Origin of the sequence: Sporosarcina beigongshangi (assembly GCF_033485195.1) — a bacterium.
GTDB classification, from domain to species: Bacteria; Bacillota; Bacilli; order Bacillales_A; family Planococcaceae; genus Sporosarcina; species Sporosarcina beigongshangi.
In genome coordinates this window covers 115,344-173,014 of the sequence record NZ_JAWLIR010000016.1, presented here as the reverse complement: position 1 = coordinate 173,014, position 57,671 = coordinate 115,344, and the positions used below count along the sequence as shown (strand labels likewise).

44 protein-coding genes (2 of these 44 cut by a window edge) are annotated in these 57,671 nt (G+C 37.5%); 39 read left to right on the top strand and 5 right to left on the bottom strand.

Features of this window, described 5'->3' with window-relative positions; translation table 11 throughout:
• From kduI to R2B77_RS09885, 4 genes are all read left to right on the top strand, one after another.
• Positions 1 to 423 carry the 3' portion of a 5-dehydro-4-deoxy-D-glucuronate isomerase gene (kduI, locus tag R2B77_RS09900; protein ID WP_203247583.1) on the top strand. 408 nt of this gene lie to the left of the window's left edge, so only the last 423 of its 831 coding nucleotides appear in the window; the start codon falls outside the window, past its left edge; the stop codon is at positions 421 to 423.
• A 29-nt stretch (positions 424 to 452) separates the two neighbouring features.
• The gene (gene kduD, locus R2B77_RS09895; RefSeq protein ID WP_203247584.1) at positions 453 to 1,235 is read left to right on the top strand and encodes a 2-dehydro-3-deoxy-D-gluconate 5-dehydrogenase KduD; all 783 of its coding nucleotides are present in this window, start codon (positions 453 to 455) and stop codon (positions 1,233 to 1,235) included.
• A gap of 76 nt (positions 1,236 to 1,311) precedes the next feature.
• A complete protein-coding gene (locus tag R2B77_RS09890) occupies positions 1,312 to 2,157 on the top strand; it encodes a sugar phosphate isomerase/epimerase family protein (RefSeq protein WP_203247585.1) in 846 nt (281 codons plus the stop codon).
• A 19-nt stretch (positions 2,158 to 2,176) separates the two neighbouring features.
• On the top strand, positions 2,177 to 2,986 hold the full coding sequence (locus R2B77_RS09885; protein WP_203247586.1) for an inositol monophosphatase family protein: 810 nt from the start codon (positions 2,177 to 2,179) through the stop codon (positions 2,984 to 2,986).
• 229 nt (positions 2,987 to 3,215) lie between these two features.
• Here the strand turns inward: R2B77_RS09885 and R2B77_RS09880 are convergent, their stop codons facing one another.
• Entirely contained in the window at positions 3,216 to 4,217 is a 1,002-nt protein-coding gene (locus R2B77_RS09880) for a LacI family DNA-binding transcriptional regulator (protein WP_203247587.1), read from the bottom strand.
• A gap of 236 nt (positions 4,218 to 4,453) precedes the next feature.
• On the opposite strand from R2B77_RS09880, the gene R2B77_RS09875 reads away from it, so the two are divergent.
• The 4 genes from R2B77_RS09875 to R2B77_RS09860 all read left to right on the top strand — a co-directional run bounded on the left by R2B77_RS09875 (position 4,454) and on the right by R2B77_RS09860 (position 9,051).
• Entirely contained in the window at positions 4,454 to 5,983 is a 1,530-nt protein-coding gene (locus R2B77_RS09875; protein ID WP_203247588.1) for an extracellular solute-binding protein, read from the top strand.
• Between the two features lie 248 nt (positions 5,984 to 6,231).
• Positions 6,232 to 7,101, top strand: coding sequence for an ABC transporter permease (locus R2B77_RS09870; protein ID WP_232843468.1), 870 nt, complete (start codon positions 6,232 to 6,234; stop codon positions 7,099 to 7,101).
• Between the two features lie 20 nt (positions 7,102 to 7,121).
• Complete coding sequence (locus R2B77_RS09865; RefSeq protein ID WP_203247590.1) at positions 7,122 to 7,997, top strand: carbohydrate ABC transporter permease; 876 nt, start codon at positions 7,122 to 7,124, stop codon at positions 7,995 to 7,997.
• A gap of 34 nt (positions 7,998 to 8,031) precedes the next feature.
• Positions 8,032 to 9,051, top strand: coding sequence for a dienelactone hydrolase family protein (locus R2B77_RS09860; protein WP_203247591.1), 1,020 nt, complete (start codon positions 8,032 to 8,034; stop codon positions 9,049 to 9,051).
• 57 nt (positions 9,052 to 9,108) lie between these two features.
• On the opposite strand, the gene R2B77_RS09855 is transcribed toward R2B77_RS09860, so the two are convergent.
• Positions 9,109 to 11,403, bottom strand: coding sequence for a helix-turn-helix domain-containing protein (locus R2B77_RS09855; protein ID WP_203247592.1), 2,295 nt, complete (start codon positions 11,401 to 11,403; stop codon positions 9,109 to 9,111).
• A gap of 272 nt (positions 11,404 to 11,675) precedes the next feature.
• On the opposite strand from R2B77_RS09855, the gene R2B77_RS09850 reads away from it, so the two are divergent.
• The 5 genes from R2B77_RS09850 (at position 11,676) to R2B77_RS09830 (ending at position 20,389) form a co-directional block, all read left to right on the top strand.
• Positions 11,676 to 12,221, top strand: coding sequence for a hypothetical protein (locus R2B77_RS09850; RefSeq protein WP_203247594.1), 546 nt, complete (start codon positions 11,676 to 11,678; stop codon positions 12,219 to 12,221).
• A 23-nt stretch (positions 12,222 to 12,244) separates the two neighbouring features.
• Entirely contained in the window at positions 12,245 to 12,901 is a 657-nt protein-coding gene (locus tag R2B77_RS09845) for a YesL family protein (RefSeq protein WP_203247595.1), read from the top strand.
• 30 nt (positions 12,902 to 12,931) lie between these two features.
• Positions 12,932 to 14,215 carry a Gfo/Idh/MocA family protein gene (locus R2B77_RS09840; protein ID WP_203247596.1) on the top strand — a complete coding sequence of 428 codons (1,284 nt, stop codon included), beginning with the start codon at positions 12,932 to 12,934 and terminating at the stop codon, positions 14,213 to 14,215.
• A gap of 704 nt (positions 14,216 to 14,919) precedes the next feature.
• Complete coding sequence (locus R2B77_RS09835; RefSeq protein ID WP_203247597.1) at positions 14,920 to 19,650, top strand: bacterial Ig-like domain-containing protein; 4,731 nt, start codon at positions 14,920 to 14,922, stop codon at positions 19,648 to 19,650.
• 85 nt (positions 19,651 to 19,735) lie between these two features.
• Positions 19,736 to 20,389, top strand: coding sequence for a rhamnogalacturonan acetylesterase (locus R2B77_RS09830; RefSeq protein WP_203247598.1), 654 nt, complete (start codon positions 19,736 to 19,738; stop codon positions 20,387 to 20,389).
• A gap of 48 nt (positions 20,390 to 20,437) precedes the next feature.
• Here the strand turns inward: R2B77_RS09830 and R2B77_RS09825 are convergent, their stop codons facing one another.
• Entirely contained in the window at positions 20,438 to 21,751 is a 1,314-nt protein-coding gene (locus R2B77_RS09825) for a hypothetical protein (RefSeq protein WP_203247600.1), read from the bottom strand.
• A gap of 334 nt (positions 21,752 to 22,085) precedes the next feature.
• On the opposite strand from R2B77_RS09825, the gene R2B77_RS09820 reads away from it, so the two are divergent.
• The 9 genes from R2B77_RS09820 (at position 22,086) to R2B77_RS09780 (ending at position 34,850) form a co-directional block, all read left to right on the top strand.
• Entirely contained in the window at positions 22,086 to 23,579 is a 1,494-nt protein-coding gene (locus R2B77_RS09820) for a tagaturonate epimerase family protein (protein ID WP_203247601.1), read from the top strand.
• Positions 23,580 to 23,757: 178 nt separating this feature from the next.
• On the top strand, positions 23,758 to 24,594 hold the full coding sequence (gene larE / locus R2B77_RS09815; protein WP_203247605.1) for an ATP-dependent sacrificial sulfur transferase LarE: 837 nt from the start codon (positions 23,758 to 23,760) through the stop codon (positions 24,592 to 24,594).
• Between the two features lie 464 nt (positions 24,595 to 25,058).
• Positions 25,059 to 26,132 carry a Gfo/Idh/MocA family protein gene (locus R2B77_RS09810; RefSeq protein ID WP_212391515.1) on the top strand — a complete coding sequence of 358 codons (1,074 nt, stop codon included), beginning with the start codon at positions 25,059 to 25,061 and terminating at the stop codon, positions 26,130 to 26,132.
• 234 nt (positions 26,133 to 26,366) lie between these two features.
• Positions 26,367 to 27,314, top strand: coding sequence for a carbohydrate ABC transporter permease (locus R2B77_RS09805; protein ID WP_203247606.1), 948 nt, complete (start codon positions 26,367 to 26,369; stop codon positions 27,312 to 27,314).
• Between the two features lie 19 nt (positions 27,315 to 27,333).
• On the top strand, positions 27,334 to 28,173 hold the full coding sequence (locus R2B77_RS09800; RefSeq protein ID WP_203247607.1) for a carbohydrate ABC transporter permease: 840 nt from the start codon (positions 27,334 to 27,336) through the stop codon (positions 28,171 to 28,173).
• 73 nt (positions 28,174 to 28,246) lie between these two features.
• Complete coding sequence (locus tag R2B77_RS09795) at positions 28,247 to 29,581, top strand: ABC transporter substrate-binding protein (protein ID WP_203247608.1); 1,335 nt, start codon at positions 28,247 to 28,249, stop codon at positions 29,579 to 29,581.
• A gap of 424 nt (positions 29,582 to 30,005) precedes the next feature.
• On the top strand, positions 30,006 to 31,349 hold the full coding sequence (locus R2B77_RS09790) for an ABC transporter substrate-binding protein (RefSeq protein WP_203247609.1): 1,344 nt from the start codon (positions 30,006 to 30,008) through the stop codon (positions 31,347 to 31,349).
• Positions 31,350 to 31,427: 78 nt separating this feature from the next.
• Positions 31,428 to 33,227 (top strand): cache domain-containing sensor histidine kinase, encoded by a 1,800-nt coding sequence (locus tag R2B77_RS09785; protein ID WP_203247610.1) that lies wholly within the window; start codon positions 31,428 to 31,430, stop codon positions 33,225 to 33,227.
• 6 nt (positions 33,228 to 33,233) lie between these two features.
• Positions 33,234 to 34,850 carry a helix-turn-helix domain-containing protein gene (locus R2B77_RS09780; RefSeq protein ID WP_203247611.1) on the top strand — a complete coding sequence of 539 codons (1,617 nt, stop codon included), beginning with the start codon at positions 33,234 to 33,236 and terminating at the stop codon, positions 34,848 to 34,850.
• 129 nt (positions 34,851 to 34,979) lie between these two features.
• Here R2B77_RS09780 and R2B77_RS09775 read toward each other — a convergent pair whose 3' ends face one another.
• Complete coding sequence (locus tag R2B77_RS09775) at positions 34,980 to 35,624, bottom strand: YesL family protein (protein WP_203247612.1); 645 nt, start codon at positions 35,622 to 35,624, stop codon at positions 34,980 to 34,982.
• A gap of 449 nt (positions 35,625 to 36,073) precedes the next feature.
• On the opposite strand from R2B77_RS09775, the gene R2B77_RS09770 reads away from it, so the two are divergent.
• The 4 genes from R2B77_RS09770 (at position 36,074) to R2B77_RS09755 (ending at position 40,847) form a co-directional block, all read left to right on the top strand.
• Positions 36,074 to 37,234, top strand: a complete 1,161-nt coding sequence (locus R2B77_RS09770; protein ID WP_212391517.1) for a Gfo/Idh/MocA family protein — start codon at positions 36,074 to 36,076, stop codon at positions 37,232 to 37,234.
• Positions 37,235 to 37,297: 63 nt separating this feature from the next.
• On the top strand, positions 37,298 to 38,296 hold the full coding sequence (locus R2B77_RS09765; protein ID WP_203247613.1) for a Gfo/Idh/MocA family protein: 999 nt from the start codon (positions 37,298 to 37,300) through the stop codon (positions 38,294 to 38,296).
• On the top strand, positions 38,293 to 39,153 hold the full coding sequence (locus tag R2B77_RS09760; protein WP_212391519.1) for a sugar phosphate isomerase/epimerase family protein: 861 nt from the start codon (positions 38,293 to 38,295) through the stop codon (positions 39,151 to 39,153). Before R2B77_RS09765 ends, R2B77_RS09760 begins: the two co-directional genes overlap by 4 nt.
• Positions 39,154 to 39,401: 248 nt before the next feature.
• Entirely contained in the window at positions 39,402 to 40,847 is a 1,446-nt protein-coding gene (locus R2B77_RS09755) for an MFS transporter (protein ID WP_203247614.1), read from the top strand.
• A 52-nt stretch (positions 40,848 to 40,899) separates the two neighbouring features.
• On the opposite strand, the gene R2B77_RS09750 is transcribed toward R2B77_RS09755, so the two are convergent.
• Positions 40,900 to 42,099: a helix-turn-helix domain-containing protein gene (locus tag R2B77_RS09750; RefSeq protein WP_203247615.1), complete on the bottom strand. Its 1,200-nt coding sequence runs from the start codon at positions 42,097 to 42,099 to the stop codon at positions 40,900 to 40,902.
• A 286-nt stretch (positions 42,100 to 42,385) separates the two neighbouring features.
• Between R2B77_RS09750 and R2B77_RS09745 the strand changes: the two genes are divergently transcribed.
• From R2B77_RS09745 to R2B77_RS09685, 13 genes are all read left to right on the top strand, one after another.
• The gene (locus R2B77_RS09745) at positions 42,386 to 43,654 is read left to right on the top strand and encodes a lactate racemase domain-containing protein (protein ID WP_203247616.1); all 1,269 of its coding nucleotides are present in this window, start codon (positions 42,386 to 42,388) and stop codon (positions 43,652 to 43,654) included.
• 20 nt (positions 43,655 to 43,674) lie between these two features.
• Positions 43,675 to 44,445: an SDR family oxidoreductase gene (locus R2B77_RS09740; protein ID WP_203247617.1), complete on the top strand. Its 771-nt coding sequence runs from the start codon at positions 43,675 to 43,677 to the stop codon at positions 44,443 to 44,445.
• A 93-nt stretch (positions 44,446 to 44,538) separates the two neighbouring features.
• A complete protein-coding gene (locus R2B77_RS09735) occupies positions 44,539 to 46,011 on the top strand; it encodes a gluconokinase (protein ID WP_203247618.1) in 1,473 nt (490 codons plus the stop codon).
• 290 nt (positions 46,012 to 46,301) lie between these two features.
• Positions 46,302 to 47,051, top strand: coding sequence for a nickel pincer cofactor biosynthesis protein LarB (larB, locus tag R2B77_RS09730; RefSeq protein ID WP_203247619.1), 750 nt, complete (start codon positions 46,302 to 46,304; stop codon positions 47,049 to 47,051).
• Positions 47,052 to 47,056: 5 nt separating this feature from the next.
• Positions 47,057 to 47,527 (top strand): nickel insertion protein, encoded by a 471-nt coding sequence (larC, locus tag R2B77_RS09725; protein WP_203247620.1) that lies wholly within the window; start codon positions 47,057 to 47,059, stop codon positions 47,525 to 47,527.
• 20 nt (positions 47,528 to 47,547) lie between these two features.
• Positions 47,548 to 48,471: an AEC family transporter gene (locus R2B77_RS09720; protein WP_203247621.1), complete on the top strand. Its 924-nt coding sequence runs from the start codon at positions 47,548 to 47,550 to the stop codon at positions 48,469 to 48,471.
• Positions 48,472 to 49,320: 849 nt separating this feature from the next.
• Complete coding sequence (locus tag R2B77_RS09715; protein WP_203247622.1) at positions 49,321 to 50,310, top strand: sugar-binding protein; 990 nt, start codon at positions 49,321 to 49,323, stop codon at positions 50,308 to 50,310.
• Positions 50,307 to 51,755, top strand: a complete 1,449-nt coding sequence (locus R2B77_RS09710) for a sensor histidine kinase (protein WP_203247623.1) — start codon at positions 50,307 to 50,309, stop codon at positions 51,753 to 51,755. The genes R2B77_RS09715 and R2B77_RS09710 overlap by 4 nt, the downstream gene beginning before the upstream one ends.
• A complete protein-coding gene (locus R2B77_RS09705; RefSeq protein ID WP_203247624.1) occupies positions 51,736 to 53,157 on the top strand; it encodes a response regulator in 1,422 nt (473 codons plus the stop codon). Before R2B77_RS09710 ends, R2B77_RS09705 begins: the two co-directional genes overlap by 20 nt.
• 102 nt (positions 53,158 to 53,259) lie before the next feature.
• Positions 53,260 to 54,573: an ABC transporter substrate-binding protein gene (locus tag R2B77_RS09700; RefSeq protein ID WP_203247625.1), complete on the top strand. Its 1,314-nt coding sequence runs from the start codon at positions 53,260 to 53,262 to the stop codon at positions 54,571 to 54,573.
• Positions 54,574 to 54,655: 82 nt separating this feature from the next.
• Entirely contained in the window at positions 54,656 to 55,594 is a 939-nt protein-coding gene (locus R2B77_RS09695) for a carbohydrate ABC transporter permease (protein WP_203247626.1), read from the top strand.
• Positions 55,594 to 56,415 carry a carbohydrate ABC transporter permease gene (locus R2B77_RS09690; protein ID WP_203247627.1) on the top strand — a complete coding sequence of 274 codons (822 nt, stop codon included), beginning with the start codon at positions 55,594 to 55,596 and terminating at the stop codon, positions 56,413 to 56,415. Before R2B77_RS09695 ends, R2B77_RS09690 begins: the two co-directional genes overlap by 1 nt.
• A 317-nt stretch (positions 56,416 to 56,732) precedes the next feature.
• A protein-coding gene (locus R2B77_RS09685; RefSeq protein WP_203247628.1) for an ROK family transcriptional regulator crosses the window boundary here: on the top strand, positions 56,733 to 57,671 show its 5' portion. The gene runs 237 nt beyond the window's last position; the window shows 939 of its 1,176 coding nt (coding positions 1-939); it begins with the start codon at positions 56,733 to 56,735; its stop codon lies off the right edge, out of view.

Here is a 57,671-nt window from a genome sequence, read left to right as displayed (position 1 = left end):
ACGGTGAAAATTGATATTAATAATATTAAACCGCTTGAAATGGGTGAGCCAGGTACGTTAAATGTCCGCAAAATTTATCAATATGTTCACCCGAATAATTGTGAAAGCTGCCAACTACAAATGGGCTTAACAATGTTGCAGGCTGGAAGTGTTTGGAATACAATGCCTTGCCATACGCATGAGCGTCGGATGGAAGTTTACTTATACTTCGATATGGAACCAGAAACAAGAGTATTCCACTTCATGGGTGAACCAGATGAAACGAGACATTTAGTCATGAAAAATGAACAAGCGGCTATTTCACCAAGCTGGTCGATTCATACTGGAACTGCAACGAGTAACTATACATTTATTTGGGGCATGTGCGGAGAGAACATCACATATGACGATATGGACCATGTCGCGATGGCAGATTTGAGATAAAACAAAGTTAATTAGGGAGGACTATACGCATGACGAATCAGTTAAATGAATTCTCACTAGATTTTTTCTCTTTGGCAGGCAAGGTTGCCATTGTAACTGGTGGAAACAAAGGATTAGGTCAAGGGTATGCAGTTGCACTTGCTAAAGCGGGTGCAGATCTCTTCATTGTGACCCATGGCGATGAGTGGGATGAAACGCGAGCGTTAATCGAACAACAAGGACGTAGAGTTGAGTTTTTCCAGGCGGACTTGACTGATAGAGAAAAAGTGAAAGAATTAGTTGCTAAATGTCAAGAAGTCTATGGACAAGTGGATATTTTAGTCAACAACGCCGGAACAATTCGACGCGCTCCACTACTTGAATACAAGGGTGAAGATTGGGATGCAGTAATGGAACTCAATCTCAATTCCATGTTTTTCTTAAGTCAGGAAGTTGCTCACTTAATGGTTAAACAAAAGAGTGGTAAAATCATTAATATTGCTTCTATGCTATCATTCCAAGGTGGGAAGTTTGTTCCTCCTTATACAGCGAGTAAGCACGGTGTTGTAGGCTTAACGAAAGCATTCACCAATGAATTGGCGGAACACGGAATTCAAGTAAATGCGATTGCACCTGGCTATGTAAAAACAGCAAATACTGCACCGATTCGTGCAGATGAAAAACGTAATAGTGAAATATTAGCACGCATACCAGCAGGGCGTTGGGCAGACCCAGCAGACTTAATGGGAACTGTCGTCTTCTTAGCAAGTAAGGCGTCTGATTATATGAATGGCTCCATCATTGCTGTCGATGGCGGATGGTTGTCGAGATAATATTTTTCAAATACGCCGTATCACTGGCAGTGATACGGCGTATTGCGTATATAAAACTAGTAAAGAGGGGATAATCATGGAATTGAATTTAGGAATACGTGCACATGATATTGAAAATCAGACGACAATAGAGGGGTTAGTAGAAGAAATTGCAGGCAAGGGACTAACATCTGTGCAGCTAGCGCTAGGTAAATCCTTTACAGAGATGAATACGAGTGTTGGCAGTTTAAGTCCTGGCTTTGCTCGCCATATCGGGGATGAATTTCGGAAGAAAGATGTTCAAATAGCTGTGTTAGGCTGCTATATTCACATGATCCATCCTGACAAAGACAAAAGAAAACAAGAATTGGATCGATTTAAAGAGCATATTCGCTTTGCAAGAGATTTTGGTTGTAGTATTGTTGGTACTGAAACCGGAAATGTCTATGAAAAGACAGGCTATACGGTAGACAATTACGAAGAACAACCTTTTCTAGAAGTAGTAGAGAGCGTTAGCGAATTGGTGGCAGAAGCGGAGAAATTTGGTGTCATTGTTGCTATAGAAGGAGGCATTAATCATCCTGTTCATTCTCCGCAAGTATTAAAAAGACTATTGGATAGCATTGATTCGCCAAATCTTCAAGTCATCTTTGATCCGGCAAATTTCTTGAATCCGACAAACTATCATAGGCAAGAAGAAGTTTTTCAAGAAGCAATGGACCTTTTTGGCGATCGAATGGTCATTATGCATGCCAAAGATTTTATCATTGAAGACGATTGGATCAAAATGGTTCCAGTAGGTACAGGACTACTAAATTATGATGCAATCTTCAAATTAATAAAGCCGAAAAAACCGTATATCAATGTATTGTTGGAGAACACAAGAGAGCCTTATATTAATGATAGCATTGCGTTTTTAAAGGAGAAATACAAACAGGCTTAACATAGGGGAGGGAAGTTATATGGATAAAAAACTGCGTGATGACATTTTTCAGCATGCAAAGGAATGGGTCTTACAAGCTGGTGAAACCATTCGTACAAAAATTAATGATCCACTCATTATTGATACGAAATCTAACCCAAAAGATCTTGTTACGACGATGGATAAAGAAACGGAATATTTTTTAGCTACAAATATCAAAAAAACGTATCCGCATCATCTGTTGTTTAGTGAAGAAGGCTATGGAGATGATGTCACATCATTGGATGGAGTTGTATGGATTGTTGATCCAATAGATGGCACAATGAACTTTGTACAGCAAAAAAGGAATTTTGCTATTTCCATCGGTATCTTTCACCAAGGCATTGGTGAGATTGGCTTTGTTTACGATGTCATGGCTGATATTCTGTATAGTGCTAAAAGAAATGAAGGAGCTTATAAAAACGATGTGAAGCTGCCAACTTTAAAGCCACAACTTTTGCTTGAAGAAGCGATGCTTGGTTTCAATCATCATTGGCTATGCGAGAATAGTGTCATGGATGAGCGGATTATGCAGCAGTTGGTCAAGAAAATACGGGGCTCAAGAACTTATGGTTCAGCAGCTTTAAAGCTTGCCTATGTTGCGGAAGGAATTATAGATGGTTATTTAACAATGAATCTTGCTCCATGGGATATAGCAGGCGGCATTATTCTTGTGAATGAAGTAGGTGGTGTCACAACAGATTTAGATGGAGCCCACATCACACTGTTGACAAACGAATCTACATTAACCTGTCATCCAGCCGTTCAGCAGGAAATCATTCAAGAGTATTTGCGACAAGGCAAAAAATAATCATGGACATTAATACCGAGAGGGCAGGTGTGGTTAGAAATGACTTCGTCATTCCTAGTCACACCTTTTTTCGGTCTGCTTATTGTGAATAATTGCCTTTCGCGGCCCCGGCCCTACACATCAAGATACATCGTTAATGGTATAGTAGTAGTTCAATCCAAAGTGAATCAAAACCAAACTGTAAGCAGAGTGCCAAGTATATGAATAAATTTCACCTGTTTATTAATAGTCAATCAACAAGTATATTTTTATTAACTGCACAACTGGCTCTTTCATTTAGAATAGGAGTTAGTTTCTTAACAAGGGGCTGTACTTCCTTCTCTTCAATGAACTGGATAATGGTTGTAACAATTTCAGCCGCCAGCGTATCAACCGGTACACCAATACAGGTTAATGGGATTTCAATATCGGCCATTTGGGGAATATTATCATAACTAATAATGGAGATATCTTCAGGAATTTGTAGGTTTCTCTCCTTAATGCCCCGAATAATGCCACCACTAATATCAAAGCTCCCCCCCACAATCGCTGTAGGGTGAGTAGAATTGGCAAGAGTTTTTAAGGTTGCGAGATAACCATCGTATGCATTCAGTCCAGCTGTATCGATTAACTGATCATTGTCTCCTGGCAAACCAAATAGTGTCATTGCTTTCTTAAATCCATTGTATTTCTCGATTTGCATTGGGTCAGTAGATGATAAGTCTCCGATATAAACGATATTTGTATGACCTAATTGAGTTAAGTAATGCACCGCTTCATACATGGCTTGCTCATGATTCGCATCAATTATCGGATAAGGGGAGTTTTCTTTACCTGCAACTCCATAGGAAAGCAATGGAATTGAACTTGTATCAATAGATATATCCGTATTCTCTTCAAATAAAATGATGCCATCTGTTTGAAATCTTTTAAATGTATCTAAAGCTATTTGTACAGGATCGACAGAAAGAATCATGGAATAGGGTGTTGCGTTAATCTTATCACTAATTTTTGTCACCAATGTTGATAGGACAACTCGTTCAATTGTTGGCCAAATGAGTCCGATAATTCTCGTTTGTTTAGAAGCAAGTCTTTGTGCGGCAAAATTAGGCTCGTAACCTAATTCTTTTGCAATCTCGACGATTCTTCTTTTCGTATCTTCCCTAACTAAGGGACTATTATTTAATGCCTTTGACACAGTGGAATAACTCACTTTGGCAACTTTCGCAATATCTTTGATTGTTATGTTCAAAATTCATCACCTATTTCGATATGTAGTATGTATTCTAATGTACCATATAATAACAACGTTTTCATTGTTGAAGCAAATTACAGATATAAAGAATAATCAGTATGTTATTATGGAAGCGTTTTCACCTTGATGTGAATGGGTTTGCGGGGAGTATAAGAAATTGATTATATACGATATACGCACTCGTAACTTATGCTAAATGTGCAGTAAAAATAGAAGAAGGGGTGTTTGTGAATATGAACTGGAAAAAAGGGTTTACGGTTTTATTTTCAATGTTACTAGTTTTGATGGTGTTGGGCGCATGTAGTGATGATAAGGATAAAGATGAAAGCGCTTCACCAAGTTCGTCAAGTGATAATGGGGACGCTGTCGTAAAGGATAAAGAGAAAACAAAAATTTCTATTATGACAAAACTTCACACTGCAGAAGTGCCAGATGAAAAACTACTTAGATTAGTAGAAGAAGCTGCCAATGTAGAAATCAAAATGGAATGGGTTCCAGACAATAACTATAGCGATAAATTGAATACTGCATTCGCTACTGGAACATTTGCACAAGCGGTAACAATGGGAGCGGACCAAGTAGACCAGTTTAAAGGTGCAATTCGTGATGGACAGTTCTGGGAAATTGGACCTTACCTCAGTGAATTTAGCAACTTAGGGAAATTAAAAGATGAAGTCGTTAAAAATACAATGGTAGATGGAAAAGTGTACTCACTTTATCAAGGTCGTCCACTTTCCCGCCAAGGTATGATCTATCGAAAAGACTGGGCTGATAAACTAGGTTTAGAAGCACCAAAAACAGTTGAAGAGTTTTATGAAATGGCAAGAGCATTTACTGAAGATGATCCTGATGGCAATGGTAAAAATGACACAATCGGCTTAACAGATAGAAGTGATCTAATCTATGGTGCATTTAAAACAATTGCATCTTGGTACGGAACACCAAATAACTGGGGAGAGCAAAACAGCGAATTATTGCCTGAATTCATGTTCCCAGAGTATATGAGTGCAATGAACTTTATGAAAGATTTACGTGATGATAAGTTTATGAACCAAGACTTCCCTGTAACAAGTAAAGAAGATCAGCAAGCATTGTTGAAAAACGGTACAGCTGGTATTTATATCGGTGCAATGGTTGACATTCTAGGGTTGTATAACGATGCAGTTGAACTTAACCCGGATTTAGTATTTGATGTACACAACTACGTTGCAGGTCCGACTGGAGACTTTACTGTATGGTCGAATCCAGGATATAACAATGAAATCCTGTTTCCTAAATCTGCAATCAAAACAGAAGAAGAGTTGAAAGATATTTTAGCATTCTACGATTTGATGATGACACCAGAACTTTCTAACCTTGTTCAGTGGGGAGTAGAGGGCGAACATTATACAGTTGTGGATGGCTATGCAGTTATTGATAGTGATCAAGATAAAATCAATAAAGAAGTGTTTGCGTACAATATGTTAGGAATTGGTGAAGCAGAAACGAACGGAAGATACGAATCACGCTTTGATTATGAACCACGTCAAAAAGCTGAAGCGTTAATTTTGGAAAATGATAGTCACTTAATACAAGATCCAACGCTTACATTAGACTCAGAAACATATATTCAAGATGGAGATCGTTTACAAGCTATCATCAATGATGCTACGTATAACTATATCCTTGGCGGAATTGATGAAGCTGGATTTAATAAAGAAGTAGAAAAGTGGAAATCTGAAGGCGGTAACAAAATTATTGAAGAGTTTAATGCATCAAGATAATTAATGGAGTCGCACAGGAGGGATTTCGATCCCTCCTTGTTGCGATAAGATACCCTTTAATATGAAAGAAATCCTTTTCAAAACATATGTACAATATGTTTTGAAAAGGTAGATATATAAATGAAAAGGTAAGAATTCTACCTACCTCAGAAAGGGTGATAACAATGAGTAATCAGATTACTGTTTCGGAATCGGCAAGTGAGCCGATAGAGAAAAAGAGCTTACGAAAAAGATTGGCAAAGCATAAAATGCTTTACTTAATGATTGCTCCCGGTTTGTTATATTTATTTATCTATAAATATATTCCTATGTTTGGAATGATCATATCTTTCCAGGATTATAAACCTTACTTGGGGATAGCCGGAAGTGAATGGGTAGGGCTTAAGCATTTCGAACGATTGTTTACTTCTTCGGATTTTTGGATGATCTTAAAAAATACGCTTGTGCTATTCGGATTACAGATTCTTATTTATTTTCCGATACCGATTATTATTGCTTTAATGTTGAATGAGTTAATGAACGAACGATATAAAAAGCTTGTTCAAACACTTATTTACTTGCCCCATTTCATGTCATGGGTTGTTGTTGTATCGATAAGTTATGTCTTGTTTACGATGGATGGTGGAATTATAAACGGCTTATTGAAATCAATGGGATCAGAGCAAATTAACTTCTTATTGGATTCTAAGTGGTTCCGTCCTATGTACATCGGACAAGTGATTTGGCGTGAAGCTGGTTGGGGAACAATCATTTTCCTAGCTGCAGTTGCTTCAGTAGACCCTCAATTATATGAGGCAGCGAAGATGGATGGCGCTAACCGGTTTAGGCAGATGTGGCATATTACATTACCAGCCATTAGAAGTGTCATTGTCATCCTACTCATTCTTAAAATAGGTGATGTATTAGAACTAGGATTTGAACATGTTTTCTTATTATTGAATTCAACAAATCGTCATGTAGCTGAAATTTTTGATACATACGTCTATGTAGCAGGGTTACGACAAGGTCAATTCAGTTATGCAACGGCAGTTGGATTGTTTAAAGGATTTGTAGGACTTGTGCTTGTTATTTTTGCCAACTGGTTGGCGAAAAAGAATGGAGAAGAAGGCATTTACTAATGGTTTAAGGAGGTGTACCCATGATTCAAGACAAATCAGTTGGTAGTCGCTTATTTAATTTTACGAATACAGCAATACTAACAATCATCGCTTTAGTAACGGTACTACCTTTCGTTCACGTTTTAGGTAGTTCATTTGCAACAGGTGCTGAAATAGCAAGTAGAAGCTTCTTGATATTTCCAACAAAGTTCACATTAAGTGCCTACAAATATATATTTTCTACGGATACAATTCTAAAATCTATAGGGGTTTCTATTTTTGTAACCGTTGTTGGGACGGCTTGGAGTATGCTAATGTCAACTATGACAGCATACGGGCTATCGCGTAGGGATTTGCCAGGTAGAAGATATATTATGTTTTTCATAATCTTTACGATGCTCTTTAACGGAGGAATTATTCCAACGTTCATCATCGTGCAAAAAACAGGATTGTTAGATTCATTGGCTGCTCTAATTATTCCGGTCTCTATAAACGTATTTAATATGATTATATTAAAAACGTTTTTCCAGAACCTTCCGTCCGGATTGGAGGAGTCGGCAAAAATTGATGGTGCTGGTGATTTCGCCGTACTGTTTCGAATTGTGATACCTTGTTCACTACCAGCGATTGCAACCATTTCACTTTTTTATGGTGTAACTTACTGGAATACCTATATGCACGCTATTTTATATTTAAGCGATGCAGCAAAATGGCCAGTTCAAGTTTTGCTACGCCAGATTGTCGTACTAGCGACGGGTATTTCATTTGACAGTGCGGAATACTCAGATGTACCACCGCCGTCTCAATCGGTTAAAATGGCAGTTATTGTTATCGCAACGATTCCAATTCTCATTGTGTATCCATTTTTACAAAAACATTTCGCAAAGGGAGCCTTGTTGGGTTCTGTAAAAGAATAAATGGACTCAGCTGGTTGCGAGAGGGGGATACTAAATGTGGTCTGCCGATCAATATTTGAATAGTTTGTATCAAAAGAGTGTGGCGTCTCATAGTAATGTGTATGGAAAAGCAGAGAGGTTAGATTTGAAAAATGAATTTCAGCAATTGTTAGGAGATTTCGAAGAAAAGAATGAAGATTTAGAGCCTCTGTTATTGGAACAATCAGACATGGGCTCTTATCTTCGATTACGGGTTGAACTAACAACTATTCATCCTTTAAAAATGCCTGTCTATCTATTAATCCCTAAAAATAGGGGAGTGACTAAATTGCCGGCGGTACTCGCTCTTCATGGACATGGTTGTGGAAGCAAAGAGGCTGTTGGTTTAAACCCAGATGGTTCCGAGAGAAAAGATCAAGGCTATCATAAGCAGTTTGCAATTGAACTTGTTGAAAAAGGTATTATTGTCATTGTACCTGAGTTAATTGGCTTTGGTGATCGCAAATTACAGTCCGATCAAGGCGGTAGTTCTCCTACGGACAATTCATGCTATATGATTGCAAGTCAATTACTCTTACTCGGAAAGACACTTGCAGGGCTAAGGGTAGAAGAATGTAGACGAGCGATTGATTATTTACAAACACTTGAGGAAGTAGATGAAAGACAGATTGGTTGTATGGGGATATCCGGAGGGGGACTTGTTGCTTCCTTCACTTCCATTCTCGATGAACGAATAAAAGCAACAGTTATAAGTGGATACACAAGCACATTTAAAGGCAGTATTATGGACAGAAGACACTGTTTAGATAATTACATACCTGGTCTTTTAAAATACACTGAAATGCCAGATTTAATTGGATTAATTGCGCCAAGACCTTTATTTATTGAATCGGGTACAACCGATCATCTTTTTCCACTGAAAGATTCGTTAGCGGCAATCGGCAGGCTAACAGAAATTTATCGGGAATTAGACGCAGAAACTTCGTTTTCCTCCCATGTCTTTGAGGGCGGACACGAAATATGTGGAGAAAAATCATTTGAATGGTTAATCCATCAACTATCAATAGCAACATAATTTAAAACATCCACCATTTGGCTTTCTACAAATGGTGGATGTTTTCGGTTTGATAATTTATCCTTGTTTATCTTGTCGATACTTTCCAGGGGTTATGCCCTCAACCTTTTTGAATGATCGAATAAAGTTTTGCGAGTTTTTATAATTAAGTCTTTCGGCAATATCCTTCACCGTACTATCCGTCTCTGCTAGCCATTTCTTTGCAACATTAATTCGATATAATGCTAAATAATCACTAAATGAAGTATTGGTTTCTTTTCTGAAGATACTGCTCAAATAATTTGCGTTGTAATGGAGCTTGTCAGCAATATAGTTCAGTGTTAAATCCGAATCGAACTCTTGTTGGACAATATGAATGATCTCATCTGAAATATTTTTGTATTGCGATTGTGTACGTTCTTCAGATTCATCCATTATCGGGTAAATGATTAGTTTCTTAAACCAATTAACGACTTCAGGAAGCGTTCTAAATTCATAAAGCTGGTTGAATAAAGATTTATGTCCATCATATTTCAATACGTTTACACCAAGCGTTTCGGTTAATTTTATTAAATTTGTAAGTAAACGTACAATAGCAATCTCGTGTTGTGTATTACTTAGTTCCTCATTGAATAATGATTCTAAAAGTTTTTCTAGGTTTTGATCCACTTCAAGCTTATCGCCCACTTTAATGGCGTTAAATAGGTCATTTTCAATATGCTTCGGATAAAATGTGAAGAAACTAGAATCACTTTGTAAGTTTTCATAAAAGATTATGGAGCCAGGCCCAAATTTCAGTACATGCCTGAGTGCCTCACGACTTTCCTTAAATGCCTCATGTGCGTCCGCGAGCTCTTTGTATGTCTTACTAATGCCTACACTAATCGATAGTCCTAAATCATTTAGTACTTCTAATTTAATGTTTTTAATCATCGTTGTGAGCGATTCTGCATAGTGTTTATCTTCCGCCTCATCATCAAAAAATAGCGTTACCTGCGTTTTGTTTATGACAATAGGGGTCATTCTTTTGTTTGAAGGAATCAATTCCTCAATCATCGTATTCACCGTAAATAATAATATTTCTTCATTGTCAATATTGTATTCTGTATCCTCTACCGAATCAATTTGAAGTGCAAGTACTGAAAACCTTTTCCAGTCTTGCGCATAGCCAAAGGAATGCAGCTTATTTGGCAATTCTTCACTATTAATATTACCTTGTAGAAGGCGAGCCATAAAGAACTGCTTTAGCTGTACAATTTGCCCCTGAAGTCTAGATTCTAACTCATCATTTTGTTCAAGAACATGCTCAATTTGACTTTCGATCATGCTAAACTCATCGACTTTTTTACCACTTTGATTGATGCTTGAAAGTGAATTCGATAGCGTCGTCGTTATCCGATTAATCGGCGCATAAAGTCTATAGGATGCGATTAAGGAAAATATAACGGCACCTAATAGAATGACTATACTTATGAGTAGCGTAAACCAGCCAATTGAATGAGACTGTTTATTTAATTCACTTATTTTAATCACTGAGATATATGTCCAGTTATTATAGGCCGACTTTCTGTATGTAACTTTGTAATTGCTTCCATTTAGGGCGATATCGTATTGCCCATTATTCTTTTGTTGCTCACTGAGCTTCGAGATAAATGATTGACTTGAAAAGTTAGCGCCAATTTGTTCAGAATCGCTATGCGCAATGACAGTATAATTTTCATCTAAAACCATTAAGGATTCTGATTCCAGATGACTTGCTAGCATAGCTGTAAAATCACAGATAGGTACATAAGCAATGGCGATTCCAGTTTTTTGATTTGAATTAAGGGGCAACTTTTTTACGAGATTAATATAATGATTACATGAATTACCGTCGCTCGAGTCAAATAGAACCTGATCCTCTTTTTCAATGATCCAAGAGGACTTATAAGGTAGGCTAGCATATCTTTGAATAATTTCATCAGCCTGTCCTTCTTTTAATCTTCTAAGCCCATTGTTATTAATACGCCATCCTTGCTCAAGACTGACTAACAAAAAGTTAGAAACGCCGCTGTCGGATCGTTGAAGCTGGTTAATTTCTTTTTTTATTTGATGATAGAGCTGAAATTGGTAAGTTGTTAATGGCTCCTTCAACGTTTTTATCAATTGATGTGATGTTACAAATGTTGTGACAGACAGATCAACCGTTTGTAAGACTTGTTCAAAGTTAGTTTGAATTTGATATATACTTTGCTGTTTTTCTTCTGCGACATTCAATTCAATAATTTCCGCTGATTTCAAGTAAGAGAATAGGCCGACTATAATGACGGGAAGTGTTGCTAAAATTGTGACAATCGCCAATAGTTTTGTATAAATTTTCTTTCGATTTTTCATCAAACAATCTCCTTTGTTCAGAAACAGTTAAATATGAATCCTATTAAATTAATTTTTCGAAGAATTAGTTTGTCAAGTAAACTTAATTATAACATATGGATTACTGAAATACAGTGTAGATTTAGAGTCTACACTATAACCAAGTACTGATATTGTGTTAAAAGGAAAAGTGAGCATCTATTTTAAGTTAACCAGTTTAGATGATTATAGATGTGATGGTCCAGTTACGCTAAAATGAGAGCCAACAATGAAAATGAGGAGCCATGTTGAGTATGAGTAAAAAAAATAACTTGAAGGCTGTAGTCGGTTTTGTAATGCTTGCTTGTTCATTTCTTTTGGTAAGCTGTCAACAGCAGACGAGTGATAAGGATTTTGAAATTCTCGTTTTCTCGACTATTTCAAAAGAGACTTTGGCAGATATGCAGGCGGATGTGAAGCTTGAGTTAGAAAATGTAGATATTGCATTATATCCATCAGTAGCTGAAAGGCTCATGATCGAAATCGTTCGTCATGCTGGAGATATTTTAATTATGGATCGAGAGTTACTTGCGACTGCATATGATTCTAAAGAGCTCTATTCCTTAGATGAATTTAGAGATAGCCACAACACAGTTGCATTAACTGATTTTGAAATAGTAGCGCTACAAGCAGCTGATGAAGAAGTCGAGACGGGCCAAATTTACCCAAACGCAATTCGCGTTACTTATATGGAGAAATATGAAGTTAGTTCTGAACCAATTGAACTCGTTGCCATTATTCCGAAATACACAAAGAATAAAGAAACGGCCTTTTCAATTTTGAAAGGACTTGTTCAATAATAAAATTAGAAGGGGTGATTTAAATGGAGTTAGAAGGACTAGCCGGTCGTTTTTTAAGAATTAGTGAAGTGATAACTAGAATGGCTTATGTCAATTTGTTGTGGATTTTATTCACGATACTTGGATTGGGAATCTTTGGATTTATGCCTGCTACCGTTGCTTTGTTTACGGTGACTCGTAAGTGGGTGATGGGGGATCGGGATATTCCTGTATTTAAAACATTCTGGACAACCTATCGCAAGGAGTTTTTCAAGTCTACGTTATTTGGTGTAGTACTTTTTGTAATCGGTTACATCATTTATATTGATCTAGCATTTTCACCTACAGGTGGTTTATTCACATTATTGAGAATTGCTTTATTCCTTTGTGGAGTTTTGTATGTAGTCTTGTTGCTCTATATTTTCCCGATTTACGTACATTACGATTGGAGTAAACGTTTGTACATTAAGTACGCGTTATTAATAGGGATATCGTACCCGCATTATACTTTTATCTTAATGGCCGGGATTGTAGCTTTGTATTATCTTTGTATCTCGGTACCAGGGATTATTCCGTTTTTCAGTGTTAGTCTTTTATCATATATGATGATGTGGTTTGTGTATAAGGTGATTCGGAAAATTGAACTAACACAATCTATAGGAAAGGACAAAGGAATAGAGGCGAAATCTGTAGAAGCATAAGGATTAAAAAATGATAGGGGAGCTGGGGAAATGAGTAAGAAATATGTATTAGTAGGTACAGGTGGAAGAGCAGAATTTTTTTATGGTGCAATGGTAAGGGATTTTAAAGATACTTGTCAGTTAGTTGCTTTCTGTGATGTCAATCAAACGAGAATGGATTATTCAAATCGCTTATTAGAGGAAAAATATGATCATCCTCAAATCTCCACTTACTTAGCTAGTGAATTTGAAACGATGATTGCACAGGAAAAACCAGATATCGTTATTGTAACAACGGTGGATCGCACGCATCATACATATATTATTCGGGCATTGGAGCTAGGCTGTGATGTCATTACTGAAAAGCCAATGACGATTGATGCGGAGAAGACACAAGAAATTATCAATGCTATTAAGCGGACTGGGCAGGAAGTACGTGTCACATTTAACTACCGCTATGCGCCACATAACACAAAAATAAGAGAACTAATTCGTGATGGCGTCATCGGGGATGTCTATTCCGTTAATTTTGAGTGGGCATTAGATACGCAGCATGGCGCGGATTACTTCCGTAGATGGCATCGCAATAAAGCGAATAGTGGTGGCTTGCTCGTTCATAAATCGACGCACCATTTTGACTTGGTAAACTTTTGGTTAAATACAACACCTGAAACGGTTTACGCTACAGGTGGATTACGTTTTTATGGAAAAGAAAATGCAGAACAAAGAGGAGAAACTAAGTTTTATCAGCGTGCACATGGAAGTGAAAATGCAAAAAATGATCCTTTTGCAATTCAATTGGAGGACAATCCTCATTTAAAATCGCTGTATTTAGATGCAGAAAAAGATGATGGCTATCAACGTGATCAAAGTGTTTTTGGTGATGGAATTGATATTGAAGATACATTGGGTGTAATGGTGACGTATAAAAACAAAGCGATTTTAACGTATTCACTCAATGCATATTTACCTTGGGAAGGATTCATTGTGTCCTTTAATGGTAGCAAAGGAAGAATCGAAGTAGAGGTTCGTGAGCAATCCTATATAAATTCCGGTGGGTCGAAGGAAGACGAAGGCAAGTTGAAGGAAAAATCAGTAAGAGTTTTACCGATGTTTGGAGAGTCCTATGAGGTAGAAATTATCGAGGGAGAAGGCGGTCATGGAGGGGGAGATCCGATATTATTGCAAGATCTCTTCGGTACACCAGCAGACGATGAATTCAATCGTGCCGCTTCCCATATAGATGGTGCAACATCGATCCTAACTGGAATTGCAGGCAATATTTCATTGAAAACAGGTCAGGCTGTTAGAGTAGATGGCCTAGTCAAGTTTTAACTGATTCATTTGCTAACCCTTATATAGTTGAGTCAATTTCATAATAGGGTAATCAATCCTAAAATACGAACAAGGTTGATTTCCGCTTAAGTCGGACGCTTTCCGTGGGCATGGCTTCAGCCAATCGAACAGCAAAGGGTTCGATTTGCCGTATTTCTGCGTACTTTGCGGAAATTAAGGCATCTGCCCCGCTGCTCCCAACGCTACGCTTTTGGTCGCAAAAGCCGTTCCTTGTAACGGCTCTTCCTGCGGGGTCTTCAGCTCATGCTATTCCCACTGGAGTCGCCGACTTGCACTCCAATCAACGAGAGCAGAGTATCATATTGACGAATGTTTAAATAAGTTATTATATAATTATTTGTCTTTTTTATAAAAATAAGTAATTGTGAATTTGATTCAATTCAATTTTATGATTATATATGTTGAACGAGTGATATTATATATTCTCCAGCAAAGGCGCTTAACTGGGATTGTCTCAGCAATAAGACTCGGAAGGGATGCAATTCACTCTCTCTCTGACAGTAGTTTTCTGTCAGGATTATTGCGAGAGGCATCCCAAGCGCTGAGCGTTGTTAGTAGGATTCTTTATATCAACATGGATAGTAATAAAGCACTGGCATTAATGAGAATCATTTTGTGGATTCTCATTTTCTTTACTTAGGTAGTTCGCAATATTTAGAAAATAATATTTTGGGAGGCTTTACATGCAGAAACATAGACGTTTACTTGCTTTATTCATGGTTTTTATTTTACTGTTACCCAATGTGAACATCACAGCAATCGCTGAAGAAATTGAAGATCCTTTAGAAGGTATGATTGATATTTCGAGTGATTGGAATGGAACTGTTTTTGGTGATGTTGGTGGTCAAGATAAAATAACGAATGAAAACTTTGAAATTACGGAAGATAAAGAAGTAGCCAATAAGGTTTTAGTAAGAAGTTCAGGGAACCGTGGTAAAATCTCCTCAAGTTCTGATGGTATTGCTTATTACTTTAAGCAAATACCAGCTACTGCGAATTTTGAATTGAAAGCAACAGCAAAAGTGGAACATTTTGATGCAAATAATCAGGTCTCATTTGGCATTATGCTACGTGACGATGTACATGCGTATTTACATGGAACTGAATACGGCGTAGGTGATTATGTTGCGGTCGGTGCACTTGATCAGAAAATGAAAGCGTTTACCAGGTTTGGAGGAGTACTATCAAAAGTAGATTTTGAAAATGCTATTACGCCTCCAACGACTGGCGAAGTATATGAGTTAAGCGTGAAGAAGAGCGGGAACTTAGTGACTGTTAAAATTGGTGACGAAGTAAAAGTAATTGAAAACTTTATGGGTGCTATCAATTATGCAGGTTTATTCACAGCACGAAATGCAAAAGTCGAATTTACCAACGTGAATTTAGCAATTGAAGGGCAAGTTGAATTAGGAGATTGGGCCTTTAATGTATTCGGTGATAATACGAATGATGAAAGAAACCTAGATCCGACTGTGAATGAAAACAGTTCGATTACTTTATCTGCAGCAGGTGGTAAAATATCAAGCACTGTTGACGGAATCTCTTTTTATCATAAAGAATTACCAACTAATGCGAACTTCGAAATTCAGACAAAAGCTACTGTTCATAAATTCGGTGCGAATAATCAAGTATCCTTTGGTTTAATGGTCCGTGATGAAATTGGCGAGCATAGAAATTCGAGTGGGCATCAATCGAATTACGTTGCTGTTGGTGGCCTAGATCAGTCAGTAAAAGGATTTTATAAACAGGAAACACAAACAAAACTTAGTCCATTCGATGCGAATATCCCAACACCGGGAAGTGAGTATGATTTAACGATAAAAAAGTCCGGTGATACGTATGTTGTATCTGTTAATGGAGAAGAAAGCGAACCATTGCTTCTCGCAGATTTATTAACTGACAGCGTTTTTGTCGGTATCTATGTAGCAAGAGATGCTGAAGTTACTTTTAGCGGCACGGAAATCCAAGTAGATACAAGAACTGTAGAAAATTTATTTATTGATTCAACGAATATGAAAGTTGAATACTTAGTTGGGGAAGCTTTAGATGTAACAGGACTTGTCGTTACTGCGGAGTTTTCAGATGGTAGCTCGGAAGTACTTTCAGCTAATGATTACATCGTTACAGGATTCGATAATCGTGAAGTCGGTCTAAACACGATTACGATTAATTACAATGGGGTATCTACAGCAATTGATGTGGAAATCCAAGCATTAGCTGTTACAGATCTTACGATTAAATATTACCCAGCGAAACTGGAGTATTACACAGGTGATTTATTTGATCCACAAGGCTTAGTAGTTGTAGCCACATATAATGGTGGATACAAAACGGCTGTGTTGTTGGCAGATCAATATAGTTTCTCTATAGAAGGAACTGATTTACCTGAAGAGGGGTATGCATTTGAAGAAGTCGGTGCTTTTCTAATAACGATTACTTCAACGGAAACACCGGAGCAATCGACTGTATTAAATGTCACTGTGAAAGATGCAAATCTAAACGCCTTGGAAATTAAAGACTTACCAGAAAAAATGCTTTACTTCATTGGAGATGAATTGAATTTAGCTGGTCTATCTGTCTATGCAAACTATAGTGATGGTACAGAAGTTCGATTAGTCCGTGATGATTTTACTATAAGTGGATTTGATTCGACTTCTAGCGGAAGTAAAACAGTGTCAATTATGCACAAAGGGAAAGAAGTATCCTTCGAGATTACTGTAAAGGTTAAAGAAGTAGAAGGGATCGAGGTTACGAACTACCCAAAAACGACCTATTATATCGGTGACGCTTTTGAAAGTAGCGGATTAGTCGTTTCAAAAGTCTATGATAATGAGGACCGTGTTGTCTTAGAGGAAGTAGATTTCACGATCGATACCTCTCATTTCGACAATCAAACAGCTGGAATATATAACATTCAATTAATCCCTGCCGATTCAAGTATGGCAACGATTGATTACAAAGTTACTGTAAGAGAAAAAGTAGAAGTTGAATGGCAGCAAATTCGATTTGGCCAATCATCTTCCACAGCTAATAACTATATCGAAGTTCTAGAAGATGGAGGTATTAAACTCGTCGCTCTTGAAGGTGGAGGAAAAGTCACAGGTGACCATGACGGCATTACATTCTACTATACGGAAATTGATGCAGAGAACGATAACTTTGTATTGTCAGCAGATATTCAAGTCGAAGCATTTGCAAAAACACCGCATGATGGCCAGGAGTCCTTTGGAATTATGGCGAGAGACGTGAATGGACCAGCTGGGGATTCAAGTGTTTTCGCTTCAAACATTGCTGCAATCGGTGGATTTAGTGGTGGAACACGTGAACCAATTGGTACACAATTATTTGCAAGAACTGGCGTAGTCGCCCCTGATGGGGAAGGCAGCCTGGGCATTCAGAAAATCATGCTAGATGCAGTTAGACCTGATGCTTTGAATACGGCAGATAATTACCGATTGACACTTGCGAAAACGAATAGTGGTTTCACAGGTAAAATAAATGATGGACAAGAAGAAACCATTTATGAACCTGACATTCTAAAAACACAAGATGGAAAAATGTATGTTGGTTTTTACACAGCACGCTTAGCTACAATTGAAGTTCGCAATATCGATTTAACAGTAACGACTGCTGCGACGGACGCACCAAAAGTATCGCCTCCAGCTGAAGCGGTAACACCTGAATTGGAAGTACTGTCTTTGGACAAAGTTTCTAAAAAGGATTATTCATTACTCGTTAAATCGAATGTTAATGGAACGGTAACAGTAAAAAAAGGACAAGAAATTATTGCAGCAAATACAGCTGTTGAGGCAGGGAAAGTCATCGAAATACCTGCAGTCCTTGATGCAGCTACGAACTTTAGCATTGCATTTTTACCTGACGATACACAGTATTTAACGGATTACGATAAAATTGTCCGGAACTTTACCGTGACGATGAAAACATTTGTCGATGGGGGCGATATGTATGTATCTCCAACTGGAACAAGTGCAGGGGATGGAACGAAAGCGTCTCCATTAGATCTGGGTACTGCGATTGAGTTTGTCAGGGAAGGACAAAAAATTATTGTACTTGAAGGTCATTATGTTCGTTCATCACCACTTGAAATTAAGAAGTTTAACGACGGTACAAAAAATGCATTGAAATACCTAATTGCCGATCCAAGTGCAACTAAACGTCCGCTCATTGATTTTGATAAAAAATCGGAGGGTGTCGTGCATAGCGGTAACTACTGGCATATCGAAGGAATTGACTTTGCGCGTTCTGCCGGAAATACAAAAGGTTATACAGTCGGTGGAAGCTATAATAAGATTGAAAATATAAGAACATTTGAAAACGGGGATACAGGTCTTCAAATTAGCCGCACGGATATTTATGAAGAAGATAAGACGAAATGGCCGTCCTATAATCTTATCCTCAATAGTATTTCATTCGATAACAGTGATCCAGCTGAAAATAATGCTGATGGTTTTGCGGCGAAATTAACATCTGGAGAAGGGAATATTTTCAGAGGCACGGTAGCTTACAACAATATCGACGATGGATGGGATTTGTATACGAAAGTTGGAACAGGTGCGATTGGTGCAGTGCTAATCGAAGACAGTATTGCGTTTAATAACGGAACATTGTCGAATGGGCATGAAGGCAGCGGCGACAAAAACGGCTTCAAACTTGGTGGGGAAGGGGTCCACGTACCTCACGTCATTAAAAATAGTCTAGCATTCGACAATGGCACGTATGGTTATACGAGTAATAGTAACCCAGGTGTAATCGCGCAAAATAATATTAGTGTGAATAATGGCACGAACCTGGGCTTTACAACTTACGGTGGAATTACAACGGATTTCACAATCGATGGATTTATCTCGATTAAAACAGAAGGTACTTCGAAAGATAGTTATCCTTTAGCATTGGAATCCAATCGAAACTATTTATTCAATGGTACAAACACAGTCAATAAATCTAGTGAAGAACTTTCCACTGAACATTCGGATGCGATTGTTAGAAGCCTCGAAGATCTCTTTAACTTTGATGATAAAGGACGAATTCAATCAGTGAAAGAAGATCAGTGGGCTGCGATTTGGGGCATGTTTGATGAAGCTGTTGGCCCAGAAGAAACTTCAGCCATCGATGTAACGGAATTAGAAGCATTAATTGTACAAGCAAAAGCCATTTCTAATGATAAAGGTAAGTATATCAAAAAATCATTTTCTGCATTACAGGAATCTATATTGAGAGCGGAGAAAGCACTGCCAACTATTACGACGCAAGTTGAACTGCAAGCTGTACTTGCAGATTTAACAGCTGCAATTGAAGCGTTGAAGAAGGCAAACGGAAATGGTAACGGAAACGGCAATGGAAATGGAAACGGTAATGGCAACGGCAATGGAAATGGCAATAATGGAAATCGCTAATAGTACTACGAAGAATACCCAATAACACTAATAAACCAGGAACCTGAAAATGGTTTCTGGTCTATTTTCTGGAGGTTTATTTAAAATGAAAAATAATACGACAATCTATTTGGCAGCAGATTCAACTGTACGGAATTATGAAGCTAGCGAATACCCGCAAGCCGGCTGGGGGCAATTTATAGCGGATTATTTAACAGCTGAAGTGATGATTGAAAACCATGCAGTGGGAGGGAAAAGCTCAAAAACATTCATTACAGAAGGGTTGCTCGATCCTATAATGGATGCAATCGAAGAACACGATTATTTGTTTATTCAGTTCGGGCATAATGATTCAACGAAAAATCGTCCAGAACGTTATACGGAAGCGTATGATGATTATAAAATATACTTACAGCAATACATTGATAAGGCGAGAGCTAAAAAGGCGATTCCGCTGTTAGTTACTCCAGTTGGTAGGCTTCATTATGTGAATGGAGAATTTTTGATGGATTTTGGGGATTACTGCAACGCGATGAAAGAAGTTGCAGAAGCTAATGATGTATTCATCATTGATCTGATGACAAAAAGTATTGATTACCTTTCATCCATTGGCTACGATCGTGCAAAAGAACTGTATATGATAACGGTGAATGGAACGGATTGTACCCATTTTACTGAACAAGGGGCAAAAGAAATGGCAAGGTTAGTTTATCAGGAAATTAAAGAATTGAATTGCAGTCTATCTAGCTATGTAAAATGATAGAAGAGGTATCCTGATAGTGGGATACCCCTTGCAATAGATTAGAAATTATTCACTCAGAAGTTTCTTACTTTTAAAATGGTCACTCATTCGGTAAATGATGATTCCAACAATCACTAGCCCAGCTAATTCACCCAAGGACGCTGCAATCGCACCGTTCACTCCGTTTAACTGAGGAAATAGCTGAATGAGTATTACCATCGTCGAAACCACAACAACCAAATTTGCCATTTGAGCAAAAAGCATTTTCTTTGTTTGTCGTCTAAGCATCAAAAATCCATTGAGAAAATCAACCCAAGGAAAAACAAGTGTTTTAATGATGAAGAATTTCAATACAGTAATTGTTGCTAAGGATAAGGCTTCATCAGCACCCATAACTCCTTGCATAAATGCCATTCCAAGGGGAGTGTAGCATAATAGGCATAATAATAACGTCGGAATGATACTAGCAAAAATCACGAATTTCACGACTTTTTGTTTGTTCACAGCATAAAATTGTAGCACTAATTGATGCGTGTACATGAAAAATCCTAAAATCAAATTGGTAATACTAAACGCTAAGGCAAATGACGCAATGCTCATCTCGATATTACCCGATTTCGCTAATAAAATATAGATAAGGGGAGTGAGAATCGTTTGCATAAGAAAATAATACATCAACGGAAAATAAAATTTCGAAATATCTGCTTTGACTAATGGGGGAGAATCGACTGGATCTAATCCATTTCTTAGCAGTGAATCCCCTTTGTAAATACTAACGAGACATTCAATGAACATTCCTACAAGAAAGATAATCGCTCCACTGGCACTCGTAATGAAATCGTAACTTACCATTAGATAAGCAGTTATAAACATCGCAATTAGTCTAGCGATAACACCAATCGTCAACCAATTCGTCGCTAGTTGTGTAATGATAATGCCCTGATATAAGCCGCGGATTCCAGAGAAAATAATGACTAAAATAATAACTTTAAACGCTAGTGAAACTGCCCCGACCATATTCGCCGTTGCTCCGAAAATGGTTGTATAAATCCAGTGACCTAATGGGCTAAATGCAATAACTAGACTGATTAACATTGTGGCTACTAAGACATAAATAAAAAATAGTCTTACTAATTTAAATGACCTTTTATCAGTGACCAATGCCGAGGATGTTTGTCGGAACACAATCATCGGTCTTTCTAGGATACTGAATAAGGACATTGCAATTGCATAACAAGCGATAATAAAAGCAGCATGCTCACCCCTACTTAATGTACCGTTAATAATCACATGTGTAATTGAAGTTAAACTTGCTGAGACACCTAGCGGAATAAAAAAAGCACTTAGCTGTCCATAAGATAACCGACCCGATGAATGCAAGAAACAAACCCCATCTCATTAATTAATCGCTCTGAGTAACAACGTTGTTATTTTGAGTGTAATGAACTTTGATTGTTATTTCAACTAGAAAGATTAATATAGATTGATATTTTAGAATCTACGGATTAAAAGTATAACAATCACTTGCTCTTTCTTTGAAAATCAATTATCATGAAAATAACAACGATGTTATTTTGTTGTTATAAGTATCATATATGTGAAAATAGTAGGTAAAACGCTCTCTTACTGAGAGGGTGAAGTATGGCAATTGATTTTCGAATAATTTAGTAGTCAAGTAAAAGTAATTCAAATAAAATACAAAGGATTGATTTGAATGAAGCAATTATTGTCAACGATTGAGTTATTAGAACAGGGAAGAGTAGCACCTCAAACGGAGCAAGTGACAGTCTATCAAAAATCGTATACAAATCATGAAAATGTCCATTTATTGATGGTTAAAGTGAACGGTGAAAAATTTATTTTGGCAACTGGAAGCGGTTCCATTTACGATGAATTAGTAGGGGCGGATGTTGAAGGAAAAGGAAAAGCATGTTCATTGACTTATGAAAACCGACTTGTTTTGAATCGCTATTTCCCTTATACAGCTCCACAGGCATTTGGGACGAAAATTGCAACAATCGGTTTAGGAGATCGATTAGGTTTAGCATCACCTGGACATATTGAAACGGTCAATGGCAGAAATATAAAACCAGTGCTTGCCCAACAAAGTATTCGGGAGTTGACACTAACAAATCGTTCCATGACTGATATGCTAGATGCCGCTGCATATGCGGTTTTTCAAGAAGGTTATACAGGCGGATACGGTGCAGACGGCGATCATATCAAGCTTGAATCAGACATTAAATATGCCTTATCACTTGGTGTATCCATGATTACGTTGGATTGCTCAGATCAAATCGACAAAACAATCGAAGAAGCAACCGATGAAGTAATTGCTAAAGAGTTTGCGAAAGTTCCAGAAGACGTTAAACAAGTATATTTTGAGAAATATTTAAATAAAACTTTTGAAGTGAACGGTTTATCTTTATCTTTCGATGAAACCTCATTAATGAGAAACATCCTTCTGTATGATGAGGCTGTTACGTACACAACATATGTTTACAATGAGTACATCAGTAAAGAAGACCGTGCGATTGACTTTGAAATTTCAATTGATGAAACAGAAACAGTTACAGCGCCGATTTCTCATTTCTTCGTTGCAAATGAACTGATCGAAAGAGGCGTGACAGTCGTCAGTCTTGCTCCAAGATTCTGTGGAGAATTTCAAAAAGGAATTGACTATATCGGGGATGTAGTACAATTTGAAGTCGAATTACGTGAACATGCTTTAATTGCAGAGCATTTCGGGTATAAGTTAAGTATCCACTCCGGCAGTGATAAGTTTATGGTATTCCCAATTATTGCGAAGTACACAAAAGGAATTTTTCATGTGAAAACAGCAGGTACAAACTGGTTGGAGGCAGTCAGAGTGATTGCCAATACCAATCCGAACCTTTATCGAAAAATGCATGTATTTGCATTAGAAAACTTCGAAGAAGCGCTGAAGTATTATCATGTTACGCCAGATTTAGATGGAATCAGTGCTTTGGACACCGTAACTGATGGACAACTTTCTGATTATATGAATGATGATGCAGCACGCCAGCTGTTCCACGTCACATATGGTTTGATTTTAACTGCGAAAGATGAAAAAGATGAATTTATCTTTAGAGATGATTTCTTTAAAACACTGGATGTACATGAGTTGGACTACCGAGCTGCACTTGTTAGCCATATTGGTAAACATATCGACCTACTTGGCCTTTAAAACAGTGCCAAAAATTATGCTTGCTTGATTAGCTAGACAGTTGTATAAAATGAATATTGGTGATGAAATTGATTTAAAAACCGATTAATCAAAATCATTTTCAATTGACAATTTGTACAATGAAAAGTAAGGTTACGGTAGAATCTTATAAAAATCAAGAAAAGTGAGGCGAAAGAGCATGAGCGAAGTAATGAATGATAAGAACCGTCATCTTGGTGAAGTACTTACAGAGATGGGGCGCGTTATCGTCGCTTTTTCCGGTGGTGTTGACAGTGCATTAGTATTAAAACGTGCACAGGAAGAGCTTGGCGACCAAGTTCTAGCTGTTGTTGTTGCATCAGAATTGTTCCGCAAACAGGAATTTGAGGATGCAGTCCAATTGGCTAAAGATATGGGTGTTCAAGTATACAAAACAGAAATTAAAGAATTAGAAAATCCAGACATTGCAGCGAACACGCCTGATAGCTGGTATTACAGTAAGAAAATGCTTTATGCACATCTCAATGATTTAGCTGGGGAGTTAGGTTATCCGTATGTGCTAGATGGCATGATTATGGACGACTTAGACGATTTCCGCCCAGGAATGAGAGCAAGAACAGAGGCAGGGGCACGTAGCGTTCTTCAAGAAGTCGGACTATTTAAGCATGAAGTGCGAGAACTTGCAAGTCAACTAGGACTCCCAGTTTGGGATAAACCTGCATCTTGCAGCCTTGCATCAAGAATTCCTTACGGTATTGAGCTTGATAAGCATAAGATTGAACAAGTTGATCAGGCCGAAATCTTTTTAGCGAAACTTGGATTTGCTCAAGTACGTGTCCGTCATCATGGCAATGTTGCTCGTATTGAAGTAACGCCGGAAGAAATCACGGAATTAGTGAAGCATCGCGATCAAATCCAACTGAAGCTGACATCACTTGGCTTTGCCTATGTTTCATTGGATTTACGTGGTTACCGCACAGGAAGCATGAACGAAGAGTTATCTGAAGAAGTGTTAGAATCAAAATTAGCACAATAATTTTTTGGAAATATCAAATATGCCCTGCTACTTAATTGTAGTGGGGTATATTTGTGTATTAAGTCACAACTGATAATTATCCATTTGCTGGGAAAAGTAGGTAAACACAGGCTTAAAAACTACCTTTTTCACTTGACACATCTTATTCGATTATCTTGTTCCGGATAGTTGCCTGTCGCGTACCTAGACATCAAAACAGCACGGTTATTGTATAGAAGTCGTTCAATCTAAAGCGAAACCAAATGTGATTGAACATAGAGTTCCTACTATTGGATCATGTTATTTTTTAGTTAATCAACAGACCTGTATCAAGTCAGTAATTGGACACCGGGTAATAAAAAACTTGAAAAGTAGAGCGTTTACATATAATCTAACTATAGATAAATAATTAATTTGTCGGATAAACAAAATAATTGGTTGACGAAAAATTCGGTTTTAATCAAAAGTAAGGGAGTAGATGAATTATGAGTAAGGATGGAATGACATATGCGCCAAAAGGTAAGCCAAATCCAGTTGTAAAAGAGGGAGAATTTGCGATTGCAGTTGCTGCACTTGATCATGGCCATATTTATGGGATGTGTAATGGTCTAGTGGAGGCGGGTGCCACATTGAAATATGTGTTTGATCCAGATAAGAAAAAAGTGGCGGACTTCGTTGAAAAATATCCCGACGTCCACGTAGCAGATTCACTCGAACAAATTTTAACTGATGAATCGATTAAATTAGTAGCAGCTGCCGCAATCCCATCTAAGCGTAGTGCGCTTGGTAATCAGGTAATGGAAGCAGGAAAAGATTATTTCACTGATAAAACGCCATTTACAACGATGTCGCAGTTAGAAGAAACGAAGAAGGTTGTCGAACGAACTGGACAAAAGTATATGGTCTATTTCAGTGAACGTCTCCATGTTGAAGGAGCCGTATTCGCTGGCGATTTGATTAAAGAAGGGGCAATTGGACGCGTGCTTCAAGTAACAGGTTTTGGTCCACATCGCCTAAATGCACCTAGTAGACCGGATTGGTTCTTTAATAAGGAACAATACGGTGGAATTCTATGCGATATTGGGAGCCATCAAATTGAACAGTTCTTATATTACGCAGATTGTAAGGATGCTAAAATTTTGCATAGTAAAGTAGCAAACTATAATAACCCTGAATATCCGGAGTTAGAAGATTATGGTGATACTACATTAGTTGGCGATAATGGCGCAACACAATATTTCAAAGTGGACTGGTTTACACCCGATGGTTTAAGTACATGGGGAGATGGACGTACGTTCATTACGGGAACAGAAGGAACAATTGAAATCCGTAAATACGTCGATGTGGCAAGAGAAGAAACAGGAGATCATCTATTCTTGGTGAATAAAGAGGGCGAGAAACATTACAAGCTATCAGGTGAAGTAGGATTTCCTTTCTTTGGTGAACTGATTTTAGATTGTATTCATCGTACAGAAAAAGCGATGACACAGGCGCATGCATTTAAAGCAGCTGAACTATGCTTACTCGCACAAGAACAAGCGATAGTCGTATCTAAGTGAACTATAAAACTGGCCACATCTCAATATTATTGAGGTGTGGCCAGTTTTTTTCTGGAATAGAATGTGCTGATTTTCGGTTGAAATGGAGGATTTTAAACTACAAAACATCAAATTTAACCTTCAGAAGTATCTCAATAAGGTAAAGATTTTGTCATTTAGGTAAAGATAGTACATTGTTGAAAGCGATTACACTCCATATAATTAACCTAACATAAAGAAGCTGAGGTGAACGATATGCAAAGTGTATCAAATGCGCAGTCGAATAAAATACGCAAAAAATCCAAAAGGCGTAATAAAACTCCCTTTGGTGGCTGGAAAGAGAATGTTGCAGGTTATTTATTTATTGCACCAATGTTTATCGGAACATCTGTATTAGTTCTATTTCCGATCATCTCCTCACTAGTATTAAGTTTTACAAACTGGAATTTTGTATCTGGTTTTGAGGGGGCTAGTTTTGTCGGGATAGAAAACTTTAAGAAATTATTTACAACCAACTTGTTTCATAAGGCGTTAATCAACAACTTTATTTTGTTACTTGCGGTACCAGTAACCCTCATCATTTCATTAGCTTTAGCGGTCATTATTAATAAGCATGTTTATTTAAAAGATATGTTTAAAGTAATTTACTTCATGCCTTTTATTTCTAGTGTCGTTGCAGTGGCAGTCGTATTCCAAGTACTATTTCATCCATCCAAAGGGCCGATTAACCAATTACTCATGTCATTAGGTGTTGAAAATCCTCCAGGGTGGATTGCAGATATTTCATTTTCGTTACCTTCTGTTATGCTCATCATGATCTGGACAGGAATTGGCTTTAACTTAATCATTTATTTAGCTGGGCTACAAAATATTCCGAAAGAATTGTATGAAGCAGCACAGATGGACGGAGCATCATCTTGGTATCAATTTACTAAAATAACAGTTCCGTTAGTATCACCAACAACCTTCTTATTATTAATTACAGGTGTTATTTCAAGCTTTAAAGTATTTGACTTAATTATTGTATTAACAAATGGTGGACCTGCGAATTCAACGCTAACGCCAGTCGTCTATCTTTACCAACAAGCGTTCCTTGAGTTGAAAACAGGCTATGCATCAGCAATCTCGCTTGTATTGTTTATCCTAATACTAATTATCACATATATTCAATTTATCGTTCAGAAGAAATGGGTAAACTATTAATTTAAAGGGGGGCAGTATGATGACAACGACTAAAGGAATAGACATAAAAAAATTAATCATGACAATTATCATGGCAATCATCGGTATTATCTTTTTAATGCCATTCATCTGGATGATTTCTGCATCTTTTAAAGTGGAAACTGATGTTCTGACTTATCCTATTCAGTGGATTCCAGAAACGTGGAATGCCGTTGAGAACTATAAGGGAGTTTGGACAGGAACGATGCCGTTCTTGTTACTCTATTGGAACTCGATCAAGGTAACGGTGTTAACAACAATCACTTCAGTTACCGTGTCATCTTTAGCGGCATATGGCTTTGCAAAAATTAATTTTAGAGGTTCAAACTTCTTGTTCCTAATTATATTGGCTACATTTATGATTCCGCCACAAACATTACTGGTAACACAGTTTTTGTTATTTAGATGGTTAGGACTCTACGATACACATATGGGTCTGATTCTCCTAAATAGTTTCAGTGTATTCGGTACATTTATGTTGCGACAGTTTTATCTAGGCATTAGTAATGAACTCATTGAATCCGCAAGAATGGATGGGGCAGGGCATTTCCGTATTTTCGCATCGATTGCGTTACCGCTTGTCCGACCGGCAATTGCAACTTATGCCATTTTACGTTTTATTTGGACATGGAATGATTTCCAAAATCCATTAATTTTTTTGAGAACAAAAGAACTCTATACGATACAACTCGGGGTGCAGAGCTTTGCGGATCAGCATGGCAGCATTTACTCCTTGATGATGGCAGCATCTGTATCTGCGATTATCCCGTTATTAATCATTTTTATCATCGGGCAGAAACATGTTATTGAAGGCATTCAGCTCGGTGGCGTAAAAGGATAAGACACAGTTATCAAACCTTGCGGTAATAATGGAGGTTTCATATAATAAACGAACTATAGAGGGGGAAATTGTTTTGAAGAAAAAATGGAGTCTTGGATGGATCGTTACACTTATTGCAATGCTTGTTTTGTCGGCATGCTCAGGGGGAGATGACGCTAGTAAGTCAGGAGAAAAAGCTGGCGATGACACTAGTAAGTCAGGTGAAGAAATCACATTGAAATTTGTTCACTGGGTTAATGAAGATGTAGGAAAATGGCAGCCTGTGATTGATAAATATGAGGCTGCAAATCCAGGAGTCAAAATTGAATCGATTCCACTAGTCGATAACATGGCTGCTTTAGATTACTTTAAACAATTAGATTTGATGGCATCAGCAGGCGAAAAGCTTGATATTATCATGTTTAATAATCCAAATGAACTCGTAAAAAGAATCGATGCTGGCTTAGTTGCACCGATTGATGAATTTTTGGATGGAGAAGGTATTGATATTAATGAGGTTTATAACAACAGTTATGGCCCAGTAGATGGCAATTATTATGGCTTACCAATGAAAAATATTACTGGTCTGATTATGATGAACAAAAGTCATTTAGATGAAGCGGGTTTAGAAATCCCGACAGAATGGACATGGGATGACTACCGTGACTATGCTAAGAAAATGACGACTGATCAACATTATGGCTCTTATTTACACACATGGCATGAGATATATTCAGGTTTGAAATTAGCAAGTAAGCCAGAAGAAACATTACTTCTAAAAGAAGATGGCACATCGAATGCAGAAGATCCAATGCTACGGGAATCACTGGAACTTCGTTATCAAATGGAGCAAGAGGATAAATCATCTGTTCCCTATTTTGAAACATTTTCACAGAAATTAGATTACCGTCAGCAAATATTCTCACAAGAAGCAAGTATGATCCCGACTTTTAGTTTCATGATTACCGAGTGGGGACAATACACTCCAGACTTTGAAATTGCCTGGGCACCATGGCCTCAAAATGAAAAAGGAACAAATTTTTCAGGTATGTCAGGAGATTTACTCACTGTTTCCAAGACTTCAGATCATAAACAAGAAGCCTATGACTTTATGCGTTGGATGTCAACAGAAGGAATCGTGGAACAAGGTGTATGGACACCTTCATGGAAAGAGGCTGACTTAGACACAGTGCTCGATACTTTAGTAAGTGGAACTTCAAATCCAGATGCGATTCATATGGAATCCCTGAAACATGCACTGACTTCTGTTCAACCAAATAAAACATTTGCCCCAGCACCGTATATTACGGAAGTAAACACAGAATTTGGCGCGGAAGCTGAGATGTATCTGTTAGGTGAACAAGATCTAGATAAGACGATGGAGAATGTTAAGAAGAGGATTCAAGCGGTCGTTGATGCTAACCAATAATAGAATATGATGAATAGAGGGGGGACAATACAGTTCTCTCTCTATTTTTGTGCGCACAGTATGAGCGTAATCCACAGGGAGAAGTCCTGGACTTCGAGGATAGAACTATATAAGAGAAGTGATTTCCTAACGACTTAGATTTAGTTTATAAAGAGGCTGATTTTTCATTTGTGAAATGCACCAAAAAAATAATTAGGGAAATTAAAGTATTAGGAATATTCAAACTAGGTAAAGATTTTTTCAATTAAGTAAAAATAGTACATTGTTGAAAGCGGTTACACTCCATATAATTAACCTAACATAAGAAACTAAGGCGAACGATCTATCGGAGAATTACGGAGTCATAGGATAAAATGCTGATATTAAACCTTTTTTGAATATAAAAGGTTTCATATACAAATCAAACAACAGAGGGGGAATTGTATTGAAGAAAAAACGGGGTCTAATATGGATAGTTACACTTATTGCGATGCTTGTATTATCGGCATGCGCAGGTGACAAGGGAAGTGAAGGCACTAGTGAGCCGGGAGAAAAAGCTGGTGATGATGCTAGTAAGTCAGGTGAAGAAATCACTTTAAAATTTGTGCACTGGATTAATGAAGGTGTAGGAAAATGGCAGCCTGTGATTGATAAATATGAGGCTGAACATCCAGGTATCAAGATTGAATCGATACCATTAGTCGATAATATGACTGCTCTAGATTATTTTAAACAATTAGATTTGATGGCATCTGCAGGAGAAAAGCTTGATATTATTATGTTTAATAATCCAAATGATCTCGCAAAAAGAATTGACGCTGGCTTAGTTGCACCGATTGATGAATTTTTGGATGCAGAAGGTATTGACATTAATGAGGTTTATAACAACAGTTATGGACCAGTAGATGGCAATTATTATGGTTTACCAATGAAAAACGTTTCTGGCCTTGTTATGATGAATAAAGGTCATTTAGATGAAGCAGGTTTAGAAATCCCAACAGAATGGACATGGGATGACTATCGTGACTATGCAAAAGCATTGACGACTGATCAACATTATGGCTCTTATTTACACACATGGCACGAGACATATTCAGCATTGAAATTAGTCAGTAAATCAGAAGAAACGTTACTTCTAAAAGAAGATGGTTCATCGAATGCGGAGGATCCACTGCTACGGGAATCACTGGAACTTCGTTATCAACTAGAACAAGTAGACAAATCATCCGTTCCATACTTTGAAACATTCTCACAAAAATTAAATTACCGTCAGCAATTTTTCTCACAAGAAGCAAGTATGATTCCGACTTTTAGTTTCATGATTACGGAGTGGGGCGAATTCGCACCAGACTTTGAAATTGTATGGGCGCCATGGCCACAAAATGAAAAAGGAGAAAACTTCACAGTTATGTCAGGTGATTTACTAAGTGTTTCCAAGACTTCTGACCATAAACAAGAAGCCTATGACTTTATGCGTTGGATGTCAACGGAAGGGATTGTGGAACAAGGTGTGTGGACACCTTCTTGGAAAGAGGCTGATTTAGACACTGTGCTAGATACTTTGGTAAGTGGAACTTCAAATCCAGAAGCCATCGATTTACCATCATTGAAACATTCGTTGACTTCTCTTCAACCGAATAAAGCATTTGCCCCAGCACCGTATATTACGGAAGTAAACACAGAATTTGGTGCGGAGGCTGAGATGTATCTACTAGGAGAACAAGATCTAGATAAAACGATGGACAATGTCAAGAAAAGGATTCAAGCGGTCGTTGATGCCAATCAATAAATAGAATATGATGAATGGAGAGGGGACCATACAGTTCCCTCTCTATTTTTACCTTTGTGAAGGGAGGTTGTAATAATAGTGAGGAGAATAGTGGGAAAATTAAATGAAATGACATTACGTAGTCGATTATTAGTAGCAATTTTTCTTTGTATTTTATTACCATGGGTGAGCACTTATATTGTTTCCAACTATTTTACGAAAGATGTTTTAGAAGTACGTGCAGTTAAGCAATCGAAGGATACGTTAAGCATGATAGAAATGAGTATGAAAAGAATTCTCGATGATGCGATGTATACATCGAACTTTATTCAATTCGATACAAATTTTAACCGTCTATTAAAATCTAATCAGTCGTTCGATTCGAATTCACCGGAATCTATCAACATTGCAAACAGGTTACATTATTTGCAGGTTTCAAAGAGGTTGACAGACATTACTGACATGTTTTCTTATACATATGTGACGATTCTTTTTGAAAATGGTTTGTACTATACGAATTATCCAATCTCTGAAAATAACCCATTAACATTTCGGGATAAGCCGTGGTTTTCTGAACTAAAAGATTTGCAGTTTTATCAGACGAATTGGATTGGCGTGCATCCAACCTATATTCAGTCAGAAAAGGAATCGGACCCCTATTTAATCAGTATGGCTAGAACAATTAAAGGATCGAATCACTCGAATATCTATCTCATTATAAGCATTGAAGAAAAAGAAGTTCGAGAGTTTTTCAATAATTTTCAAAATGACACGGAAGCAGTGTTCTTTTTGACTGATAATAAGGGTAAGATTTATTCCAGCCTTGACACTGAGAAAATTGGTAGTCATTTGTCCTATGACATCACGAGTAAAGAGCACCAGATTGTCGAATACAATGATGAGGATCATTTACTCGTTTCTTATCCTGTCTCTTATGCAAACTGGCGATTAGTAAGCTTAGTTCCCTATAAAGAAACAATCGGTACGATTAATACGGTGACAAGAACAACTATCCTTATTCAAGGAGCATTGTTACTATTGTTTTTGTTTGCATTAATTATTCTAATTCGGGAAATAACGAAACCTGTAACGAAATTAAGTTTCGTTACTAAATCGGTTGAACAGGGAAATTTGGATGTTCGAGCAAATGTGTCCGGAAATAGTGATGTGGCGAAATTAGCCCATTCCTTCGATCATATGCTCGATCGGATTGAAGAGATGATTGAGCAAGTAAAGGAGCGGGAGGAAGAAAAGCGTATGGCAGAACTTGAAATGCTGCAAGCGCAAATCAATCCCCACTTTCTTTTCAATGTACTAAATTCGATTCGTTTAAAAATTCGTTTAAGTGGTGATAAGGACAGTGCGCAATTGATTTATTCTTTGTCCGCATTACTGCGAATGACGATTAATCGCAACAATGCATTTATCCCGTTAAGTGAAGAACTAACCATAGTAAGACATTATCTGCAGCTCATGAATTTCAGACATCAGGATGATATTCAATTAGAAGCCTTTATGTCGAAAAAGGTTGAAGAAATCAAAATTCCTAGATTTTTCTTACAACCAATCGTTGAAAATGCATTCATACATGGATATAATCATGGCAATGGCACCATCATTATCATGGCGACTCTAAAAGATAATAATCGCTTACAGTTGCAAGTGACCGATGATGGAAGTGGCATGGATGAAATGACATTAGAGTCTTTAAAAAGAGAAGTTTTTGCTCCGAAAAATGAAACAAAAACAAAAAACACTCGCTCCTTTAATGGCATTGGTGTACAAAATGTATTCCAAAGAATGCAAATGATTTACGGTGATGATTTCAAGCTGGAGATTGAAAGTATAGAAGGCGTTGGAACCACCTTTACCTTTAATATCCCGATTGAGAAGGAGTGATAAGCGATGTACCAAGTAGTTTTGCTCGATGATGACGTATTAGTAACAGAGTTTATGGAAAAAATAATTCCGTGGCAGCAATACGGATTTCATGTGGCAGCAACTTTTAATGATAGTTTACAAGCGTATGAGCATTTAAAAGAAAATAAATGTGACGTCCTTATTACAGATATCGGAATGCCAAGATTAAACGGTATAGAGCTCATTACCAAACTGAAGGAAGAGGAAATTAGCTCATATAATATTATTTTGTCCTGTCATGATGAATTTCATTTTGCACAAAAAGCATTAAAACTAGAAGTATTTGATTATATTCTAAAAGAATCGATAGAGGAAGACAAAGTCGTTGAGTTACTCGAAAGACTAAAAATAGCGATGGATCATGAATTTCAAGCAAAGCATCGTCATGTGAAAATCACAAATTTTTTAAAACAAAATAATATGTCATTAAAAACAACGTTTATTGAAAAATTGATGGAAGATCAATATATTGCAGATGATAATTGGTGGAGTGAGCAAGAGGATTTATTGGACATGGACTTTTCTTATGAGCGATACACGGTCGTGCTTTGCTTTGTAGACCAGTATCAGGACGCAATTGATCGTTATGGAAAAGAAGTATTACTTCAATTTAGTTTTAATAATGTGATTGAAGAAGTGTTAGCAGAGCTTCATAAAGGTGTCCAGGTGTTCTTTTTAGATGGGAAATTCCTTCTCCTGTTCCCGTTGATGAATACAAAACAATTGGAAATGCAGCATCTTGTAGAACGTGCTGTAAGAGAAATGCAAAGTAAAATGAGCATGTTTTTAAAAATTAGTGTTACCTCTGTTATTGGGGGAGAAAATCAGTTGCGCCAAGGGTTAGTCGAATCGATGAAGTTGTTGCTAAATAATAAAGGACAGCGTTTTTATTACCCACACGGAACGATTCAATACTTCCAACCGATTGTATATACAAAAGAGTCGATCTTCCAAGATTATATCGATGTCCTACAAGAATTAAGGCATATGATTATGAATAATGAGGAGGTGCGAGTTAAGGAATACATTCAGAACTATATTGCAAGAATAAAAACAGAACATTTTGCGCCAGCGGCAGTGAAAGATTGGGCAATTAAACTCGTTCTAGATATTAAAATGTTTTTAAACACACAGGTTTATAATGAAGAAGAAAATTTTATGACGATGACAGACCAGCTTGTGCAAAATGTGGAGACCTTTGAACATTTACAATCATTGGTGACAGATATATTGATAAAATTAATGGATCGTGTTGAGCAAATTGACGCAACACCTAAAAATGAATACATTCTTCAGGCACAAATATACATTCGAAACCATTTAAATGAAAAAATATCTTTAAAAGATGTTGCAGACCTTCTTCATTTGAATGCTAGCTACTTTAGTCGGCTGTTTAAGAAGGAGACGGGCGAAAGTTTTGTTGAATTTGTGACACGAATTAAAATGGAGAAGGCGAAAGAGTTGTTGGATAATTCAACTAGATCTGTTGAGCAGATTGCGATAGAGGTCGGTTTTGATAGTAAAGGGTATTTTTTGAAAACATTTAAACAGCAATTTGGAATGTCTCCGAAATCTTATAAATATAAAGAGACTGTAAAGTAAAAGAGGAATGCGGTTAATTGTTTTACAAATCAGACAATGCAGTGCGAATAGGAAGAATTTACTTTCTGGTGAGAGTGAATTCTTCCTATTGCTACTGTATAAGGAGATTATGTCTAGTAGTGTAAAGAATTAAGCAGTTTTTTCTTGCGTTTCTAAACTCGCTTGTTTACGCTCGATTTTCCGATAAGTAAATGAAGTTGAGGAAAGGATAACGAGTCCAAGCAGGCTGCCGCTGAAAAAGAAACCTAGTCCAGATAAAGTGGTAACTGCATAATAGACAATTGCAAAACCAAAAATAATAAACAGACTTGATAGAGGATTGTATACCATTATCAATAATGAGTTTTTGATGTGTGTCTTTAAAGTTTGTTCGAATTCGACATAGGATGCGAGCAAATAACAAATTGCCAGCAAGTAAATGCAACTCAATACAATGGTTGGATAATAGAGCATTTCTGATAGCTGACTATCCATCGATTGTAAAAAGTTAATATTTGCGAAGAGAACAAGGCCGATGACTACAATAAGAGCCCCTAGCTTATTACTAGCAAAAAATTCTGCTTTGTAATATTTCCAAAATGTTTTAAATACTGGCGGATCATTCTTTTGTAAAAACTGCCTGAGTGTTGCAAGCATGGCGATTGTTGCAGGAAAAAAACCAAAAACAACCAATCCCATTAGACTAAACAGAATCCATAATATGTTGATGTAGGCCAGTCTTGCGAACCAATTACAAAGTGAAAGTATCCCACCAGTGAATCCACCTAATTGCATGATCATTCCTCCTATGTTTCGTTTTAGCTAGTATACGGCAAGGGTATCGTCAAAATGTAACGTTATAGCTAAGTCATACGAAGTCTTCTGTCTGAAATATAGCATGATTCTGGAAAAAATACTGCTGTTTATTAGAGATAGTAAAAATAATACCGTTTAAGTAAATATCGTACATGATGAATATAAAAGCTGACGCATTTCAATTAATTTGAAGGATGGGCGGTTTGATTTTGCCCGTTAAGAAATCACTGAACTTCGGAAAAGATAATCAACTATGTTGTTTTAGTCCTTGATATGCAATTTAAATCCTGTTAATCTGTTCTGAATTCAACTAAGATTAAAAATGTAAGCACTTTCAAGTTCGATTGTTTAGTTAATAGGGTTTTATCCCTTTTTTAAAGATAATTTCACTGTCAACAACCAAAAAAATTATGCGAGGAGAATTGATTATGAAAAAGGTAAGATTAGGTATTATTGGGTTAGGTCAACAAGGTGGTACTTACGCTGGTTTCATTTCAGAGGGGAAAGTAAAAGGTATAGAAATTGGTGCAATTTGCGACGTTGATCCAGAGAAAAAGGCATTAGCGGAAGAAAAATATCCAGGAGTTCCATTCTATGATAACTATATAGATATGTTGGAAAGCGGTGATGTCGATTCAATTATCACATGTGTACCACATAACCTACACCCTGAAATGGGGATTGAAGCACTTAAAAGAGATATCCATGCATTGTTAGAAAAGCCTGCTGGTGTTTATACGAAACAGGTTAGAGAATTGAATGAGTTTGCAGCTACTAAGCCAGAATTGACATTTAGTATTATGTTTAATCAAAGAGCAAATGAACTTTACCAAAAAGTAAAAGAAATTATTGATAGTGGTGAAATCGGTGCGATTCGCCGGACGAACTGGATTATCACAACATGGTGGAGACCACAAGGTTACTATGATGCCGGTTCTTGGAGAGCAACTTGGGAAGGTGAAGGCGGCGGTGTTCTTGTCAATCAGGCTCCCCATCAGCTGGACTTACTTCAATGGATCGCTGGTATGCCGAAGAAAGTTTACTCTAATGTAAAATACGGCTATCAAAGAAATATCGCAGTTGAAGACGAAGTGACGACAATTCTTGACTACGGTAATGGTGCAACAGGTGTATTTGTGACATGTACACATGACATTATGGGAACAGATCGATTCGAAATTTTAGGTGATAAAGGAAAAATCGTTGTGGATGATAGCAAGAAAGTAACGATTAAACGATTAAAAACACCTGAAGCTGAAATGAGCGCTTCCATGGATATGAGTGATGTTATGAAAATTTTTATGGGTGGAGACGTCTCTGATATATACAGTGAAGAAGTTTTAGAGTTTGAAAGTGTGTGGGGCGGACAACATATCGCTGTACTGGAAAACTTCGCAGCAAACGTACTAGATGGAACGCCATTGCTTGCTCCGGGTAGTGATGGGATTCACGGTGTAGCATTAGCGAACGCAATCCATCTATCAAGCTGGTTAGAAAAAGAAGTAGAACTACCGTTGGACGAAGAGTTATACCTAGCTGAGTTAAATAAAAAGATTGAACACGAAAAGCTTAATCCGATAAAAAAATAAATTGAATATAGGAACTTTTGATTACTAGAATCACAAGTTCCTATTTATAAAGGAGTAAGGCCAATGCTAAAAATAGCGGTTATTGGACTTGGTGATATTTCAAATATTCATATTCCGGTTATTCAAGAAAATCCAAATGTTGAATTAGTGGCAGTGTGCGATATCGATGAATCTCTAAAAAGTACTGTACCTGGAGTAAATTTTTATTCGAATTATCATACAATGCTCGAACACGAAACGTTGGATTGTGTCCATATTTGTTTACCACATGACCTTCATTATAGTGCAACAAAAGCTTGCGTTGAAAAGGGTGTTCATGTTTTTCAAGAAAAGCCATTAGCACGTAATGCTGAAGAGGGCATGGCTTTAGTTAAATTAGAAGAAGCACATCAAAATGTTAAAATCTGTGTATCCTTTCAAAATCGCTTTAATGAAACAGTTGAAAAACTGCAAGAGATGGTTAGCAGCGGTGAATATGGAAAGGTTATTGGTATAAAGGGATTGGTTACTTGGTTTAGACCGAAAGCCTATTATGACGATAAGCCTTGGCGTGGCACTATGGTGAGAGCCGGCGGTGGAGTCATGATTAACCAGGCAATCCATACCTTGGACTTGATGCAGCTGATTGGTGGAGAAATTAATACGATTAGGGGCTCAATTGACAATCTATTTGACTATGGCTATGACGTAGAGGATACTGCTACAGCTAATATTCAGTTTAAGAACGGTGCGACAGGATTGTTTTTTGCCACTGTAACAAATGCAACAAATTCTTCCGTTGAGTTTCAAGTTATTTTGGAAAAAGGGAAGCTAACTATTAAGGACAGTATATTGACAAAGGAAAACGAACAAGGTAAGAAAGTGGAAATAATAGAAGATACAAAACTTCCAGGTTCAAAGTTTTATTACGGCGCAAGCCATGCAAAACTGATTAATCATTTTTACACATGCATTGAAAATAACACAGATAATTATATCCACGTAAAGGATGCGCAAGCTTCCATGGAAATGATTGATGCAATACGTAAATCATCTGAAATAAGAGCGGAGGTACATCAATGAAAAAAGGTAAAATTGGCGTCCAAATGATGATGCTTAAAGATAAAGTTGCAGAGCTCGGGGCGTATGAAACAATGAAAAAGTTACATGAGCTAGGCTATGGAGCAGTCGAAGTGTCACAAATTCCAATGACAACAGAAAATGTAGCGGAGTTAAAAAGGGCAAGTGAAGATTTTAATATAGAAATTGCAGCCATTTCAGCTGGTTTAGATCCGATGTTACCGGGCGCACCAGGTGAAACATTGACGAATGATTTTGATAAAATTGTTAGCGATTGCAAAACACTAAATTGTAACTTTATTCGTATCGGTATGCTTCCACTTACTGTAATGGGTGATAAAGATAAGATTATGGAGTTTATTACAAGGGCGGAGGCAATGGCGGTAAGGCTTGCTGAGCAAGGAATCGAATTATATTACCATACACACCATATTGAATTCCAAAAATATGATGGCGAGTACTTACTGGATTTGATTAAACACAATACATCTACGCTTGGTTTTGAATTAGATGTTCACTGGATTCAAAGAGCTGGTGTAAACCCCGTGGAGTTTATTAAAGAATATGAAGGGCGCGTCGCTCTTTTACATTTGAAGGATTATCGTATCGGACAACTCGATATAAATGAAGATGATTTAAAAGACATGGGTAAATTCTTTGCTAAATTTACAAATTTGATTGAATTTGCGGAAGTCGGCGAAGGAAATTTGGATATACAGGCGATTATCGAAGCAGGACTTGCAAGTGGCGCACAGTACTTCTTAATTGAACAAGATGATACGTATGGACGTGATCCATTTGACTGTTTGAAAACATCAGCAGATAATTTGAGGGAGCTAGGTTATTCAGACTGGTTCTAAATTTAACTTGATACAGAAAAATCCCTGTACTATGTGGTAATCACAGCTTCATGAATAGACAGACTGATAAAACAGGCTTTCTATTCATGAAGAGGGATAGTGCAGTAATAGGTTCTTTGAACCGTGATTGGAAGCGCATTCAACATATGGGAGGAAATTTCCGAAGCATTTGAAAATAGTCCCATACTGGTATTTACTTCTTAGAGAATTTGCTAATTCCAATTTTTAAAGCAATGGAGGAAAAAATGATGAAACAAGCTACACAATCAAATAAGACTGCTATAAATTCCGAATTTAGAAAATTTGGAATGAGAGATAAAATGGGTTATATGTTTGGTGATTTCGGTAATGACTTCTTCTTTATTCTAGTTGCATCATTCCTAATGATTTATTATACGGATATTTTGCACATACACCCAGCAACTGTAGGGGTATTGTTTTTAATTGCAAGATTATGGGATGCGGTTGCAGATGTAACTTGGGGACGTTTTATAGATACTAGGAATGCTGGGAAAGCAGGGAAATTTAAACCGTGGATTTTCAGAATGTCTTTCCCACTCGTTATTTCTGGTATTTTAATGTTCGTGTATATCCCAGGTATGACTAATGGATTTTATCTGGCTTATGCTTTTGTCACATACATTTTATGGGGAACTTTATATAGTACAGTCAATATTCCTTATGGTTCTATGGCTTCCGTCATCACGACTGATCCTGTAGAACGGACAACGTTATCTACGTATAGAACTTTGGGTGCTAATTTAGCAGGTTTAATCATTAATGTAGCTGGTCCATTGATTTTGTTTGTAGATAATGAAGCGGACGCAAATCGATTTCTATTAGGAGCAATCATTTTTGGTGTCCTCTCTATCTCTTGTTATATGGCCTGTTATAAAATGACGACTGAACGTATTATTGCGCCAGTAAGGGTAAAAGAAAAAGGGAATTTTGGTAAGACTGTAAAAGGTCTTGTGAAAAATAAACCATTAATTTGGATCCTAATTATTTCACTTATGTTTATGATTTGTTTTATGCTTATCGGTGCAGTGAATGTCTTCTTGTTTAAAGAGTATTTTAGTAACGCAAAAGCATTAAGCATGGTAGGGTTTCTACAAACAGGTACTGTATTTGTCGCCATGCCGATGGTGCGCTTTCTAGTTAATAAGTTTGGTAAGAAAGAGGTTGCTGCAGCGGGAGCGTTACTTTCAGCAGTTATCTATGCGTTGTTATATTTCTTGCCAAACTTGTCAACTTCTCAATTCATTAGCTTATTGACGGTTGCGATGTTCGGCTATGCATTCTTCAACTTAGTCATTTGGGCATTTGTAACAGATGTGATTGATTATCATGAATATTTAACAGGTTTACGAGAAGATGGAACCGTATATTCGATCTATTCATTTGCCCGTAAAGTGGGTCAAGCGATCGCAGGTGGCCTCGGTGGTTTCGCCATCGCAGCAGTGGGCTATAATTCAAGTTTAGATGTGCAAACGCAAGATACACTAAATGGGATTCACATGCTAGCGACTTTGGTGCCAGCGATTACATTTACGCTAATGTTCTTAATGTTAGTATTTTTCTATCCGTTGAACAAGAAACGTACGAATCAGCTTGCTATTGATCTAGCTGAACAAAGAATATCGAATAAATTAGATATGCTATATCAAAAAAATAGTGAAAAAAGAAATGACTAACATCGTTTTTTATTAAAATACCAGCCTCCATTTTATATGGGGCTGGTATTTTTTATATGATTCTAAACTGGGATGGCGTATGTCCTGTTTCCTGCTTAAAGACTCTTGCAAAATAGGAAGAATCTTCGTAACCGACTCTCCAAGCAATTTCTTCGATAGGCAAGTTTTCATTTTTGAGCAAGTGTTTTGCCTCATGCATCCTAATTTGCTGCTGATAGGCCGTAATTGTTAAATTTGTTTCTTGTTTAAATTTTCGTGAAAGATGACTTGGGTGCGTAAAGTTAAGGGATGCTAATTCGTTAATATCGATTCGTTTATTATAATAAGTCATAATATAGGCAATAACTTCTTGTATGATTTTTGAGTAATGTACGAATGAATTTGAGATTACTAATTCACAGTATTCTTCAATCATTTCATTTTGTAATTGTCGTAATTCTACTAATCGGGTTTTATTTTCGATTTGAACTGCAAACTTTTCGGATGTTCTGTGAATTAGAATAGGTGGGACCTTCTTTTTCACGGCAACTGTCCGTAATAAAGTGTTAATAACAATGACCAAGTTTTTAAGTCTGCGTAAAGGTTGATTGGGAAAGCGTTCAGAAAAGGAAAATAACAAGTTATCAGGGCCAAACAACTCAAGAGCTTTAGCCTTATCGCCTTGTTCAACTGCATGTAAAAAATCTGCTTCTATTTTATATCTCAAATCGACGACTTTACCAACATCCTCAATGATATTATATTGCTGATTTGAATTATTAGTTTCAGCATGTTCTTTGTTTTGTTCAATTTGTTTTGGGAGTACATCGTTCTCTACAATCACATTGAAAAGTTGGAGTAGGCTAGAAAAACTTAATGCTTTTTCCATTCCTACTAGTTGAACTTGATTACAGAAAATAGTTAAATCTTCGCTGTCGTCATGATTCAGTTGGTATGTTTTCGTTAAATGATGCAGATTAGGTGTTAACTGAAGATAGGGACCAATAATGATGTTGTAATCCGATTCAAGTGAAAAAGAATAGCCTATGTAATGCAGGCCCCAATGATTTGTGAAAATATACAATTGATCATTTTGTGTCATTTTTTTATAAAAATTGAATATATCTTCGTCCTTAGACCCAGGCATGAAAACGGGTATAGAAATCGTTTCATGATGAAAAATAAACTCTCCGTTTTGATCTAAGATATATGTATTTAAATTTGTAAGATGATGTATTTTAAAAGCTGCTGAAAAAATGTCTAGTTGATTCATTTTAAATCTCTCCTAGCTACAAAATCATACTATAATCCATTCTAAGATTTAATTATAGTACGATTTTGAAAACTGTACCAATCTAAACGAAAAGTATGAATCAGACTGACATAAAAGAAATGATTATTGACGAAAATTCTGTTAAATGATATTCTATAATTAGTTATTAGTTTGGTCATTAAACAAATTAAAAGTTGGAAGGGCTTTCATCCAACAGAAGTGAAATATTCGAGAAGTGAAATTCAACCAATCACATTTTTTATCATAATAAATAGGAGTGATTTGAATGGATATTATTCAACAATTGTTAAAAGATATTCCATTGCCAAAGATGGTTAAAGTTCGACAAACTTTTAATGATGAACAATTGGATAATGCTGGTGAAGAATTACAAGCATTGTTAGAGGAAGAGCGAATTCGACAAACTGTTAAACCTGGAATGGAAATAGCTGTAGCCGTTGGAAGCAGGGGTGTCGACCAAATTGTTGAGATTACAGCACGCACGGTGAAATTTTTGCAGGGGCTTGGTGCGAAGCCGTTTATCGTACCAAGTATGGGAAGTCATGGTGGCGCATCTGCGGAAGGACAAACTGCTGTTTTGGCACATTTGGGTGTCACAGAAGAAACTGTTCATGCAGAAATTCGCTCTTCAATGGAAGTCGTTGAGATTGGCAAATTACCGAATGGTTTACCTGTTTACATCGACAAACTTGCTTCACAAGCTGATGGAATTGTCGTTATTAATCGCATCAAACCGCATACAGCATTCAGAGGAACAGTTGAAAGTGGCATTATGAAAATGATTGCGATTGGGTTAGGAAAACAAAAAGGTGCTGAAGCCTGCCACCAATTAGGGTTTGAGCATATGGGGAAACATATTATCGAGATGTCTACTATGATTCTTGAGAAAATGCCTGTGCTTTTTGGCGTTGGAACCATTGAAAATGCTTTTGATAAAGTTGCAAAAGTTGAAGTGTTGTTACCACATGAGATTGAAGAAAAAGAAACAGAATTACAAAAACTAGCTAAAAAGTTATTACCGAAAATTGATTTTGCCAATATTGATGTCCTTGTCATCGATGAAATCGGTAAAAATATTAGTGGAGATGGCATGGATCCAAATATTACGGGACGTTATCCAACACCGTATGCGCACGGTGGACCTGTCGTCAATAAGATGGTCGTGCTAGATTTGACGCATGAAACAGAAGGAAATGCGAACGGAGTAGGGACGGCTGACTTTACGACACGTCGTTTAATTGACAAAACGGACTGGGCAGCTACTTATGCGAACGGGCTTACTTCTACAGTTGTTGCACCAACAAAGGCCGCAACAACATTGGAGAATGATCTTCAAGCGTTAAAAGCAGCTATTAAAACATGTAATATTTTAGACTTTACAAAAGTTAAAATGGTTCGCATTAAGAATACATTAGAACTAAGTGAAATTGAAGTATCAGAAGCATTGTTGACTGAAGTAGAAAACAATGACTATTTAACACCAATAACAGACTTATATGAACTAAAGTTTGATGAAAATGGAAATCTGGTCTAAAACATCTAGGAGGAATATTAATGAAAAACTTATTTGATTTAACGGGAAAAACAGCAGTTGCTGTAGGTGGAAATGGTGTACTTGGATCAGCAATGGCTAATGGATTAGCAGATCAAGGCGCACAAGTAGCAATTGTTGGCCGTAATCTAGAAACAGCTGAGAAAGTAGCACAGGAAATTGTAGAACGCGGCGGAGTTGCCAAAGCCTTTCAGGCAGATGTCGTTTCAAAAGAATCGTTAGAAAATGTTGCTAAGGAAATTGAGGCATGGTCAGGCGGCTGGGATATTTTATTGAATGCTCCTGGTACAAATAGCCCGACACCATTTTTCGACATTCCAGAAGAAGAATGGGATCATATTATGGATGTTAACCTAAAAGGAATTGTGTTAACAACGCAAGTATTTGCGAAGCGCATGATTGAACAAAAACGTACAGGAAGCATTATTAATATATCATCTGTGTCTTCCACAACGCCATTGTCAAAAGTATTTACATACTCTGTTTCAAAGGCGGGCATTAATAGTATGACACAGTTCTTAGCACGTGAATTTGCGCCTCATGGCATTCGCGTCAATGCGATTATTCCAGGATTCTTCCCGGCAGAACAAAATCGTAAAATTTTAAGTGAAGATCGAATTGCATCGATTATGGGTCATACTCCTATGAACCGATTCGGCGAACCAGAAGAATTGGGTGGAACGGTTGTTTGGCTTGCTTCTGATCGTGCATCAAGTTTTGTTACCGGGGCGCTTATTCGTGTGGATGGCGGATTTGGAAGTATGACGATCTAAGCGGTGTTATGAGATAAGTAGAAAAGCTTTGGAGGAGAATCCAAAGCTTTTTCTATATTAAATGACTTTTTTACATAGGAAGGAAGAGTAGGCATGTCGAGGGAACTTGTAATTGCACTTGATATTGGTACAACAAGTGCTAAAGCGGTAATTTTTGAATTGAACGGTAAATTAGTTGCTGAAGCGGAAAGAATGATTACATCTTACTATCCACATCCAGGCTGGGTTGAACAAGACCCGATAGAAATAGAACGATCATCAGTCGGGGCTATTAAGGATGTCATTAACAAGGCGAATATTAAATCAGAAGCACTTTTAACGCTTGGAATCTCTAGTGCCATGCATTCACTAATTTGCGTAGATGCGAATTATCAACCCTTATCACAAGCGATTATATGGGCGGATGGCAGAAGTAATTCGCAAGCGAAAGCATTAAAGATAACAAATGGTGATGAGATTTATGCTAAAACGGGGTTACCCAATCATCCGATGTCACCATTCAGTAAACTATTGTGGATGAAGGAAACTGCTTTTGAGTCTTATCAGCAAGCAACCTATTTTATGTCTGCAAAAGAATATATCATTCAAAAGTGGTTTGGCCGCAGACTCATTGACTATTCGATGGCATCTGCTACAGGCTTATTTAATATGAAGACATTCGATTGGGATGAACAAGCTTTGGCGCTTGCTGGGGTTGATCAAAAACAATTGTCCGAAATCGTTCCACCTACAGAAATACTTACAGGAATCGATACAGGCATTGCGGAAGAGATGGGAATTTCAAGTGATATGCCAATTGTCATTGGATCAGCAGATGGACAATTAGCCAATCTAGGGAGTGGAGCGATTTCCCCCGGGGAGGTAGCAATATCTGCAGGTACAAGCGGGGCCATTCGGCAAATGATTAATGGCTTTGAGGTCAGTGAACACCAAGAGACTTTTTGCTATGCATTTACGAAAGAACTATCCATTCTAGGTGGTCCAACTAATAATGGTGGAATCGCCTTGCAATGGTTGAAGGAACTAATTGATTATGAAGGATCCTTTGATGAATTAACTCTTGAAGCAGAACAAGTTGCTCCAGGTGCAGAAGGATTGATATTTCTTCCTTATATAAATGGAGAACGTGCCCCACTATGGAACCAAGAGGCGAAGGGTACTTTCTTTGGACTTTCAATTACACATAAAAAAGAACACTTAGTTCGTGCGGTATTGGAAGGGATTACGTATAATCTATATCATATTGGAAAAGCATTAGAACGCCAAGCAGGGGAGCCAGAGAAGATTTTTGTCAATGGTGGACTCGCTAGATCTCCATTATGGGTACAAATGTTGGCCGATGTCTTCGGTAAAGAAGTTTATCTTTCAGAAAGTCATCATAGTGCAGCATGGGGAGCAGCATGGACAGCATTAGTCGCTGTTGGAAAAGTAGATTCATTCGATGAGATTAAGCGCAATATACCAATAGAAGCAATTATTAAACCGAACGAATATAATCATCAGATATATGCCGAAGCTTTTAAGAAATATGCGAATATTTCTAGGGATTTAGCGAAGTACTTTTGACTTGATTCAGCAAATGTGTTTGTACTGAAAGCGGAGCGTCAGCTAAAGAAGTCCTCCACTTCTAGTAGGGAAGAAATTAAGTTCCATTTCTCCTTAGTGGTGGGATGAATGCCAGAAAAGCATTTCAATCAGAGGGAGCTCAAACTCCCTGCTGGTTCAAGTCAAGCCTCCGGCGGATGTTAGGGATTTTGAGGAGAGTTAATTGTGCTGTGCACAATTCAAAATCCCAACGCAATTACGCCGAGGCGCAATTGATAAAAATTTAAAGCAGAGTAAGGTGAGTGGGGTAGATGGAGGAAATATTGAAACAAGTTCAGCAAGGGACAATTAGTGTGGAACAGGCCAAGGAGCAATTAGCAACATACGAAAATTTAGGGTTTGCTAAAGTTGACCATCATCGGGAGAAGCGGCAAGGATTTCCAGAGACGATTTATGGCGAAGGGAAATCGACCGAGCAAATCATCGCGATTATTACAGCTATAAAAGCAAAAGGAAATGCTGTATTAGTCACGCGCATGTCAAAAGGGAAAGCAACGGAAATACTAGAACAACATACTGACCTTCAATACGATGAGCAATCACAAATCATTTATTCTGAGCGGAACATAAAATCAGAATTTAAATTGGGGTACATTGCAGTAGTATGTGCAGGCACGTCCGACTTACGCGTTGCGGAAGAAGCTGCGGTTACTGCTGAAGCATTCGGTTGTGAGGTCCGTCGATTTTATGATGTCGGTGTGGCTGGGATTCATCGCTTATTTGATAATATAGAAGAAATTCAGCAAGCGACCGTATCCATAGTTGTTGCTGGAATGGATGGTGCTCTCCCTAGTGTAGTCGGGGGACTCGTTTCACATCCTGTAATTGCTGTACCAACAAGTGTTGGTTATGGCGCAAGCTTTAATGGCATGGCTGCTCTTTTAACGATGTTGAATTCCTGCGCTTCCGGTATCAGTGTCGTCAATATTGATAATGGATTTGGCGGCGCATTCAGTGCAGTTTTAATTCACCGTTTAGCACAACAGAAGGAAGAAGGCTGATAATAATGGCTTCCAATCATCCTCCAAATCATGAGCATGTCGATCACGAAATGTTGAAAATGGAAGTAAATCTAGATGATATTTCAGGAGAAGTACTTGGCTATTTGATGGATTTACTCATTGAATCTGGAGCAAATGACGTTTACTATACATCTATTTATATGAAGAAAAACAGACCTGGAACACTTCTTCAATTGCTTTGCTCACAAGAAAACCTTGAGAAAATGAAGCATATATTATTTACAGAAACTACGACTTTAGGGATTCGCTATTACCCGATATCTGTGCATCGTCTTGAGAGAAGATTTCGGACCGTAAAAATCGAGTGGGGAACGGTTACGGTGAAGGATGGCATTTATGATGGGCAGGTCATTCAAAGCTCTCCAGAATTTGAAGAGTGTAAAAAAATTGCCGAACAGCATCACATCCCTTTGAAGAAAGTGTATGAACAGGTGTGGATGCAACTAAAGGAGTAATTAGAAGGTAGGGAAGTTGCTTGGTAGAATTATTTGTGATTTTAAAAGAAATTTTGCTACCTATTTTTGTTGTAATGGGTATCGGGTTTGTCATGCAAATGAAATTTGGTCTAAACTTACAAACATTAGCTAGGTTAAACATTTACTTTCTCGTACCGGGTTTCATCTTTGTTAAGTTACATAGTACACAAATCTCTGCAAGCCTATTCGGGAATATATTGCTTTTTTTCATACTCTACGTCGTGCTTCTTTATTGCGTATCCCATTTTGTAGGGAAAATAATCAAGCTAGAAAAAGGGGAAAAGACAACTTTTTCAAACAGTGTCATGTTTTTTAACTCGGGTAACTATGGTGTGCCTGTAAATGATTTAGTATTCAAAAGCGATCCATTAGCCATGTCAATTCAAGTGATTATGCTTACCTTGCAAAATATTTTCTTATTTTCATATGGCATTTTCTCTCTGCAAGCGGTGCAAATAGGAAAATTGAAGGCTGCACTTGGTTACTTCAAAATGCCAGTGCTCTATGCGATGTTGGCTGGGGTAGCCACAAATGTATTCAATATTACGGTACCCTCATTTATTTGGGTACCAGCTAACTATATTGCTGATGCTATGATTGCGCTCGCTTTATTTACGCTGGGTGCTCAAGTCGCTCAGATTAAATTTAAAGCAGGATTATCCTCAGTTTACTATAGTTTATTACTGCGGTTAGCAATAGGTCCAATGATTGCTTTGGGTATTATATTGGTATTTAAAGTAGATGGAATCGTAGCACAGGCTCTATTGATTGGATCGGCAATGCCTACGTCTGTAAACAGTGCAGTAATTGCACAAGAATATGATAATCATCCTGATCTAGCAGCACAAATCGTATTATTCTCTACGTTAATTAGTGCAATCACGGTTTCGATGGTCATTTATTTAGCAAGATATCTGTTTTAAATTTGATAGATAATTCGAATTGAGTAGCCCTCCTATAGTTGAATAATAGGAGGGCTATCGCGTCTTTTGATTAACCACTTACTTACAATTAAAATAGCAAGCAAGAACTAAAAACCGTCTTGTTTACTGGGCATTTCCGGTTTGCTTTCGGCAATAGATGGACGATAGAATAACCGCAGGATTCGTGTTGCCAGCAATGACTCCGTCATTACTGGCAACACCTTTCTCGATGATTCTATTGTGCATCATTGCCTGTTGTAAACCTCAAATGCTCAAATAAAAAGTGCAGGTACTTGGAAAGAAAAGAATAGATGCCATTGTTAAAGTATGTAAGTTCCCGAAGATACAATTTCGGGAACTATTGCATATTGAACAAAGTAGCTACTTCTTAATTTTGCGTAACTTTTATAAGAAAGCGATATGATTTAAAATAATAATAGGAAACATAATAGAGATAGTAGCAGCCGCCAAAATTGCATCTTTGGCGGCTTTTATAAAGTTAGAATTCCTCTATTCTTTTATTACCAAAAAGCATTGCTTTGTATAGTATTTCCTTTGGAGAGCGATGGATGGACGGATGCCATACGATTACCGAAAGAAATGATTGGGGATGTGACGCAGTCACATCCCCAATCATAAAAATAGCCTGGTTATTGTATAGTAGACGTTCATTCCAAAGAGTTCCAAAGAGATAAGATACACTACTAAGTCCCAACAGTCTAATTCAGTTAATTTTTAGTTAATCCACAGACGTGGAGGGCTATTTCCTATTTTAGGAATGAAGACTTGCCAAAAGTCACAATCCACTAGACAATAGATTGAGAGAATATTAAGTAAAGTTGGTGTAGCATGAAAAAATCAACAAAAATTATACTATTGCTTCTTGGTGGAACTTTTTTTGTGATTAGTTTTATCGGTATGAATGTTTATGGCTATAAAACCTTTTATATCGAGGAAAAGATTGTCCCATCGAATGATTACCGTTATCATTTTGCCTTAGTTTCTGAAGAGATTGATAATGAGTACTGGCGTCTAATTGAGCAGGGGGCAAGAGAGGCCGCTGCTAAGCATAACATTTACTTAGAATATGTTGGTCCGCTTAAGGCTGATAATGATCAACTACTCAAGTTAATAGATCGAATGGTTTCAGTGAAGGTGGACGGCATTATTACACAAGGTGTTGAAGGAAAAAGATTTGTGGACCTAGTTCGAAAAGGTGTGGAACGCGGAATTCCGATATTAACCGTAGATACTGATGTCAAAAGCAGTGCAAGAAAGGCTTATGTAGGCACAGACAATTTTTATGCAGGTCAGCTTGCGGGGGAAACAGTGATTAACAATACGACTGGTGAACAATATGTAGGCATTGTAACAGGGCGCTTTGACGCGATTAATCAGCAGGAGAGACTGGCAGGCTTTAAGGAAGCGACTAAAGCAACAGAACGTATTCATATTGTTGGAATGCACGAATCGAATATTACCCAAATTGGAGCAGCGCAGGCAACGTACTCCCTGTTAAAGAAATATCCCTCTATTACAGTTTTGGTAGGACTCAGTGCATTAGATGGCATTGGGATGGTAGAGGGGTTACAAGAAATTGCTCCAAATAAGGATATCTATATGACTGCTTTTGATATTTTGCCCGAAACACTAGAGTTGATTCGCAAAGGGAAAATCAATGCAACAATTGCCCAATATCCAAAGGAGATGGGCTATGAGGCTATAGAAGTAATGATTCAATTGCAACAGCATAGCTTATTGGAAAATGAAATTTTCACGAAAACAATCGTCGTAGAGAAAGAAAACTCCGATACATTTCTGCGGGAGGACGATAGATGAAAACCATTCGCGGTAAGTTATTCATATACTTTTTTGTTTTCGTCGTATTATTTCAGGTGACCGCCATCTCTATTTTTGTCAGTTCAAAAGAGCTCATTAATAACTATGACAGCAGCTTTCAACGATTTTTATTGCTCAATTCAATTTCTCAAAAGTCCAATGAATTGTATGCGTTTACTAAACGCTACGTCATAGAGCCTGAGGAAGAAAATGCCAAAGATTATTTTGCGAAAAAAAAGCAACTCACCACGGACAAAGAAAAGCTTTCGGAGGCATTCGATTATATCGAAAAGATCAAAGTAAAAAATTATATCAATTTAATCGATACATTTTTACATGAGAGTGAGCTAACCATCGGATTTGTATTGAAAGGGGATATTGAAAAGTATACAGCCCATCTGGAGGAAGCCCGTATTGCTGCCGGTTACATTCAAGAATCGGCTCTTGAGCTAATAGATGTTGAATTGACAGCCTATCAGTCTTTTTATTTAGATTTACAAGTACGGAATGGCAATTTTGTCACATTTATTTTCTTTTTATTTTTAATGACAATTGTGCTGGCTATCTTTTTTGCGCTATGGTTTGCAAACGGTATCACGAGTCCTTTAAATAAGTTATCTCGCGCAGCGAAGGAAGTTGCAACAGGAGATTTGGTTGGAACACCGATAGAAGTCCAGTCGAATGACGAGTTAAAGGTACTCGGAGATGCCTTCAATCATATGCGATCTAATATCCATAGCTTGGTGCAGGAAATCAAAGATCAGTCAGAATTAGATCAGCTGCTTAAAGAAATGGAGTTAAAGCATTTACAAAATCAAATTAATCCGCACTTTTTGTTTAATACGTTGAATGCTGTATCCAAAATGGCTTACTTAGAAGATGCAAATGCTACTTCGGGTCTTATCGATTCAGTCGCTGCCGTATTGCGGCATAGTTTAGGTGAAATTGATACATATGTGACGTTAGGTGATGAAGTATCGATTGTCGAAGACTATTTTAATATACAAAAAAGTCGCTTTTCCGAGCGCGTTCAATTTATCACTGAAGTGGATGAAGCCTGTCTAGCTATGAAAATACCACGCCTAACACTACAGCCGTTGGTTGAGAATGCATTTATTCATGGTATTGAGGAGCGAGAGGATGGGGGGATGATTGCGATTACTGTTCGGCAAACCGATGAAAAGGTCATTGTTGAGGTGAAAGATAATGGCGAAGGAATCGAACCCGAAAAAATTTCGGATTTATTAGCACTCGTGTCAGTTAGAGACGATCACGTCGGACACTCAACAGGTATCGGTTTAACGAATGTCATAAGACGGTTACAGTTATTTTATCAAATGACTCATGTAGTTGAAATTGAATCACAAATAGGACAATCGACCACGGTACGTCTACTGTTACCCAAAATGTTTGAGGGGGATAAGAATGAGAATTTTAATCGCTGATGATGAGTTACTTGAACGGCAGGCGATGAAGAAATTTATCCGTGAGAATTTTAGTGAAATGGATGTTGTCGGAGAGGCTGCTAATGGACGGATGGCCATTGAGTTAGCGGAAAAAATGCAGCCGAATATTATTTTTATGGATATTAAGATGCCTGGTATAAACGGCTTGGAAGCCATCGAACAAATCTACGCATCACAACCTTCTATTAAATTTATTTTAGTATCTGCCTATAATACCTTTGAATATGCTAAACAAGCTATGCAGTATGGCATTAAGGATTACTTATTAAAACCGGGAAAAAAAGAAGAAATTAGTCATGCGCTGCTTCGTGTACAGAAAGAAATTTTGCATGAAGTAACAATAGAAGAGGAAAAACAACAATTATTGAAAGAGAAATTGATTCGAAGATTAATAAGACAGCATATAGACCATGAGGTTATCGATTTGCAAAAGAAGTTATTCCCCACTTTGAAGGAAGGTTATTTTTTTGTATTAAGATCGGAAGGTACTTATGATGTACAAAAAGTAAGGAGTAGCTTGGAAAAGCAACTTTGCCAGCCTTTTATCTTATATGAAGTGAACGATGTGATTGTTGTACTTGTCTTATCATCGGAATTTATCAGAAAGGAGGAGCAATTGACTGTAGTGAGAACCATTCAAATAGGACTAGGAGCTACGATATTTATCGGTATTGGACGTAGTGCGGATTCGCTAGTCAATTTGTCGTTATCGTATCGAGAAGCCTACACAGCAAGCTTTCAGTTGAAGAAAGATCAGAAAAGTAAATACGGCTTTTTTCAGGAGGATCAACAATATTCTGGGCATGAGGACTTAGTCACTCAAATTGCGCAAGGTGTAGAAAAGGGAAATTATAACGAAACGCTTATGGTTTTTAAAGAAAATCAGCAAATACTAACTTTAGATGAGAAGGAAAACTTATACATTCGGATTCAAAATATATTCTCAAAGCGGAATATTTCTATTGCAGGAAGTTCTATTTCATCTTTGCAAACTAACAAAGATTGGCATGCGTATTTGAATGTGTGCTGTATGCATATGAATGAGTATTGCCACTCCAAGCAATCTATGACGAAGGCGAAAGACTATATAGAGGCACATTATGCAAAAGGCATTACACTAGAGGAAGTAGCAGCTTTTGTCAATTTAAGTCCTAATTATTTTTCCAATCTTTTTAAAGAAGAATTTGATGAAACCTTTATTGAATTTTTAACGAAAACACGTATGGAAAGTGCGAAATCTTTCATTGAAGAAAATAGCTATTCGTTAAAAGAGATTAGTTTTATGGTTGGTTACAAAGACCCGAACTATTTTAGCAGAGTGTTTAAAAAGTATTTTCATAGTTCGCCAAGACAATTTCAAGACAGTTTCTTTGATAAATGAAGGAAAACGTATAAAAGTGCAGGTTTTTGGTAACTTTATATATTTGAATTATCATACAATATAAAATGTAAGCGTTATCAATAAAGAAGAGGGGGTAGTATGATGAAGAAGTTTTTTAGCTTATTTGTATTACTAGCACTTGCACTTGTCGTATCGGCCTGTACATCAGATGAAAAACCTGACACGACCTCGGACCCGGGTTCAACGGACAAACCTAAAGATACTTCATCGGATAAGGGCGGAGAAAGCGCAGTTGAAATCTTTAGTTGGTGGACAGGTGCAGGGGAAGAGGATGGTCTTCTCGCACTGATTAGCTTATTTAATGAGCTGCATCCTGAAATCAAAGTAGAAAACGCAGCGGTCGCTGGAGGGGCAGGAACAAATGCGAAAGCGGTGCTCGCTACAAGAATGCAAGGGAATGATCCACCGTCAACGTTCCAAGTACATGGTGGGGAAGAATTGAATAAAAGCTGGGTTGCAGCTGACAAAATGGCTCCACTCAACGATTTATACGAAGCAAATGGGTGGATGGATAAATTCCCAGATGCGTTAATTGAAATGGTCAGCAATGGTGACAATATTTATTCAGTTCCGGTTAACGTCCACCGTGGAAATGTCATTTTCTATAACATGGAAGTATTCAATGAACACGGTATCGAAATACCGACAACATTAGATGAGTTTTTTGCAGTAGCTGACAAACTACAAGCTGCTGGCGTTGTTCCACTATCATTAGGGGATAAAGAATCATGGGAAGCAACACAAATTTTTGAAAACGTCTTAGCGGCTGAATTAGGAAGAGATGATTATCTTAAACTATTCGCCGGAGAAATTGATTTTACGGATGAAAGAGTTGTTGCAGCGGCAGAGAAATTCGGAAAAATTCTTGACTATGTCAATGAAGACCATGCTTCACGTAACTGGCAAGATTCTGCTCAGCTAGTAGCTGAAGGAAAAGCGGCAATGATTAACATGGGAGATTGGGCGAAAGGTTATTTCGTCAATGACTTAAAGCTTGTCACGAACGAAGACTTTGGTTACTTTGCATTCCCAGGTACAGTTGGTGACTTCGCAGTTATTACAGATACATTTGGATTGCCAAAAGGCATCGACGATGTAGAGGCTACAAAGCAATTCCTAACGGTACTTGGCTCTGTTGAAGGTCAAGATGCATTTAATCCTCTAAAGGGTTCGATCCCAGCACGGATTGATGCAGATCCGTCTAAGTATGATGATTATGGTAAGGATACGATCGAAGATTTCAAGACAGCGAAATTGTTCCCGAGTCTTGCACACGGATCAGCTGCTTCCGAAGGCTTCGTCACAAAAGCGAACCAAGCGGTCAATATTTTCGTGACACAAAGGGATGTCCAAAACTTTGTGGATGCTTTACAAAACGCAGCACCTGATATGTAAAAAAATGAGGGTGCCTGCCTTTTGATTGGCGGCACCTTATTTTTTTAGCATGATGAAAGCCTCAAACTGAGGAGGATGTAACATGGAGAAAGCAATGCAGAGTAAAAGAAAAAAGAAACTTTCAAAAGACCAATTAACAGCAATGGCTTTTTTACTGCCCTCCATCATTTTTATTATTGTTTTTGTTTATGGATTTATCAGTTGGACGGGGTATATCTCATTAAGTAATTATAATACCATTGTGCCAGACTTTTCATTTGCAGGTCTAAAGAATTATCTCTATTTATTTAATGATTTCCGCTTTCGGGCAGATTTACGAAATACCTTATTTTTCACGATTTTGTTTATAGCTGTCGTCATTGTGCTCGGTTTAGTGTTGTCCATCTTGCTTGATCAGAAGATAAAGGGAGAATCTCTATTTAGAAACATTTTTTTATTTCCAATGGCGCTTTCCTTTATTGTCACAGGCGTGGTATGGCAATGGCTATTGCATCCATCGACTGGCTTTAATAAATTTTTTAATTTGTTCGGTATACAGCCAAAATGGTATACGGATACGACGATTTTGGCGGGCTTTAAGTGGGGGAGTATTGAGTTTGGCTTACCAGTTGCCATTATCGCAGTTGTCATTGCGGCAGTTTGGCAAATGACGGGTTTTTCGTTGGCGATGTATTTAGCAGGACTGCGTGGTATTGGAGATGAGTTAAGAGAGGCAGCTCGAATGGATGGAGCAACGGAGTTTCAGGTTTATATGAAAGTGGTTTTACCGCTATTACTGCCAATCACAATGAGTGTCGTCATTATTATGGCGCATATTTCGCTGAAGATATTCGATTTAATATATGCGATGACAGGATCAGGTGCAAATTTTGTAACAGATGTACCTGGATTGTATATGTTTGAAACGACTTTTAGAGGAAATTATTATGCAAATGGCGCTGCCATCGCAATTATAATGTTGCTGTTAGTAGCCATATTTATTGTTCCATATCTATGGAATAGTAGAAAGGGTGAGAACTAATGGCTACTATCCGAATCTCAAGCTTTATGAAGTATGCTTTATTAATTATCGTGTCACTCCTTTTCTTAACACCCATTTATGTTATTGTTGTCACGAGCCTTAAGCCACTTCAAGAAGTTTCAATTGACCAAATGTGGACATTACCAACGGCACTTGATTTTAGTTCATATAAGCTTGCTTTTGACAATTTGGCTCCGAACTTACTGAACAGCTTTTACTTGGTAATCCCTGCAACATTGCTTTCAGCATTATTTGGTGCTATGAATGGCTACGTATTATCAAAGTGGAGGTTTAAAGGATCGGATGCCCTGTTTACGTTTATTTTATTTGGCATGTTTATCCCTTATCAAAGTATTTTAATTCCATTGATTCAATTCTTACGGACGATTGAGCTCTACAATACGATTCCCGGGCTCATACTAGTTCACGTGGTCTATGGCTTACCGATCACTACATTGATGTTCCGAAACTTTTATGCAAGTATTCCTGATGAACTGATTGAGTCGGCGCAAATCGATGGCGCAAACTTTTTGGGTATCTTCAGGCATATTATTATCCCTCTATCCATTACAGGATTTGTTGTTGTGGCAATTTGGCAGTTCACGAATATTTGGAATGAGTTTCTGTTTGCCGTTACGATTACGACCGGCACGAAGCAGCCTGTTATGGTTGCATTACAAAACCTATCGGGTAGTCAAATTGTCCAATGGAACGTACAAATGGCTGGTGCATTACTCGCAGCTTTACCGACTTTATTGGTCTATATTTTCCTAGGAAAATACTTTGTCAGAGGCTTGTTGGCAGGCTCTGTTAAGGGGTGAAAAGTGCCGGAAATTAGCAATGGGGGATATGATATGAGGGGATTGATTCGAAAAAAACTGAAATTGAAGTTTCCTGCACTCGTGGAACAACTTAATGAAGAAATTGGTACATTTAAGTTGAAAAGTTAATTTTTTAGAAATTAAGATAGCTTGTTATTCGAATTTTGAATAATGGACTGTCTTTTTTTTTTCGGCAGATGTGATATCATTTAATTAAGTTAATTAATTAAATGACATGACATGCGGACACAATGCATTCATTTTAATGGGTAAAGGCTAGATCGAAGATGATATCATTGATAGAAGGGAGTTTTCTGATGCGACCAGGTACATTCCAGTGGATGAAGTCTGTTAATAAATCGATTATACTCAATAAAATTCGGACAGATGCCCCTATTTCTAGAGCACAAATTGCGAAAGAAACGAAATTAACCCCCCCAACGGTGAGTAGCAATGTCAAAGAATTGATTGAACAGGGGATTGTGATAGAAAGTAAATTAGGTGAATCCCAAGGTGGCCGGAAGCCAACCATGCTACTGATTAATCAGAAGGCTTTTTACGTCATTGGTGTGGATGCAGGGCCCAAAAAAATTGATTGTATTCTCGTCGATTTAGCAGGAAGCATTATTCAACGATCCTCTAGTATGCTGACAATACCGACTACAAATGAACAATATCTCTCAATTTTGAAAAACTGTATTCATGCATGTATGCAATCTACGCCTACGATCATTGATAATCTTATTGGAATCGGTGTAGCCATGCACGGGGTTGTTGAGGTTGAGACAGGTACATCTCTATATGCACCTATTTTAGGTTTGACCAATATCCCCATTAAAGAAGAACTTGAAAAAGAATTTAAATTAAGTGTTAAAGTGGAGAATGATGCAAGAGCAATGGCACTTGGAGAATCTTGGTTTGGTGAGCAAGGAGAAGTAAGTAGTATGTTAGCTGTTAATATTGGTCACGGTGTAGGTGCCGGGCTTGTCATAGATGGAAAACTCTATCATGGAGCACAAAATATTGCAGGAGAAGTGGGCCATATGACCATTGATTTGCATGGTGAGGTATGTGAATGTGGGAATCGGGGCTGTTTGCAAACAGTTATAACAGGTCCTGCGCTTGTCAAGCGGGCCCAAAAAATAATTGTGCAAGAAAGAAATAGCAATGAGCAGCTAACAGGTGAAGATATTTATGAGTTAGCTATTGGCGGGCATGAAGTATTTGAAGCTTTGTTTAAGGAAACGGGAGAGATT

Bases quoted from the DNA above. Each gene is read 5' to 3' on its own strand.
- kduD (WP_203247584.1), top strand. From the start codon at position 453: ATGACGAATCAGTTAAATGAATTCTCACTAGATTTTTTCTCTTTGGCA.
- R2B77_RS09890 (WP_203247585.1), top strand. From the start codon at position 1,312: ATGGAATTGAATTTAGGAATACGTGCACATGATATTGAAAATCAGACG.
- R2B77_RS09885 (WP_203247586.1), top strand. From the start codon at position 2,177: ATGGATAAAAAACTGCGTGATGACATTTTTCAGCATGCAAAGGAATGG.
- R2B77_RS09875 (WP_203247588.1), top strand. From the start codon at position 4,454: ATGAACTGGAAAAAAGGGTTTACGGTTTTATTTTCAATGTTACTAGTT.
- R2B77_RS09870 (WP_232843468.1), top strand. From the start codon at position 6,232: ATGCTTTACTTAATGATTGCTCCCGGTTTGTTATATTTATTTATCTAT.
- R2B77_RS09865 (WP_203247590.1), top strand. From the start codon at position 7,122: ATGATTCAAGACAAATCAGTTGGTAGTCGCTTATTTAATTTTACGAAT.
- R2B77_RS09860 (WP_203247591.1), top strand. From the start codon at position 8,032: ATGTGGTCTGCCGATCAATATTTGAATAGTTTGTATCAAAAGAGTGTG.
- R2B77_RS09855 (WP_203247592.1), bottom strand. From the start codon at position 11,403: ATGAAAAATCGAAAGAAAATTTATACAAAACTATTGGCGATTGTCACA.
- R2B77_RS09850 (WP_203247594.1), top strand. From the start codon at position 11,676: ATGAGTAAAAAAAATAACTTGAAGGCTGTAGTCGGTTTTGTAATGCTT.
- R2B77_RS09845 (WP_203247595.1), top strand. From the start codon at position 12,245: ATGGAGTTAGAAGGACTAGCCGGTCGTTTTTTAAGAATTAGTGAAGTG.
- R2B77_RS09840 (WP_203247596.1), top strand. From the start codon at position 12,932: ATGAGTAAGAAATATGTATTAGTAGGTACAGGTGGAAGAGCAGAATTT.
- R2B77_RS09835 (WP_203247597.1), top strand. From the start codon at position 14,920: ATGCAGAAACATAGACGTTTACTTGCTTTATTCATGGTTTTTATTTTA.
- R2B77_RS09830 (WP_203247598.1), top strand. From the start codon at position 19,736: ATGAAAAATAATACGACAATCTATTTGGCAGCAGATTCAACTGTACGG.
- R2B77_RS09820 (WP_203247601.1), top strand. From the start codon at position 22,086: ATGAAGCAATTATTGTCAACGATTGAGTTATTAGAACAGGGAAGAGTA.
- larE (WP_203247605.1), top strand. From the start codon at position 23,758: ATGAGCGAAGTAATGAATGATAAGAACCGTCATCTTGGTGAAGTACTT.
- R2B77_RS09810 (WP_212391515.1), top strand. From the start codon at position 25,059: ATGAGTAAGGATGGAATGACATATGCGCCAAAAGGTAAGCCAAATCCA.
- R2B77_RS09805 (WP_203247606.1), top strand. From the start codon at position 26,367: ATGCAAAGTGTATCAAATGCGCAGTCGAATAAAATACGCAAAAAATCC.
- R2B77_RS09800 (WP_203247607.1), top strand. From the start codon at position 27,334: ATGACAACGACTAAAGGAATAGACATAAAAAAATTAATCATGACAATT.
- R2B77_RS09780 (WP_203247611.1), top strand. From the start codon at position 33,234: ATGTACCAAGTAGTTTTGCTCGATGATGACGTATTAGTAACAGAGTTT.
- R2B77_RS09775 (WP_203247612.1), bottom strand. From the start codon at position 35,624: ATGCAATTAGGTGGATTCACTGGTGGGATACTTTCACTTTGTAATTGG.
- R2B77_RS09770 (WP_212391517.1), top strand. From the start codon at position 36,074: ATGAAAAAGGTAAGATTAGGTATTATTGGGTTAGGTCAACAAGGTGGT.
- R2B77_RS09765 (WP_203247613.1), top strand. From the start codon at position 37,298: ATGCTAAAAATAGCGGTTATTGGACTTGGTGATATTTCAAATATTCAT.
- R2B77_RS09760 (WP_212391519.1), top strand. From the start codon at position 38,293: ATGAAAAAAGGTAAAATTGGCGTCCAAATGATGATGCTTAAAGATAAA.
- R2B77_RS09755 (WP_203247614.1), top strand. From the start codon at position 39,402: ATGAAACAAGCTACACAATCAAATAAGACTGCTATAAATTCCGAATTT.
- R2B77_RS09750 (WP_203247615.1), bottom strand. From the start codon at position 42,099: ATGAATCAACTAGACATTTTTTCAGCAGCTTTTAAAATACATCATCTT.
- R2B77_RS09745 (WP_203247616.1), top strand. From the start codon at position 42,386: ATGGATATTATTCAACAATTGTTAAAAGATATTCCATTGCCAAAGATG.
- R2B77_RS09740 (WP_203247617.1), top strand. From the start codon at position 43,675: ATGAAAAACTTATTTGATTTAACGGGAAAAACAGCAGTTGCTGTAGGT.
- R2B77_RS09735 (WP_203247618.1), top strand. From the start codon at position 44,539: ATGTCGAGGGAACTTGTAATTGCACTTGATATTGGTACAACAAGTGCT.
- larB (WP_203247619.1), top strand. From the start codon at position 46,302: ATGGAGGAAATATTGAAACAAGTTCAGCAAGGGACAATTAGTGTGGAA.
- larC (WP_203247620.1), top strand. From the start codon at position 47,057: ATGGCTTCCAATCATCCTCCAAATCATGAGCATGTCGATCACGAAATG.
- R2B77_RS09715 (WP_203247622.1), top strand. From the start codon at position 49,321: ATGAAAAAATCAACAAAAATTATACTATTGCTTCTTGGTGGAACTTTT.
- R2B77_RS09710 (WP_203247623.1), top strand. From the start codon at position 50,307: ATGAAAACCATTCGCGGTAAGTTATTCATATACTTTTTTGTTTTCGTC.
- R2B77_RS09705 (WP_203247624.1), top strand. From the start codon at position 51,736: ATGAGAATTTTAATCGCTGATGATGAGTTACTTGAACGGCAGGCGATG.
- R2B77_RS09700 (WP_203247625.1), top strand. From the start codon at position 53,260: ATGAAGAAGTTTTTTAGCTTATTTGTATTACTAGCACTTGCACTTGTC.
- R2B77_RS09695 (WP_203247626.1), top strand. From the start codon at position 54,656: ATGGAGAAAGCAATGCAGAGTAAAAGAAAAAAGAAACTTTCAAAAGAC.
- R2B77_RS09690 (WP_203247627.1), top strand. From the start codon at position 55,594: ATGGCTACTATCCGAATCTCAAGCTTTATGAAGTATGCTTTATTAATT.